Origin of the sequence: Endozoicomonas arenosclerae, assembly GCF_001562015.1 — a bacterium.
In the GTDB taxonomy this organism is placed as follows: domain Bacteria; phylum Pseudomonadota; class Gammaproteobacteria; order Pseudomonadales; family Endozoicomonadaceae; genus Endozoicomonas_A; species Endozoicomonas_A arenosclerae.
The window spans coordinates 57672-101676 of sequence record NZ_LASA01000066.1; the positions used below are offsets into that span (position 1 = coordinate 57672).

38 protein-coding genes and 7 tRNA genes (1 of these 45 running past the window's edge) are annotated in these 44005 nt (G+C 48.0%); 22 read left to right on the top strand and 23 right to left on the bottom strand.

The window, feature by feature from the left end; translation table 11 throughout:
• The 5 genes from bioB to WG89_RS09825 all read left to right on the top strand — a co-directional run.
• On the top strand, positions 1–383 hold the 3' end of the coding sequence (gene bioB, locus WG89_RS09805; RefSeq protein WP_062264927.1) for a biotin synthase BioB. Its footprint begins 643 nt before the window's first position; only the last 383 of its 1026 coding nucleotides appear in the window; the start codon falls outside the window, past its left edge; the stop codon is at positions 381–383.
• A gap of 5 nt (positions 384–388) precedes the next feature.
• Complete coding sequence (gene bioF, locus WG89_RS09810; RefSeq protein WP_062264930.1) at positions 389–1567, top strand: 8-amino-7-oxononanoate synthase; 1179 nt, start codon at positions 389–391, stop codon at positions 1565–1567.
• Between the two features lie 203 nt (positions 1568–1770).
• The gene (locus tag WG89_RS09815; protein ID WP_153301504.1) at positions 1771–2358 is read left to right on the top strand and encodes a hypothetical protein; all 588 of its coding nucleotides are present in this window, start codon (positions 1771–1773) and stop codon (positions 2356–2358) included.
• 67 nt (positions 2359–2425) lie between these two features.
• Positions 2426–2779, top strand: a complete 354-nt coding sequence (locus WG89_RS09820) for a hypothetical protein (RefSeq protein WP_153301505.1) — start codon at positions 2426–2428, stop codon at positions 2777–2779.
• Complete coding sequence (locus WG89_RS09825) at positions 2772–3626, top strand: alpha/beta hydrolase (protein WP_153301506.1); 855 nt, start codon at positions 2772–2774, stop codon at positions 3624–3626. The genes WG89_RS09820 and WG89_RS09825 overlap by 8 nt, the downstream gene beginning before the upstream one ends.
• Positions 3627–3662: 36 nt before the next feature.
• On the opposite strand, the gene gdhA is transcribed toward WG89_RS09825, so the two are convergent.
• From gdhA to WG89_RS09850, 4 genes are all read right to left on the bottom strand, one after another.
• Positions 3663–5012: an NADP-specific glutamate dehydrogenase gene (gene gdhA / locus WG89_RS09830; protein WP_062264943.1), complete on the bottom strand. Its 1350-nt coding sequence runs from the start codon at positions 5010–5012 to the stop codon at positions 3663–3665.
• Between the two features lie 217 nt (positions 5013–5229).
• Positions 5230–6633: a PhoH family protein gene (locus WG89_RS09835; protein WP_062264946.1), complete on the bottom strand. Its 1404-nt coding sequence runs from the start codon at positions 6631–6633 to the stop codon at positions 5230–5232.
• Positions 6634–6923: 290 nt separating this feature from the next.
• Complete coding sequence (gene rhlB, locus WG89_RS09840) at positions 6924–8342, bottom strand: ATP-dependent RNA helicase RhlB (RefSeq protein ID WP_062264949.1); 1419 nt, start codon at positions 8340–8342, stop codon at positions 6924–6926.
• A gap of 268 nt (positions 8343–8610) precedes the next feature.
• Complete coding sequence (locus WG89_RS09850; protein WP_062264955.1) at positions 8611–8928, bottom strand: hypothetical protein; 318 nt, start codon at positions 8926–8928, stop codon at positions 8611–8613.
• A 211-nt stretch (positions 8929–9139) separates the two neighbouring features.
• Here WG89_RS09850 and WG89_RS09855 point away from each other — a divergent pair, with 211 nt between their 5' ends.
• Positions 9140–11383, top strand: a complete 2244-nt coding sequence (locus WG89_RS09855; RefSeq protein ID WP_153301508.1) for a hypothetical protein — start codon at positions 9140–9142, stop codon at positions 11381–11383.
• Between the two features lie 42 nt (positions 11384–11425).
• Here the strand turns inward: WG89_RS09855 and pyrI are convergent, their stop codons facing one another.
• The 8 genes from pyrI to nrdA all read right to left on the bottom strand — a co-directional run bounded on the left by pyrI (position 11426) and on the right by nrdA (position 21384).
• Positions 11426–11881, bottom strand: a complete 456-nt coding sequence (gene pyrI, locus WG89_RS09860) for an aspartate carbamoyltransferase regulatory subunit (protein WP_062265056.1) — start codon at positions 11879–11881, stop codon at positions 11426–11428.
• 13 nt (positions 11882–11894) lie between these two features.
• Complete coding sequence (gene pyrB, locus WG89_RS09865) at positions 11895–12815, bottom strand: aspartate carbamoyltransferase (protein WP_062264961.1); 921 nt, start codon at positions 12813–12815, stop codon at positions 11895–11897.
• A 360-nt stretch (positions 12816–13175) separates the two neighbouring features.
• Positions 13176–13958 carry an acetolactate decarboxylase gene (gene budA / locus WG89_RS09870; protein ID WP_079253758.1) on the bottom strand — a complete coding sequence of 261 codons (783 nt, stop codon included), beginning with the start codon at positions 13956–13958 and terminating at the stop codon, positions 13176–13178.
• A 91-nt stretch (positions 13959–14049) separates the two neighbouring features.
• Positions 14050–15861 carry an extracellular solute-binding protein gene (locus WG89_RS09875; protein WP_062264966.1) on the bottom strand — a complete coding sequence of 604 codons (1812 nt, stop codon included), beginning with the start codon at positions 15859–15861 and terminating at the stop codon, positions 14050–14052.
• A gap of 99 nt (positions 15862–15960) precedes the next feature.
• Complete coding sequence (locus tag WG89_RS09880) at positions 15961–17277, bottom strand: alpha/beta hydrolase family protein (protein WP_062264969.1); 1317 nt, start codon at positions 17275–17277, stop codon at positions 15961–15963.
• Between the two features lie 252 nt (positions 17278–17529).
• Complete coding sequence (yfaE, locus tag WG89_RS09885) at positions 17530–17811, bottom strand: class I ribonucleotide reductase maintenance protein YfaE (RefSeq protein WP_062264972.1); 282 nt, start codon at positions 17809–17811, stop codon at positions 17530–17532.
• Positions 17812–17883: 72 nt separating this feature from the next.
• Positions 17884–19014: a class Ia ribonucleoside-diphosphate reductase subunit beta gene (gene nrdB / locus WG89_RS09890; protein ID WP_062264975.1), complete on the bottom strand. Its 1131-nt coding sequence runs from the start codon at positions 19012–19014 to the stop codon at positions 17884–17886.
• A gap of 99 nt (positions 19015–19113) precedes the next feature.
• Entirely contained in the window at positions 19114–21384 is a 2271-nt protein-coding gene (gene nrdA / locus WG89_RS09895; protein ID WP_062264978.1) for a class 1a ribonucleoside-diphosphate reductase subunit alpha, read from the bottom strand.
• Positions 21385–22291: 907 nt separating this feature from the next.
• On the opposite strand from nrdA, the gene WG89_RS09900 reads away from it, so the two are divergent.
• Positions 22292–23011 carry a winged helix-turn-helix domain-containing protein gene (locus tag WG89_RS09900; protein ID WP_079253759.1) on the top strand — a complete coding sequence of 240 codons (720 nt, stop codon included), beginning with the start codon at positions 22292–22294 and terminating at the stop codon, positions 23009–23011.
• Between the two features lie 47 nt (positions 23012–23058).
• Positions 23059–24648, top strand: a complete 1590-nt coding sequence (locus WG89_RS09905; RefSeq protein WP_062264981.1) for an ATP-binding protein — start codon at positions 23059–23061, stop codon at positions 24646–24648.
• A gap of 53 nt (positions 24649–24701) precedes the next feature.
• On the opposite strand, the gene WG89_RS09910 is transcribed toward WG89_RS09905, so the two are convergent.
• A complete protein-coding gene (locus tag WG89_RS09910; RefSeq protein ID WP_245662893.1) occupies positions 24702–25655 on the bottom strand; it encodes a LysR family transcriptional regulator in 954 nt (317 codons plus the stop codon).
• Between the two features lie 250 nt (positions 25656–25905).
• Here WG89_RS09910 and metE point away from each other — a divergent pair, with 250 nt between their 5' ends.
• On the top strand, positions 25906–28191 hold the full coding sequence (gene metE, locus WG89_RS09915) for a 5-methyltetrahydropteroyltriglutamate--homocysteine S-methyltransferase (RefSeq protein ID WP_062264984.1): 2286 nt from the start codon (positions 25906–25908) through the stop codon (positions 28189–28191).
• Here metE and WG89_RS09920 read toward each other — a convergent pair.
• Both WG89_RS09920 and WG89_RS09925 read right to left on the bottom strand, forming a co-directional pair.
• Positions 28172–28603: a hypothetical protein gene (locus WG89_RS09920; protein WP_062264987.1), complete on the bottom strand. Its 432-nt coding sequence runs from the start codon at positions 28601–28603 to the stop codon at positions 28172–28174. The two genes, metE and WG89_RS09920, sit on opposite strands and share 20 nt — an antisense overlap.
• Positions 28604–28630: 27 nt before the next feature.
• On the bottom strand, positions 28631–29518 hold the full coding sequence (locus WG89_RS09925; protein WP_062264990.1) for a hypothetical protein: 888 nt from the start codon (positions 29516–29518) through the stop codon (positions 28631–28633).
• A 142-nt stretch (positions 29519–29660) separates the two neighbouring features.
• Here WG89_RS09925 and WG89_RS09930 point away from each other — a divergent pair, with 142 nt between their 5' ends.
• From WG89_RS09930 to grxD, 3 genes are all read left to right on the top strand, one after another.
• Positions 29661–30938, top strand: a complete 1278-nt coding sequence (locus tag WG89_RS09930; protein ID WP_062264993.1) for a pyridoxal phosphate-dependent aminotransferase — start codon at positions 29661–29663, stop codon at positions 30936–30938.
• Positions 30939–30940: 2 nt separating this feature from the next.
• Positions 30941–31759 carry a M48 family metallopeptidase gene (locus tag WG89_RS09935; protein WP_062264995.1) on the top strand — a complete coding sequence of 273 codons (819 nt, stop codon included), beginning with the start codon at positions 30941–30943 and terminating at the stop codon, positions 31757–31759.
• A gap of 147 nt (positions 31760–31906) precedes the next feature.
• Positions 31907–32239 carry a Grx4 family monothiol glutaredoxin gene (grxD, locus tag WG89_RS09940; protein ID WP_062264998.1) on the top strand — a complete coding sequence of 111 codons (333 nt, stop codon included), beginning with the start codon at positions 31907–31909 and terminating at the stop codon, positions 32237–32239.
• Between the two features lie 42 nt (positions 32240–32281).
• On the opposite strand, the gene bfr is transcribed toward grxD, so the two are convergent.
• A complete protein-coding gene (bfr, locus tag WG89_RS09945) occupies positions 32282–32755 on the bottom strand; it encodes a bacterioferritin (RefSeq protein WP_062265001.1) in 474 nt (157 codons plus the stop codon).
• Between the two features lie 381 nt (positions 32756–33136).
• Here bfr and WG89_RS09950 point away from each other — a divergent pair, with 381 nt between their 5' ends.
• The 9 genes from WG89_RS09950 (at position 33137) to WG89_RS09990 (ending at position 35591) form a co-directional block, all read left to right on the top strand.
• The gene (locus tag WG89_RS09950; protein WP_062265004.1) at positions 33137–33739 is read left to right on the top strand and encodes a peroxiredoxin; all 603 of its coding nucleotides are present in this window, start codon (positions 33137–33139) and stop codon (positions 33737–33739) included.
• A 189-nt stretch (positions 33740–33928) separates the two neighbouring features.
• A complete protein-coding gene (locus WG89_RS09955; protein WP_062265007.1) occupies positions 33929–34495 on the top strand; it encodes a DUF922 domain-containing Zn-dependent protease in 567 nt (188 codons plus the stop codon).
• 309 nt (positions 34496–34804) lie between these two features.
• A tRNA-Asn gene (locus tag WG89_RS09960) sits at positions 34805–34880 on the top strand.
• Between the two features lie 69 nt (positions 34881–34949).
• Positions 34950–35025 (top strand) — tRNA-Lys (locus WG89_RS09965).
• Positions 35026–35031: 6 nt separating this feature from the next.
• Positions 35032–35107, top strand: a tRNA-Asn gene (locus tag WG89_RS09970).
• Positions 35108–35164: 57 nt separating this feature from the next.
• A tRNA-Lys gene (locus WG89_RS09975) sits at positions 35165–35240 on the top strand.
• A 7-nt stretch (positions 35241–35247) separates the two neighbouring features.
• A tRNA-Asn gene (locus tag WG89_RS09980) sits at positions 35248–35323 on the top strand.
• A gap of 57 nt (positions 35324–35380) precedes the next feature.
• Positions 35381–35456 (top strand) — tRNA-Lys (locus tag WG89_RS09985).
• A gap of 59 nt (positions 35457–35515) precedes the next feature.
• A tRNA-Lys gene (locus tag WG89_RS09990) sits at positions 35516–35591 on the top strand.
• A gap of 107 nt (positions 35592–35698) precedes the next feature.
• On the opposite strand, the gene WG89_RS09995 is transcribed toward WG89_RS09990, so the two are convergent.
• Positions 35699–37018 (bottom strand): NAD(P)/FAD-dependent oxidoreductase, encoded by a 1320-nt coding sequence (locus WG89_RS09995; protein WP_172806768.1) that lies wholly within the window; start codon positions 37016–37018, stop codon positions 35699–35701.
• Positions 37019–37143: 125 nt separating this feature from the next.
• Positions 37144–37329, bottom strand: coding sequence for a DUF3094 family protein (locus WG89_RS10000; protein WP_062265009.1), 186 nt, complete (start codon positions 37327–37329; stop codon positions 37144–37146).
• Between the two features lie 206 nt (positions 37330–37535).
• Between WG89_RS10000 and WG89_RS10005 the strand changes: the two genes are divergently transcribed.
• Entirely contained in the window at positions 37536–38228 is a 693-nt protein-coding gene (locus WG89_RS10005) for an rRNA adenine N-6-methyltransferase family protein (protein ID WP_062265012.1), read from the top strand.
• Here the strand turns inward: WG89_RS10005 and WG89_RS10010 are convergent.
• The 5 genes from WG89_RS10010 to WG89_RS10030 form a co-directional block, all read right to left on the bottom strand.
• Entirely contained in the window at positions 38194–38985 is a 792-nt protein-coding gene (locus WG89_RS10010; RefSeq protein WP_153301510.1) for a hypothetical protein, read from the bottom strand. The genes WG89_RS10005 and WG89_RS10010 overlap by 35 nt on opposite strands.
• Before the next feature lie 129 nt (positions 38986–39114).
• Positions 39115–40113 (bottom strand): nucleoid-associated protein, encoded by a 999-nt coding sequence (locus tag WG89_RS10015; protein ID WP_062265018.1) that lies wholly within the window; start codon positions 40111–40113, stop codon positions 39115–39117.
• Positions 40114–40150: 37 nt separating this feature from the next.
• The gene (locus WG89_RS10020; protein WP_153301511.1) at positions 40151–42025 is read right to left on the bottom strand and encodes an MGH1-like glycoside hydrolase domain-containing protein; all 1875 of its coding nucleotides are present in this window, start codon (positions 42023–42025) and stop codon (positions 40151–40153) included.
• Positions 42026–42079: 54 nt separating this feature from the next.
• Positions 42080–42991 (bottom strand): phosphatase PAP2 family protein, encoded by a 912-nt coding sequence (locus tag WG89_RS10025; protein ID WP_062265030.1) that lies wholly within the window; start codon positions 42989–42991, stop codon positions 42080–42082.
• 114 nt (positions 42992–43105) lie between these two features.
• The gene (locus tag WG89_RS10030; RefSeq protein ID WP_062265041.1) at positions 43106–43876 is read right to left on the bottom strand and encodes a TetR/AcrR family transcriptional regulator; all 771 of its coding nucleotides are present in this window, start codon (positions 43874–43876) and stop codon (positions 43106–43108) included.
• Positions 43877–44005 lie beyond the last annotated feature (129 nt).

Below are 44005 nucleotides of genomic sequence, written 5' to 3' on the forward strand. Positions count from 1 at the left end.
ATCAGCTGGCAATACTGCCTGTTCATCCCGGTAGTGTGCCTATCAATCTGCTGGTCAAAGTGAAAGGGACGCCGCTGGACAGTGTCGAAGATCTTGATCCTCTGGAATACGTGCGGACAGTGGCTGCAGCCAGAATTCTGATGCCCAAAGCCCATGTCCGTATCTCTGCGGGCAGAATGCAGATGAGTGATGAACTTCATGCACTGGCCTATTTTGCGGGTGCCAACAGCATCTTTCTTGGAGAAACGTTATTAACAACCCCTTTACCGGAAGAAGAGGCGGACTATCAGCTCTTTAACCGTCTGGGGATACAACCTGAGCCGGTAGAGGTTCATCCGGAAGATTCCGGCGACACGGCTTTGTTCTATAACGCCGCAGGATAAGGGGAATGTCAGAAGACTATTTCCAGCAACTGCTGTCCGAGCGGCAGGAGCAGGGGCTGTATCGCAACAGAATGGTGTTGGGCTCCTCTCAGGATGCTTCTGTCATCGTTAATGGCAAACCCTGTCTGGCTTTTTGCAGCAATGACTACCTCGGTCTGGCAAATCATCCTGATGTGGTTCAGGCATTTCAAAAAGCGGCGGATGAATATGGTGTAGGCAGTGGTGCATCCAATCTGATACTGGGTCACAGTCGTCCACAGCATCAGCTGGAAGAAGAGCTGGCTGATTTTCTGGGTCGCCCTCGGGTTCTGCTTTTTTCTACAGGGTACATGGCGAATCTTGGTGTTATGAGTGCGTTGCTCCAGCAGGGGGATGCTATCTTTCAGGATCGTCTCAATCACGCCTCATTGCTAGACGCTGGACGACTATCTGGAGCGCGTTTTCAACGTTTCCGTCACCTTGAGTTGGATGATCTTGAGCAGAGGTTAATCTCCAGCAGTGCTTCCCGAAAGTTGATTGCCACTGATGGTGTTTTCAGTATGGACGGTGATCAGCAGAACTTACCCAGACTTGCTCAGATCGCCAGCAAGCATCAGGCAATGTTAATGCTGGATGATGCCCATGGCTTTGGGGTGTTGGGAAAGCAGGGAAAAGGCACTGCTAATGCTGATGACTTGGGGATGCGAGAGTTGCCCATACTGATGGCAACACTGGGTAAATCCCTTGGGACTTTCGGGGCTTTTGTCGCTGGCAGTGAAGCCTTGATTGAGGTGCTGATTCAGTTTTCCCGCAGTTATATCTACACAACAGCTATGCCTCCGGCTGTAGCGGAAGCGACACGGGTCAGTCTTGGGATTATGGCCAGGGAGCAGTGGCGCAGGGATCATTTATTCAAACTGGTGGAGCAGTTCAGAGCAGGGTGTATGGCCATGGGCATTCCTCTCATGGATTCTGGCACCCCCATTCAGCCAATCATGATCGGCAGTATTGAAAAAACCATGGAAGTCAGCCGCTATCTGGAAAGTCGAGGCATCATTGTTACGGCGATTCGCCCACCTACAGTTCCCAGAGACAGCTCAAGACTGCGAGTGACTTTTTCAGCCAGCCACAGCCATGAGCAGGTGAATCAATTGCTGGATGTTCTCTCTGAGGTTCCCTGGGATCAATTTGAGGATGCGGCATAGTAATAGTGAGAGTCTACAGACTAGAAGTCGCTTCAAGGTGTGAGATCGTTGATGTTTCTTCAGATCGGAAATGGAAAAATCAACTTTCACCTCTTAATCACTAGTTATCAACATTTCTTCGACTACCTGTTAGCATTGGATCAGAAGATTAAAACGTTGGCACCAGTAAAAGAATTACAATGAGTCGTTTCAGGGAGAAGAAGATGTCAGGAACCAAACGTATTGGTTTGATTGTAAGAGGTAAGCGTTCTCTTGATCATAATCCTGGTGTTATGGAACAGCATGCAGATTGTATTATATCAACAGGTGAGCCTTTTGGTTTCTTTGGTGATGAAGGTGCAGCATCTGGAGGTCGGTACTCTATTTCTTGGAACCGTTCCGGTATGAATATGAAGGGTATGGTTGCTAACTATGAAGGGATGAGGAAAATTCGTCCCTATTATGTGGATGCATCCATGGCTAAAAAATACAATGTGGTTTCTTGCCTGCTGTCTTTGAAAGTCACTCCACAAGAGAGTGATCTTTTTGATAAGTTCTGGAAGCAATTACAACTGAATCCAGGCTCTTTCAATTTGCTGGGCGGGAATTGTTCATCTCATGCATCCGAAGCCTTTGTAGAAGCTAATATTTTATCAAAAGGTATTCCTGGCTTAGATACTCCCAACAATTTATTCAAACAGCTTAGCCAAGAGAAAAGTAGAGATGTTCAGTTTGTTACTGGCCATATTGGTGTACGCCGAACTGCAGACTTGCGTTTTAAGTTGGAAGTGTTACCCGTGAGCGAGGTATAAGAGCATTATGCTATCCAGGTCTGCTAGTTTTTTTTTATTTATGCTGATGGTTTTAGGAGGATGTGCAATGGCAGGTGAAACAGAGCTGCGTTGGGAATGGCCAGCAGAAAGGAAGGTACAGCAAAAGATATTAGTTGAGATCACAGAGATTGATTCATCGAGTGGGTTGTTTGGATTGAAAAAATCCCCATCATTAGCGCAAGGGTTTCCTGATCCAACTACCTTGAAGGGAGTAATCAAAAGTGGTCAGCCGGGAACGATAAAGTTGGTCTTGCCGAGGCTTGAACTGTCAAATTTAAAGCCTGGTGATTTACTGGGTATTGGGTTGGTTGAAGATACTGTCTGCATATGTGTCAGCCCTGTACCAGTCAATAGTGATCCTGATCAATGGTTGCAAACGTGGAGTTGCAACAATGAGTAGCAGTCTGGGGCTGCTAATAGCTGCAATTACAGGTCTGTATCTATGTATTTGTATGTTTTTCGTGTTCCAGCAGAGTCGTCTAATCTTTCCTGGCGCAACGAACGATAGCCGAATGTTAAGCAGCGTCGAGCATACACCTTTGAGTCTCAACAGTAATGATGCTTTATTGAGCGGCTTTAGTCGTCATTTTGAAAATACCGACAACAAAACTGTTGTGCTGTATTTTGGTGGTAATGCAGAAGATATTTCTTTAATGCTTTATCTCTCGGATGAGTTGGGTGTATCGGAATTTTATTCCTTCAATTATAGAGGGTATGGCAGCAGTAACGGTTCTCCATCAGAAAAGAGCCTGATTGAAGATGCTTGGGCACAGTTTGAATTTCTGACTGTACAAAAAGAAATATCTCCAGAGAAGATTATAGTGGTGGGGCGAAGCCTCGGATCAGGAGTAGCAGTAAAGTTAGCTCAGCAGGTTCAATTCAATGGTCAATCTCTGGCGGGAGTGGTTCTTATTACACCCTATGACAGCCTCCTGGCCGTAGCTGGTCAACATTACCCGTGGTTACCGGTTCGTTGGTTGTTGAAGCATCCTTTTGATAGCTTGAGCGTAGCTCGTCAGCTCAATGTGCCTGCGTTATTCATGATCGCTGGAAAGGATAGAGTCATACCTCCCCATCATGGCCAAAACCTTGCTCAAGCCTGGTTTGGTCCATCTGATACTGAGGTTTTTGCGAATTACGATCATAATAATCTTGATGAATCTCCAACTTTCTATCCTTTACTACGGAAATTTATTCGTAAAGTCTCTTCTGAATATCAAGCTGATGACGGAGAGAATACCCCATAAAAGATGAGGTATTCAGAGGAGTTTTATTTTCTTTGACTAAACAACACCATAAGCCAGCATGGCATCAGCCACCTTTTTGAAACCGGCTATGTTGGCTCCTCGGACGTAATCAATGTTTTCACCTTCACTGCGTCCATACTTGATGCACTGATTGTGTATTTTCTGCATGATGGTTTTCAGGCGGTCTTCCAACTCTTCCAGAGACCATGACAGTCTCATGCTGTTCTGGGTCATTTCCAGACCTGAGACGGCAACACCACCGGCATTGGCGGCTTTAGCAGGAGCAAAGAGGACATTATTGTCTTTGAAGAGTTGAACCGCTTCCAGTGTAGAAGGCATGTTGGCTCCTTCAGCCACTGCTTTGCAGCCATTCTTGATCAGGGTTTCTGCATCTTTGCGTTCCAGTTCATTCTGGGTGGCACAGGCAAAAGCAATCTGGCAGGGAATGTCCCAGACTTTTGTGTCAGGCGAAAAGTCGCAGTGGAAGTGCTCTGCAAATTCCTGGATTCTTCCCCGACGATGTTCTTTCAGGTCAATCAGCCAGTCCAGCTGTTCCTGAGTGAGACCTTCAGGTACATGTATTGAGCCTGAAGAGTCTGACATGGCTAACACATGCCCACCCAGTTGCATGACTTTCTCTGCGGTATAGAGAGCTACGTTTCCTGAACCGGAAATTACACACTTTTTGCCTTCCAGTGAGTCTCCGTGTTCCTTCAGCATCTCTTCCATAAAGTAGGTTGTGCCAAAGCCGGTGGCTTCTTTTCTGATCAGGCTGCCACCGTATTCCAATCCTTTACCGGTCAAAACGCCCTGAAACTGATTTTCCAGACGTTTGTATTGACCAAACAGGTAGCTGATTTCTCTCCCGCCAACGCCAATGTCTCCAGCTGGAATATCCGTGTAGACACCAATGTGTTTGTGTAATTCAGACATGAAAGACTGACAGAAACGCATGACTTCCCGGTCACTTTTACCCTTGGGGTTAAAGTCAGAGCCACCTTTTGCAGCGCCCAGTGGCAGGGTGGTCAGGCTGTTTTTGAAAGTCTGCTCGAAGCCAAGGAATTTCAATGTATCCAGAGTCAGGTGGCTGGTAAAACGAAGTCCACCTTTATAAGGTCCGATAGCATTGTTGAATTGAACTCTGTACCCACGATTGACTCTGATGTGTCCTTCGTCGTCCTCCCAGCAAACCCTGAAGCTGATGATACGATCCGGTTCCGTCATTCTTTCCAGAATACGGGCGTCAATGTATTCCGGGTGATGATTGATATAGGGAATAACACTCTGGGCCACTTCATGAACGGCCTGATAAAACTCGGGTTCATTGGGGTTGCGCTTGGCCAGTCCTTGCATGAAGTCATCAAGGTCCAGTTTGTTGGAGAACATGGTGCCAGCTCCTTATCATCGAGTAACGCCGGGTAGCTGAAGTTACTCTACTGTAATCCAGTGGGTACCTGTACTGAAGACAGGTCGATAATGCATAGGATAGGGGGGATGGAGCAGGAAAGTTAATGATTAATTTCTATCGTTTGTATTCTATTTTGCTATGGCCCTTCGATAGCCAGACTAATAAGTCTGGCTATCCCTCAAAGGCAGGTAAAGGTTAAAGGTTTTCTTCCGCGTAAGCGGCCAGTGGCGAGCGTGGGACTCCCTGTAATTGTATTGCGCCACCGTGTGGGAAGTTTTTGAATCGTTCAGTCATGTAGGTCAGACCAGAACTGGTGGGTGCCAGATAAGGTGTATCGATCTGGGCAAGGTTGCCCAAACAGATGACCTTACTGCCGGAACCCGCACGGGTGATTATTGTTTTTATCTGGTGAGGAGTAAGGTTCTGACACTCATCAATGATGATCAGGCTCTGTTGAAAGCTGCGACCCCTGATATAGTTCAGGGATTTGAAGTGGAGTGGAACCTGCTTGAGAATGTAATCCACACTGCTGTTGGTGGACTCATCGTCACAATGCAGGGCTTCGAGGTTGTCGGTAATGGCACCGAGCCAGGGCTCCATTTTTTCCGCTTCTGTACCTGGCAGGTAGCCAATGTCTTCATCCAGCCCTCGGGTTGAGCGAGTGGCTATGATCCGACGGAACTGTTTGGTGGCTACTGTCATTTCAATAGCTGCAGCCAGGGCAAGAATGGTTTTACCTGAACCCGCTGCACCGGTCAGGTTGACCAGATGGATATCGGGATCGAGCAAAAGATTCAGCGCCATGGCCTGGTAGATATCCAGGGGCTGAAGTCCCCAGGCTTCCTGGCCCATTAATGTTTCACGACAGTAGTGTTGTAGCTGAACTTCATCTTGAGTGATGGCGTTCACTCTGGCTACAAAACCGGTGTCGTCCAGGAAAAACTGGTTCAGATATATGTCGTCGCCCAGTTCTTCTTTTAATAGCCGGTGATAGGTAACACCTTCCAGCTGCTCTGTCTGAACTTGTGAGACACGGTCCCAGAAGTTTCCTTCAAACAGGCGGTACCCTTTATTGAGCAATCCAATATCGGAAACCAGCTGGTCGCTATGGTAGTCCTCCGTTGGAATTCCACATCCGCGAGCTTTGAGTCGCATGTTGATATCTTTCGTCACCAGGATCACCGGAGCACCCGGATGAGTTTCCTGGAAATGGCAGATATCGTTGATGATACGGTTATCGTTATTGCTGGTCGGGAGTGTGGTGATATTTTCTACATGATGAGAACTCAGGATTGAGAGAGTACCCTGAGGCTCTGATTTATTACCACGTCGGATAGGAACACCTGCTTCGATCTCCGCGGGTGAGGCAGTACCCAGTATCTGGTCAATCAGTCTGATGGCCTGTCGGCAGTCTGCAGCAATGGTTTGCTTTCCGTTCTTAAGCTTATCCAGTTCCTCCAGAACGGTCATGGGGATGAGCACCTGATGCTCTTCAAAGTTGAGGATCGAGTTGGGGTCGTGTATCAGAACATTACTGTCGAGAATGTAGGTTGTAGTTTGGGTTGAGATGATCGGCCTGGCTTCCAAGGCGTTTCCCATAGGCGGCTTCCTCGTCCGTTTTTTGGATCTCTCATATTTGATTTTTATCGAAAAGAGGCCAGTCAGCAAGTTTAAATTTCTAACAGAAATAAAAAATTCAAAATACTGAGTTTGTTGTTTTAATAAGGACGAATTGATTCTAAACTTAGAGGATTACATTTCTATTTCTGATAAAAATACTCTTCAGAAAGTTCTGATTTTCTTCTTTGATATAACTATTTTTGATTTTGGTCAGAAAGCGACAGCGAACCTAAAGGTTTAAATCCGCTGTCGGATCGGCAGGTTGTAGATTACTTCAGTAGTTCTTCAGGTGGATATTCCAGGTTCAACTTGGCACCCAGCATTTCTTCCAGATCCGGGATCAGGAAAGAGTCTTCTTCACAGGCAAAACTGATACTGGTGCCACTGGCTCCGGCACGACCTGTCCGACCAATACGGTGAACGTAATCTTCGGGATCTTCGGGCAGGTTGTAGTTGATCACGTGGCTGATGCCATCAATGTGAATCCCGCGACCCGCTACATCCGTAGCCACCAGAACCGTCAGCCTGCCATTTTTGAAGTTGTCCAGAGTCTTGAGTCGCTTCTTCTGGGGGACTTCACCGGAAATCTGATCCGCTTTCAGACCTTTCTTTTGCAGCTTCTCTGTCAGCCTGCGAGTTTCATCCCTGCGGTTGGTGAATACAATCACCCGCTCCAGGTTGTTCTGATTGATCAGGTTAATCAGCAGAGGGACTTTCTGCTCATTAGTGACGATGAAGACTTTCTGGTCAACGGTCTCAGTGGCCACGCTTTCTGGCTCGATCTCTACCTTAACCGGCTTCCAGGTCCACTGCTCACCGAGTCTTAATACTTCATCGGTGAAGGTGGCTGAGAACAGTAAAGTCTGACGATCACCTGGACGAGGTGTCATACGAATGATGCGACGTACCTGTGGAATAAAGCCCATGTCCAGCATACGGTCGGCTTCGTCAATCACCAGTGTTTCTGCCAGATCCAGATGAAGGTCTTTACGTTCGCAATAATCCAGAAGCCTGCCCGGTGTAGCTACCAGAATGTCAATGAAACCACTGCTCATACGACTGCGCTGTTTTTCGTAATCCATGCCACCTACAACAGTGAGTACGTTAAGGGGCAGATACTTGGTTAGCGCTTCGGCATCCTGTCCTATTTGCAGAGCCAGTTCCCGAGTGGGTGCAATAATTACTGCACGGGGTTCACCCAGATAGCGCTGATCGGGAGGAGGGATATCGATGAGCTGCTTAATGGTACTGAGCAGAAATGCAGCTGTTTTACCGGTACCTGTTTGAGCTTTACCTATGGCATCACGACCGGCTATGGTGCTGCCTAATACTTCAGCCTGGATAGGTGTGCAGTATTTGAAGCCTTGCTCCTGGATAGCTCGCATCAGCTGATCAGGAAGTTCAAAATCATGGAAGCGGGTTTTCCCTTCTTCCGGCTCTACCTGAAACTGACTGATATCCCAGGAAGGTTCAGGCTTCTTATGGGGTGTACGATGAGAGCTACGGGGGTGGTTGCGACGGGCAGTGCTCTGGGAATTGTTGGGCTTTTTGGATTTGCTCTTGGGAGCGTTGGTGTTCTTCTTGCCACCCTGGGGTTTGGGGGGCTTGTTGTCAGAAGAGGGCGAAGATTTTTTTCCACCCGCTGAAGGTTCTTTCTTCTTTCTGAATAGACCTAGTAAACCACTCAATGCTTTAATCTCGTTCCATAACGGTATCGGTATCCCGGTCTGCAGCGAATGGCAGGTGAGTTCTGAGGCTGTCTCAGAGCCGGGGATGTAGTCTGCTGATGACCGGTATCTCCGCCCTGGCAGTAAAAATCGGGCAAGCAGAAAGAGAAAGTGGTCCGGGAGGCTGAGTATCTAGTCAGGCTCCTTACAGCAGCAATGCGCCGCAGATAAATGGATTCACGAGGCTGCGGCATATCAGGACGATTCTAAGGTATCTGGCGGTTGATTGCTAAATTGATTGATCATCCATCTCTTCATCAGGCTGGTTTTCCTGCTCTTCATTCCTTCTTTTACGCATATACAGGTTATCCAGCTTGTCTTTCTTGCTGACTTTGCGCTTCTTTCTTCTCAATTTGGACTTGTAGAGCATCAGCATCAAAGGCTGATCGGGCATGGGCCTTAAAGGACGGTTTTTGAAAAATGTGAAGAAAAAGCTGGCTTCTTCGGCGAACTTCTGGCTTCTGGCAGCCAGCGTATCGGGCTCGGGGGTCTTCTCCGATCCCTGAGTCATCAAACTCATAATGTTCTGAACTGGCGCTAACTCCATAATTCACCTCGCTTCTCAAGCGCTGTGGGCTGTTGTTCATGAAAGTCAGGAATGGCCTCTTTTTCATGAAAAACAGTTCTAAAAATACTAAAACCTGCACGATACGGCCATTAGACATAGGTATCAGGGGGATGGTTCCTTATGAGGCACTAAAGGCTGCCGAACACATGATAATCAGGCGTCCCAACGTTTATCAAAATAGGTAAGAACAGTGTTTCAAAGAGCATGGATGCTACTGCTGGTGGCTTTTTTCAGCGTGGGGGCCATGGCTGGTCGGTACTACCCTTCAGCCGGAATTGCCTGGATTCTCCCCGGAAATCATGAAGCTCCCACCCAGAGCGAATGGTTGAAACGGTTTCCAACCGCTGAATCCGTCAGGCTTTGGGAGCAGCAGAGAGCTGATCTGGTAGTGGGTGCATCAGAAGGGAGTAATAATGGACCCTATGCTCTTGGCTACATGTACAACCAGAAGCTGGAATTTTCTCCTACTGATCTGGAAATGTATCTGAGAGCTCGTACTGACAGTCGCAGGGAGTCCTATGAGTCACTGTTTTTGCACTTTGCAGAAGATACTGATCTGTTAATAGAAGACCCTGATGATGGCAGCAAAACGCCCTTTGGCCGGGCACCCAGTGTGGTTGGCTGGACCGTTCAGCCAGATCATGCGGGTTTTCTGATTTATCAAAAACCTCCTTACGACAAGCCTGTATGGCAACATCATGAAACGGGTGGTGGACTCTATGTTTACCTCTTCGAAAAGTTTGATCAGCTGGAGATTGATCTTTCGTCTGTCTCTGGATCAGGCGAACTGGTAGTGGAGTACCCTTCTTCCATTTCAGGTGGTCTGGTCAGTGGCTGGAGTCAGATGACCGTCAGTGATGGTACGGATAACCTTCGTCGAAGTGGAGTGATCAGTTGGACTCCACCTGCTGACTGGAAGCGTGCTGCTACCCATGATGGCTCTGGCAAGACCTATGGAGGAGGACCTTATTTCGGCAAGAGAATGCTGATCAATGAGGGGCGTTACTATCTGGTTCGCATACTCTGGAAGAATGGCTCTGGAACAGCTCCCAGACTGTCCAATGTTCGCGTGAAAGACTGGATGCCAGTAGTTTATAACGTACCAGTCAGCTCCATTAATCCCGAATACAAAAGATTCAATCCAAAAGGACAGCAGGTTTCTGTCAGACGAATTCCTGGCTGGGACCCGGCTAATGATCAGAATGGCGATGGCTACGTGGATGAGACGGAGTTTGGGCAGCGCACCAATGCTTTTGCCAGTGCTCGATTTGAATGGGAATCCAGAGTGGTACCTTTAGGGAAAATGTGGAGCTCACGCTCTTCATGGATTCGCCCAAACCTTCAAAATCCTCTTCTGGCAGACTTGTTGGGTGATTATTACAAGCGAACCTGGGGCAGCGAGCAGCTCAATGGAGCTTATAACGATGATCTCTTCCGGCTGCTGCAAAATGAGTTCTTCCCTCATACGGGTGGGCGTTTGCGAGAAATGCCCCACAAAGTAAGTTCAGTGCAGGCCCAGACACTGTATCAGCAGTCTTTCATCAATACACTGGAAACCATCAGGATTAATTCCGGCAGTTTTATTGGTGCCAATATTTCAATGGTTAATCTCTGGTCTGCTGAGGGGGCCAGTGCTTTTATACCTTCATTCAGTATCTTTTTAAGAGAAGGTCTGATCAGGCCCAGCCTGGGGTTCAGTGGCTGGTTTGGCTTGAGTAAGGCCTGGGATACATTTGCCCTTTCAAAGCAGGATCGCTGGTCAATCCTGGCAGCCATGATCAATGAAGGGGGCAGAGTTCATAGACTGGGAAATACTCAGGAGAACTGGGAGAAAGATATTGAATCGTCTCTGGCCCAGTTTTATCTGCTGAATGTGCCCGGTAAAACGTATCTGCACGTCTGGAACCGTATATTCAGCTATGGCAGCAAAAACACCACTGCCAGTAATTATTATCAAGCAGGTATCCCGAAAAATATGGCTTATTTGCCTGAAGCCATGCTGTCTGTGGATATCGGGGTTCCCGTCAGTTCATTACCTGCAAGTCGAGAGCCCGTGGCTTATATGGCAAAGAATGCAGTTACCGACTACGCCATTGTGGGTTACTCCAACCAGAGTCAGTTGGTGAGTAATATTTTCCCGGGAGGTCTGTTGGACATTGAACCCTCAAACCTTTTCTATTTGCAGAAGAGCAGTCGTGAAGTGGTTTCGGGTGGTCCGGCAGAGATGATCATAGCCAGAGAATATACCAGGGGACTGGTGCTCTACCGGACCGATTTCTTTGGGCATAATGCTGAATTCCAACAGGGTTATTCCTCTGTGGTGCAGCTACCGGGTCTTTATCGGAGAGTGTTCTTTGATGGCAGCCTGGGTGAGCCCATCAGTTCGATTTCAATGGCAGGTTATGAAGGGGCTGTGCTCTTAAAGGTTCAATAACATTTGTTGCTGGCCAGCATGGCTGGCCAGAAACGCTATCTCTCAGAGTTCAGAAACAATGTCCTTGCTGAATGACTTCTCACAGTAGTGACACTTCAGACGAATATCGTCTTCTTTTTCCTTCAGGTAAAAGTAACTGCTCACAGGTTCATTGTGTGAAATGCAGTTGGAGTTAGGGCAGGGGAAAGCCCCTCTGAGTATTTCAGGTACGGTCATGTTGAACTTGTCGACCACACTGTATTCGTCAATAACGTTGATCGTGGCACCCTGGGCAAATAAGGCCAGCTGGTTGGCTTCCTGCTCAGTAAACTTCAGGTCCGTAACCTTGATTATGTCTTTACGGCCTTGAGCCTTGCTGGGCAGGTTGAAGCCTACTGTGATACTGACGTCGGAATCCAGCAGGTGCAGTCGATCCAGAATCTTTACACCCTGGCCGGCCGGGATATGGTCAATGACAGTGCCTTTGCGGATGGCTTCGACCTGGAGTTTGTTCGTCATTGTCTTTTCTCCCTCAGATGCTTTCATTCAATACCAGTGCCAGAAGTGCCTGACGGGCATAGACGCCATTCTCAGCCTGTTGGAAATAGTAGGCATGAGGGGTGTGGTCAACGGCTACGTCAATTTCATCGACACGGGGCAGAGGGTGCAGAATTTTCAGGTTTTCCCTGGCTTCTTTCAGACTTTCAAGACCCAGAATGTATCTGGAAGCCATGTGCATGTACTCAGTTTCATCAAAGCGCTCTTTTTGCACCCGGGTCATATAGATGATGTCTGATTCTGGTACGACTTCTTCAATGGTTTCTGAATGTTGGTATTCAATACCTTTTTCATCCAGTTCTTCCAGAAGGTAGTCGGGCATTGAAAGGGCGTCTGGGGCGATAAAGTTAAACTTTGCTCCAAACAGGGACATAGCCTGTACCAGTGAGTGCACTGTTCTTCCGTATTTCAGATCACCCACAAATGTGATCGTCAGGTTCTCGAGAGTACCCTGACATTCCTTAATACTGAACAGGTCGAGCAAAGTTTGTGTGGGATGCTGATTGGCACCATCGCCACCATTGATGACCGGCACATCGGAGAATTCAGAGGCCAACCGGGCGGCACCTTCCTGAGGGTGACGCATGACAAAAGCGTCGGTGTAAGAACTGATGATTTTGACTGAGTCTGCCAGAGTCTCACCCTTTTTGGCCGATGTATTGCTGCTGTCTGAGAAGCCGATCAGTGTGCCTCCGAGCCTTTGTACGGCTGTTTCAAATGACAGGCGGGTTCGAGTAGAGGCTTCAAAGAAGCAGCTTGCAATCACTTTGCCTTTCAACAGATCAGGACGGGGCGTGGTTTTGAGCTGGGCGGCCGTCTCCAGAATCAGTTCAAGGTCTGAACGATTCAGGTCTGCTATGGAAATGATGTCCCTCAGATAGAGCTGGTTATCCATCAAGAGTTACCTGTTCCTGAGTAATGGTGGTGGAGTTTCAAAGACAAAAAAAAGCCCCTGATCAAGGGGCTTTTTTGAAAAAACGGATCACGGCTGGCGCCAGCAGGCACCCTGATCAGGCAGGTATCAATGTCAAAACAGCCAGTCTCAGATGTCATTCGCGTGTGTCCGGCATTTACAGCTGTTAAGAACTGCTCAAGTAAGCAGGTCAAAGCTGTAAGAGTAAATAGCTTATGCCTAAGTTAATGAAGCCTGTGCCCAGAGGCAAGTCTCCGTAGGCAAATTGCCGGGTATTCTACCGATGCCAAATCCCAAATCAAGGGCTTCTTGGTACTGCATTACGGATTGATCAGGGCTTGTTCATTTGCTGTTGCTGGTTTCTGCTTTTTTAAGCATTGATTTATTGTCAAAGTTCAACTCTTGATTGGCAAAGGCCTCGTCATCGGGCAGTAGCATTTTAAACTGGGGCAGGTTATCAATCTCTATTTTGCCTTTGCTGGTTTGAAGAGAGAGAAGGTGACCACCGAATTTACGGTTGGCGTCTATGAAGTGGAAGTGATAGCCCGGAATATTGAGATTACCCATGTAGTCAGGGAATCGGTAACCTATCAGAGTTCCCTGAAGATTTTTATAGTGGAAGTAGACTTGATCTGTAGCATTCACTTCAGCCAGCTTTCGGTAAGGCTTTTTCTGGGCTGGAATGCTTCTTACGGTTAGCTTTTTGAAGGTTCCGTCGATTCGTATGGCCTGTATGTGGTTCTTTCGAGTGATGAGACTGTCCAGGTATTGGCCAAGCCCTCCCAGATCCAGATTTTCTTTCATGGGTTGGCTTAGCTCAGAAGTGAACTGATTAACGACAGCAAAAGGGGTTTTCATATCAGGTGATGCCAAATGAGCCTTGCCGTCAGCATTGATCTGGTAGAACAGGCCATCCACAGCAATCAGTTCTCCATCCAGCTTGTCAAAGGTTCCCAGCCCAAAATTACCTTTCCGTGCCAGCTTCTGAAGAGGGAAGTGTCCGTCATAGTTGCCATCCAGCAGGCTGTTGATGGTGGAGTACTGAAACAGTTGTTGTCGCTCCTGGCCCATGGCTGCAAGAGGAAGTATGCAAAGGCTCAAAAGCCAGAAAGGTAGGTTTTTCATTGCGGCCCAACATCACTTTTTATTGTTACAACGCAGGAAATATAGCATCGGGTTCAGGTGTCTGTGGCCGCAATGGAAGCAATGTGTGAATTTAGGGGGGATTGGTTTTTTCCGGCTTGTACCACCAGTTATTCAGGTCCAGCCAGTAAAGGTTCTCTTGTGGCAGGTGTTCGAGGTGGTGCCAGTAAGCCAGATGAGTTTTTTGAGTGTGCCATTTGGGAATGACGTAGTGACCCCACATCAGAACCCTATCCAGAGCATTGATGACCGGTGTCAACTTCTCATAGTTATCTGCCTTGGCCGCCTCAGCCAATAAGTAGTCAACGACAGGACTGTTGACGCCGACAATATTGCCACTTTGCTTTTCCATCATGACCTTGCTGCTCCACATGTGGTAGAGCTCGGTTCCCGGGTAGGTGGACTGCCAGAAATACCAGTCCACAAGATCGAAGTCGTACTCCCTGACCTTTTTTCGGAACAGACTTTTATCCAGAGCTTGTATCTTCAAATCGATTCCAAGATCGGAGAGTGTTTTCTTATAAGACAGCAAGAGCCTTTCCTGCTTGGGGTCATCAGTGATCAGAGTCAGGGTGAGTGGCTTTCCTGACGCCATTTCAACCATTCGGCTATTTTCCAGTCGGTATCCAGCCTCCTTGAACAGGGCTAAAGCCTGGCGAATATTGATGCGGTTTTTTCCACTTCCGTCAGATATGGGCAGAGCAACAGGTTGTTGAAAGAGCTCATTGGGCAGCTGATCCCGAAAGGGGGTCAGTAATTCAAGCTCTTTACCTTCGGGTATGCCTTTGGCTGCGAGAGGCGTGTTCGAGAAAAAGCTTTTTGTGCGTTGAAAATCGGAGTTCAGTAGTTTTCTGTTTATCCATTCAAAATCGAAAGCCACGATCAGAGCCTGGCGAAGAGCCCGATTCTTGAGTTTGCCCCGGCGAAGGTTAAAGGCAATAGCACTCATGCCTGAGGGGTAGAGCAGTTCAATGTCTTCTTTTAAGACTTTGCCCTCTTTAACTGCGGGAAAGTTAAACGACTGATGCCATCGAGTAGTATCTCCCTCCTGATGGACATCGTAAAGACCTGCTCTGAAGCCCTCGATAACCGCCTGGCGGTCCCGATAATAATCGATCCGAATCTCATCGAAGTTATATCGGCCTTTTTGAGAAGGCAGGTCTATTGCCCAGTAATCTTTGACTCGCTCAAAAGTGATGCTTTGACCCACCTTAAGGCTTTTGACCTTGAGTGGGCCGCTGCTGATGGGGGGGCTCAGGTCTTTATCCTGAAAGTTTCTGTTCTGCCAATAGTGTTGAGGAATAATTCTCAGGTAACTGACCAGGGCCACCTGCTTTTTACTGGGTTTGTCGAGGTAAAAAACGACTCGGTAAGGCGATGTTTTTTCTACCCGGGTCACATCCTTGTAGAGGTTTTTCAGAAAGGGCGAGCCGGACTTTTTAAACAGCTCAAAGGTAAAAACAACATCATTTGAACGTACTGGCTTGCCGTCGCTGAAACGGGCCGCTGGATTGAGGTGGAAAGCCACCCAGCTGTAATCGTCGGGGTATTCTATGGCTTCTGCCAATAATGGATAAAGAGAATGAGGCTCATCGGCTGATCGAGTCATCAGCGAGGCGTATGAGTAATAGAGAAAGTCAGGGGCTGAGCCTTTGCTGTTGAAAGGGTTCAATGTATCGAATGAACCTGTCCTGGCCAGCTTAAGGAGACCACCTTTTGGGGCTTCAGGGTTAGCGTATGCAAAGTGAGTAAAGTTGTCAGGGTACTTATTTTCGCCAATGAGCGTAAAAGATTTTTCTATATGGACTTCAGCCCAGGCAAACAATGGGGTAACAAAACAGAACCAGATAGGAATACTTTTTATCATTCTGATCATTATATCCATTGCCACTTTCAGGCCACCCTGCCTGCAGGCTCTTTCAGGGTGAAGATGTATTGTTTATTCATGGTGTTCGAGGATGAGGGCTGCAGGGGGAAATATAGCTTACCCTTCCTGCTTCTTCGGCTTTAGTGGGGGGAGGTCCAGTTTCATATGCGCTTCGATAGCGTTGAGCAATCCCGTTGCTGCGTGTCTGGACCAGAACTGTCCTATCCCGTGCAATGATTTTTCAGAAGCCGGCGCAGGGATTTCAAGACCTTCAACAGGCATGCTGCCCTGTGCATAAAGGTAGTGGAAAGGACCTTGTATAAAGTACCCCTGAGTCGTGTCATTGAGAAGTTCACCTTCCAGGTAAGCATGGGTGATCAGTTCTTCCGGCTTCAGGTCCGGCTCTTCATTCTGGACTTGCCAGTAAATCGCGGAGTTCAATGCAAGGCTGTTGAATACCACTGCCTTGAGTCGGGTTTTGAAAGAGACATACTGCGCAATAGCGCCACCCAGTGAAGTACCGGTCAACTCAATATCGTACTGCCTGTCTTTGTACTCATCGTAGAGGTCAATGGTCAGCTCCAGAGCTTTGCGCAGCATGGGGACTTCATAAGGAGAGTAATCTCTGCCTGTAATGAATCCGGTCAGGTAAGAGGTCGCTTGAGCCAGATAGCCATAGCCATAGCCACCGTGTGTCCAGGCTGCATTCATCATTGAGTTAGCATTGTCAAACTCGGTGCCGGTAAAGGCTATTAGTATCTTTTTCTGAGAGGTGTGAATGAAGACCCTGGCTTTCAAACCAGAGTCTTTCTTGTCATAAACACGGTTAGCTTCATTTTTTGTTTCAAACAGCCCCTGTTGTAGCCATTTTTCAGGCACGTCTTCTTTTTCAGCATTGCGATAGTGAATTTGGGTAAGGCGATCTTCCAGAGCTTCTTTTACACCTGCAGAATCGCTGTGAGCTTTATAGCGATAGGATAGATAGCTGGCGAATGCATAGGGATAAAGTGTTTCCAGTTGATGCTTGAATTTGATCTGAGCAGCCATTCTGGCCACTTCTTCTTCCATAAATCGAACATTATCACGATACCATTGCTCAACTTTTGCTCTCTCTGTGGGAGAGTTGATGTATTGATGGATGGGATCGGAGGCCGGAATTTTATCGACATTCAGTTTCTCCGGATCAAAAGGACCCAGGTAAGGGATACTGTCAGCTGAGCGAGGCAGTTTGAGATTAAGTACAGACAGGGGATCGTTGGGCTTGAGAAGTCCGCGGGCCATTATGTCAGCCTGAAAGCCCTGAAGTATGTTACCCATAGGCAGACTTTCGCCCAGGGCAAAAGCTTGCTGGCTGATACCAGATACTGTCAGTGCGCCAACCATCAGGATGGTTCCTATAAGGCGCTTATATGATGGTACGGATTTTCCTCTCATGGTACGACTCCTCCCTGAGTACATGTCCATGAAACATTTTGCTTCAGCGTTTCTTATTTCTAAGAGCCGCGCAAGATGCCTTCTTCTCTATAGGCCTTTGCCATGTATAAATGTTGGACAGAGCTGGAAGGTCTTAGTTCATTGGGGGAGCAGTTTGATTGTTGATAAGGAAGGGATCTTTTATTGTTTTTATTTATATTAGACGAAAGTTTAAGCTGATTTAGGAATTAAAGACGGGAGGTGATCACCGCCTTACTGCTCTTTTTTGATATGGCAGCCACCGGGTATTTCAATGGTCAGATCACTCTTTGCATGGCAGCAGCAGGGCAGGATTTTTCCATCCGGAACAAAAGCGATGGGTTCAGCAAAATACTCTACTTCGCCAGCCACCAGTTGCACCTGACAGCTACCACAAAAGCCCTCACGGCATTGGTATTCAATATCGACATTCTGTGACTCAAGCGCTTCCAGAAGGTTGAGCTCGCTTCTGGGAATAAAGCTGAAGCCTTCCATAATCTTGACGATGTTGGCCATGAGGATCTCCTGATAAAGCGATGGTCAGCCAAAAGCTAACCATCACCCAAGCCTGTAACTACAGAAATACGATTACAGCGAGAAGTTACTGAAGTCGTCAGTTTGGACTTCGTTGTCAATTTGTCCTACCAGATAGGAACTGACTTCCACTTCCTGGGGGGCTACCTGAACATGATCGCTGTTTAACCAGCTGTTCATCCAGGGCAGAGGATTCTGTCGGGAAGGGAACGCAGGCTCAAAGTTCAGAGCGGTCATTCTCTGATTGGTAATGTACTCAACGTACTGGCTCAGAATATCTTTGTTGAGACCAATCATGGAGCCATCCTGGAACAGGTATTCAGCCCACTCTTTTTCCTGCTCTGCCGCTGCGATAAAGATTTCTCTGGCTTCTGCGTGGAGTTCGTTGGCAATCTCAGCCATTTCCGGATCATCTTTACCTTCGGCCATGATTTGCAGCATATGCTGGGTGCCGGTCAGGTGAAGAGCTTCGTCACGGGCAATCAGCTTGATGATCTTGGCATTGCCTTCCATGGTGGAGCGTTCGGCAAAGGCAAAGCTGCAGGCAAAGCTGACGTAGAAGCGGATGGCTTCCAACACGTTAACGGATACCAGGGTCAGGTACAGTTTGCGCTTGAGGTCCTTGATGGACACGTGCACGGTTTCGCCATTGATCTGATGTGCACCTTCACCCAGCAGATTGTACTGGTTAATGCCTTCAATCAAATCGTCGTAATAACGGGTAATGTCTGATGCACGGTTAACGATAGCTTCGTTGTTTACGATGTCATCAAATACCACAGAAGGCTCTGTGATGATATTGCGAATAATGTGCGTGTAAGAGCGGGAGTGAATGGTCTCACTGAAGGCCCAGGTTTCAATCCAGGTTTCCAGCTCGGGCAGGGAAACGATGGGCAGCAGGGCTACATTGGGAGAACGCCCCTGAACAGAGTCCAGCAGGGTCTGATATTTGAGGTTGCTCAGGAAAATGTGCTTTTCATGTTCTGGCAGGTGCGCGAAATCGCTGCGATCGGTGGATAAGTCCACCTCTTCAGGGCGCCAGAAGAATGAGAGCTGTTTTTCAATCAGCTTTTCAAAGATAGGATGTTTCTGGACGTCGTAACGGGAGACGTTAACACTGCGTCCGAAAAACATCGGTTCCTGAGTGGCATTGAACTGTTCTGGGTTGAAAGTCGAGTAGCTCATGTTTTCTCTGCTTCAGGGCCGGATAAGCCGGCCTCGCTCAGTTGCTGTTAACTCTGGTTTAAGTGGGACATCAATACGATGTCCCGGTTCCGACTTCCGTCAAATTTTGCAGGCGCCGCCTGCACATCCGTCATCAGCCTCTTCGTGGCTGTCTGACGCTCCATCACGGGTATTGTGATAGTAAAGGGTCTTAACGCCCAGCTTGTAGGCTGTCAGCAGATCCTTCAGGAGCAATTTCATCGGTACCTTGCCGCCTTCGAAGCGGGCTGGGTCGTAATTGGTGTTAGCCGAGATGGTCTGGTCCACAAACTTCTGCATGATGGCAACCAGTTGCAGGTAACCATCGTTACTGGTGATATCCCACAGCAGCTCATAGTTGTGACGGAGCTCTTCGAAGTCAGGGACAACCTGTTTCAGGATGCCGTCCTTACTGGCCTTGACGCTGACAAAGCCGCGTGGAGGCTCAATACCGTTGGTGGCGTTACTGATTTGTGATGATGTCTCGGAAGGCATCAGGGCAGTCAGGGTAGAGTTACGCAGACCGTGTTCCTTGATCTCACTGCGCAGGCCTTCCCAATCCAGGTGCAGTTCTTCAGAGCAAACTTCATCCAGATCCTTCTTGTAGGTGTCTACAGGGAGGATGCCTTGAGAATAAGTGGTCTCATGGAACTTGGTGCAGGTGCCTTTCTCTTTAGCCAGCTGGTTGGAAGCTTTCAGCAGGTTGTACTGAATGGCTTCAAAGGTTTTGTGAGTCAGGCCATTGGCAGAACCGTCGGAATAACGAACGCCGTGTTTGGCCAGGTAGTTGGCAAAGTTGATAACGCCGATACCCAGAGGACGGCGGGCCATGGTGGCATTGTAAGCGGCTGGCAGCGGGTAGTCCTGATAGTCCAGCAGGCTGTCCAGAGCGCGAACCAGAAGGTTACTCATCTCTTCCAGTTCGTCCAGGCTGTCCAGTTTGCCCAGGTTAAAGGCAGCCAGAGTACACAGTGCTATCTCACCTTCCTCATCCAGAACGTGCTGCAGAGGCTTGGTGGGCAGTGCGATTTCCAGGCAAAGGTTGCTCTGGCGCACTGGTGCTACAGTCGGGTCGAACGGGCTGTGAGTATTACAGTGGTCAACGTTCTGCAGATAGATACGACCAGTGCTGGCACGCTCGGAAGCAAACAGGGAGAACAGTTCTACCGCTTTCAGGGTCTTCTTGCGGATATTCGGATCCTGTTCGTACTTGGCGTACAGTTCTTCAAACTTTTCCTGATCTTCGAAGAAAGCGTCATACAGTCCCGGTACATCAATAGGTGAGAACAGGGAGATGTTGCCACCAGTAATCAGGCGCTGATACATCAGACGGTTGAACTGAACACCGTAGTCCAGGTGACGGACACGGTTTTCTTCTACACCCCGGTTGTTTTTCAACACCAGCAGGTTTTCAACTTCGTAATGCCAGATTGGGTAGAACAGTGTGGCGGCACCGCCACGAACACCACCCTGAGAGCAGGATTTAACCGCTGTCTGGAAGTGCTTGTAGAACGGGATACAACCAGTGTGGAAGGCTTCACCGTTACGGATTGGGCTGCCAATGGCACGAATGCGACCCGCGTTGATGCCAATGCCTGCACGTTGTGAAACATATTTCACAATGGCACTGGAGGTGGCGTTGATGGAATCCAGTGAGTCGCCGCACTCAATCAGTACGCAGGAGCTGAACTGACGGGTAGGTGTACGAACACCCGCCATAATCGGAGTTGGCAGAGACAGCTTGAAAGTAGAAACAGCATTATAGAAACGCTGGATATAATCCAGGCGGGTTTCTTTCGGGTAGCTGGCGAACAGGCAGGCACCGATCAGAATGTACAGCATCTGTGGGCTTTCGTAGTATTCACCGGTAACCCGGTTCTGTACCAGGTATTTGCCTTCCAGCTGTTTGACCGCAGCGTAACTGAAGTTCATGTCGCGCTGGTGGTCGATGAAGCCATTCATGGTGTCGAACTCAGCTTCTGTATAGTCGTGCAGAAGGTGAGCGTCATACTTCTTCATTTCAGCCAGTTTGACGACATGGTCGTGGAGTCTGGGTGGCTCAAACTGGCCATAAGCTTTTTTACGCAAATGGAAAATGGCCAGACGGGCTGCCAGATACTGGTAGTCCGGGGCTTGTTCAGAAATCAGGTCGGCCGCTGATTTGATCAGGGTCTCGTGAATATCCGTGGTCTGTATACCATCGTAGAACTGTATGTGTGATTTGAGTTCAACTTCGGAAACGGAAACGTTGTTCAGTCCTTCAGCAGCCCAGGTGATGACCTTATGGATCTTCTCCAGATCCAGCTGCTCCTTGTCTCCGTCGCGCTTGGTGACCAGGATGTCTTTGTTCATTAAAAGCCCTTACCAGTAAAAAAACTAAAACTCAAGATATTGTGTTTTTATGTTTCGGCCACTACTAAATGCCAGCCCCTGTCTTGGGTGCAGGAGATGTGCAGCAGAGGGTAAAGCCGAGAGAAATCCGCAGGTAACTGATCCCGCAGTAAAACTGTCTCGAAGAGGTGTGTTCAGGAATGTGATGCCTTCCTGAGTGACCTGTCAGCCTTTCTTCCCTGATACTGCATCGCTGATGCCACAAATCCCTTTCGTTAGCGACTTCTTGATACTACTTGTTGAGGTCGGCACAAGATGTTGTGTGATGACCTTATATATACACAAGATAATGCGCTATTGGCAGAAATTCAAGTTGGCAGTTCAGTGGAAAAATTGTGTATAACTTGTGAATTTTTCAAAGTGTTAGTACTTGCAAACGTCCTGACTGCTTTTACTGACACGGCTTTCAGTATTGAACAGTTCTGCCGATGCAGGCCAGACTCTCTATATAATAAAAAGTCATAAATAAGTATAAATCAATAAGAAAAAGTCAGTCTGCGGAAAGACGCACCGAAATGGTGTAAAACACAACATATAGTGTTTTACAAATGACTGGTTTTAGTGCAGGCAAAGAGCGTTTTGGGGAATTTCTGGGTCATATAGGGACTCTAACGCAATGCTGTAGTAGTATCCGTTACCGTGAGGCTGATAAACGCAGAGCGTTTACTAGGAGGCTGACCGAGAATAGACAGTTCGGCCTAAAGCCCAGAAAGAACGGCCATCTTTTCCACTTAATTTGTTTAAATAGGTCAACTATTCGCACAAATTAAGTGAAAAAGCTGGCTCGTCCTACTGAACTTTATGCTCGAACGCTATTCTCGGTCAGCCTCCAGGCCTCTCAAGTCTTCAATTTATATTCATTGGAAGTTTGGCTGTGGAGAATTCAGAAACAGGTCGAATCCTGATTGTTGAGGACGATGAACGGCTGGCCACACTCACCCGGGACTACCTCGAGAACAATGGACTCTCGGTCTCTATAGAAGGTGATGGTGGTAAAGCGGTTGATCGTATTCTTGAAGAGCGTCCCGATCTGGTAGTGCTGGATCTGATGCTGCCAGGAGAAGATGGAGTTTCCATTTGTCGTCGTGTTCGCGGGCAGTATGCCGGACAAATTCTGATGCTGACCGCCAGAGCAGATGACCTGGATGAAGTGTTGGGGCTGGAAATGGGGGCTGATGACTATGTCGCCAAACCTGTACGTCCACGGGTTTTGCTGGCAAGGATTCGTGCACTGTTACGCAGAAACCAGGGCCCGTTGGAAGAGCAGGAAGAAGAAAGCAGCAGCCGTCTGACCTTTGGTCCGCTGGTTGTGGATAACTCCATGCGTGAAGCCTGGTTGAACGAGGTCAGCGTTGAGCTGACCAGTGCCGAGTTTGATCTGTTATGGTTGCTTTGCTCCAATGCTGGTCGGGTCTTGAGTAGAGAAGAGATTTTCTCTCAGCTCCGTGGTATTGAGTACGATGGGCAGGATCGCTCCATCGATGTCCGGGTCTCCCGCATCCGACCCAAGATCGGTGATGATCCCATGCATCCTCGTCTGATCAAGACTGTTCGCAGTAAAGGTTACCTCTTTGTTAAAAGTGAATAACAGCCTTGAGCTAATAAACCGCTTTGAGCTTATTTAAGTAGGTATTCGTGAGTAGTATTTTCTTACGTATATACGGCGGGCTCCTGTTTACCCTGGTGCTCGTCGCTGTTCTCTCTGGCATCTCTGTTACGTTAATCAATGGGCTCAGGCAGGCTGACTATCGTGAGGATATGGTCAGGGGGACTTTTCGTCTTGTTGCTGAGACGGTTCAAGAACTTCCTGAAGCTGAGCGAACATCCTGGTTACAAAACTGGGGTGAACGTCTGGCCATTCCCTTTGAGTTGATCAGTCAGGAAGACTCAGGGCTGGACAAGGACCAGCTGAAATCGCTGGGTTCCAACGGTATCAAGGTCAGGATGCTGGATCAGAGTCGAGCTTTGGTGATGACTCCCGTTGAGAATGACCTGCTGCTTGAAGGAGTAGTGTCTTCTAGCTCGGAACAGACGGCCAGTGGCACTCTGAGTCTTCTGAAGTCAAAACTGATGCGTTTTCCCGAGGATCAGAGAGCACAAAAGCTGGAAGCTCTGTCGGTTAATACCTTCAGTTATCCTGTTCACCTGATCGAGCCTTCCCAGACACGACTGTTACCTGTTCAGCAGGAACAGCTTCGTAAAGGCAGCATGATGATGTTGCTGGATGATGAAGCGCAAACAGTTTCTATCTACACCAGTCTGCCTGATGATTCACGGCTGATCAGGATGGGCCCTCTGGGTCTGTTGAATCCATATCCTTTCAAGTTGATGCTGACCATAGGGTTGTTTGTACTCACTTCATTGAGTCTTGCAATTTATATCCTGGTCAGAGGTATGGAAAAGCGTCTTCGAAAACTGGAAAGGGCCGCGACTCGATTCAGTCGGGGTGACTTTGATGTTCGAGTCTCTTTGCATGGGGCGGATTCCATTGGTCGACTTGCCCAGGCCTTTAATGCCATGGCAGGGCATATCCAGAGGTTGCTAAGCCTGCAGAAGGAGATGATTCGTGGTGTTTCCCACGAGTTGAGAACACCTGTTGCAAGGCTAAGGTTTGGCCTGGACCTGGTGGCGGATGCGGAAACCCGTGAAGAGCGGGATCATCAGCTGGAAGGCATGGATACGGATATTCAGGAGCTGGACAATCTGGTGGATGAGATTCTGACCTATGCCAACCTGGAGCAGGGTGCTCCCGAGATTCGTTTCAAGCGACACGATGTGGATAAAGTAATTGGTCAGGTGGTCGGTGAGCACAAGCGATTGCAAGATCGTGTAGCCATTGAGCATGTTCCCTGCAATATTCTTGATCCTCGTCGTTTTGCCGATGTTGATCGTCGCTATATGCACAGGGCTATCCAGAATCTGGTGGGTAATGCCTGCCGTTATGCTGACAGCAAGCTGGAAGTCAGATTCTCTGCAACACAAGATACCTGTCGTGTGGATGTGGATGATGATGGCCCTGGTATTCCGGAAGATCAGTGGGACAGAGTTTTCTCGGCCTTCTCAAGGTTGGACGACAGCCGCACAAGAAAGTCTGGTGGCTATGGTCTTGGTCTCTCTATCGTCAGGCGCATTATGTACTGGCATAACGGTAGGGCAATGGTGAGTCACAGTCCTTTGGGTGGTGCTCGCTTTAGTCTTGTCTGGCCTCGCAAGCAAAGGCGTTAAAACAAAGGAAGGCTTCGGGTAAATACACCAGCCTTCCTTTTCCTCATTCCAATCTACTCCGATATCGCAGGAAGAATGCCGGTCAGTGTTTTAAAACAGGTCTCTCTGGCGGTTTCCAGAAACTCAGCAATATAGGGTTGTTCTTTTTGTTCAACCCTTATACCGGCATAAAGTGTTGACCATAGCCCTTCGCTGCCCAGTTTTCTGGCTGCAACGTGATCTTTTTCCAGGTATTCAGCCAGAGCCCAGTTGGGCAGAGCGCAAACCCCCCTCTGACTGGCAACCAGTTGCAGCATCATCAAAGTTAACTCAACGGTTCTGACCTGGGCCGGTTCAATACCTTCCGGATCAAGAAAGCGGTTAAAAATATCCAGACGATCATGGTCAATGGGATAAATGATCAGGGTTTCTTCATCAAGATCCGTGGGTTCAACAAACTCCTTGTCCAGCAATGGATGTCTTCTGGACAATGCCAGCAACATCTCATAACGAAACAGAGGGATATACGTCAGACCGGGAATATCCAGGGGGTCAGATGTGACGACCAGATCCAGTTCTCCTCTGGACAGGGCGGGCAGGGGAGCGAAGTTGAAGCCGGTAGCAAAATCCATTTCCACCTCTGGCCATTGTTGACGATAGGCGTCAATGGTAGGCATCAACCACTGATAGCAGCTGTGACATTCTATGGCGATATTCAGTCGTCCAGATTCGCCTCCTGCCAGTCTGAATAAGTCCTGTTCAGCATGTCTTATCTGAGGCAGTAACTCATCAGCTAACTGAAGCACCCGCAAGCCTGCGGAAGTGAAACGGGGCGGGCGGGTTTTACGAATAAAAAGCTCCATGCCAATCCGGGACTCAAGCTCCTTAATCTGGTGAGACAGGGCTGACTGGGTCAGATGCAAACTTCTTGCTGCTTCCACCAGGCTGCCTGTCTGCTTGAGGGCATGCAGGGTTTTCAGGTGTCTCAGCTCCAGTCCAATATTGATCGTCATGGTCTTAATAGTCATATAAGGGTTGTTTTTTCATTAAATTATCAATTTTATTCACTTTAATCATTATTAAAATGAGTTTGATTCAATGTGTTTCGTGAACCACACTGATAATCCATGAGCAGCCGGAGGTGAAGGCGTTTCTTTCGCAACGGCCATTATTTCACAGTCACTTCAGCAATGAGCGTCAGGAAGCAGTTCCAGCGCCATAGGTGACGCACTATTTTTCGCAAAATAAGTAAGAGTGGACGCTCTGGGGAATCAGGTTATGGCAATCTCGCACAGTGGTGGCTTTCCGCGTATCGGTGCCAATCGTGAGCTAAAAAAAGCACAGGAAGCCTACTGGAAAGGTGAGTTGGGTAAAGAAGCGCTTTTGGACGAAGGTAAACGACTGAGGCTTAAGCACTGGAATCTGCAAAAAGAGGCCGGTCTGGATTTGATTCCGGTGGGTGATTTTGCCTGGTACGACCAGATGTTGAATCACTCTCTCATGCTGGGAGCAGTACCTGCCCGTTTTGGTGCTGACTCAGATTGCGAAGATATAGATACCCTTTTTCGTATGGCCCGTGGCAGAGCTCCAAGCGGAAAGCCTGCTGCAGCCTGTGAAATGACCAAATGGTTCGACACCAACTACCACTATATCGTACCTGAATTCCACGAAGGGCAATCATTCAAGCTGTCCTCAAACGAGATTATTCGTGAAACCAAAGAGGCTCTGGACGCTGGATTCAAGGTAAAACCCACTCTGATTGGACCACTGACCTGGCTATGGCTGGGTAAAGTGAAAGGTGAGCACTTTGATCGGCTGGAACTGCTGGATGATGTAATAGAAGTCTATGGACAAGTGTTGAGTCAGCTGTCCAAACTCGGAGTGGAGTGGGTTCAGATTGATGAGCCGATTCTGGTGCTGGATCTGCCAACTGAATGGCATCAAGCCTTTGAGTCCACTTACAACAGGCTTCAGGGCAAGGATCTGAAAATTCTGTTAGCTACCTACTTTGGTGGTTTAAATGGCACAACCACGACAGTGGTCAATCTGCCTGTTGAAGGATTACATATTGATCTGGTGCGTGGTGCTGACCAGCTCACAGGTATTCTGGATCGGCTGCCGTCTTATAAAGTGCTTTCTGCAGGTGTAGTTAACGGAAGAAACATATGGCGAGCGGATATTTCTTCTATGGTGGGTCAGTTACAGGGAGCCAGTGAGCGTTTGGGTGATCGTCTCTGGGTAGCTCCCAGTTGCTCTTTGCTGCACTCTCCCGTTGATCTTGAGAGCGAGACAGAGCTGGACGATGAATTAAAGTCCTGGTTTGCCTTCGCTGTTCAGAAATGCCAGGAAGTATCAGTGATTGCTCATCTTCTCTCAGGAGATCAAAGCTCAGAGGTAAAAGCAGCTCTGGCGGCTTCTGACCTGGCTGTTCAGACACGCAGCCAGTCTTCAAGAATTCACAATAAGGCGGTTCAGGATCGAGTGGCGGGTATTTCAGAAGGCGATGACCAACGTAACCTGCCTTATGGTGAGAGAGCGACTGTCCAGGCTTCCAGACTGAAGCTGCCTTTATTTCCGACAACGACCATTGGTTCCTTCCCCCAAACGATGGATATCAGAAAGCAGCGTCGTTTATATAGGAAAGGTGAGCTGAGCGAAGTGGCTTATGTTGAAGCCATGCAGAAGGAAATTCGCGACACTGTTGCCAGGCAAGAGGCACTTGGACTCGACGTTCTGGTTCATGGTGAGGCGGAACGTAATGATATGGTTGAGTATTTTGGCGAACAGCTGGATGGTTTTGCCTTTACCAGCAATGGCTGGGTTCAGAGTTATGGCAGTCGCTGTGTAAAGCCTCCCATTATTATTGGTGATGTTTCCCGGCCGGAACCCATGACTGTTGACTGGAGTCGTTTTGCTCAGGATCAGACCCGTAAATGGATGAAGGGGATGCTGACCGGACCTGTGACCATTCTCTGCTGGTCTTTCCCCAGAGAAGATGTGGATCGAAGTGTTTCCTGCTTACAGCTTGCTCTGGCTCTGAGAGATGAGGTCGTGGATCTGGAAAAAGCCGGTATTGGTATTATCCAGATTGATGAACCTGCCATTCGTGAAGGTTTGCCTCTGCGAAAAGAGAACTGGCCTGCTTATCTTGGGTGGGCGGTGAAAAGTTTCAGAATTGCGGCCAGTGGTGTGAAGGATGATACCCAGATTCATACTCACATGTGCTACAGCGAGTTCAATGACATTATTGAGTACATTGCTGCTATGGATGCAGATGTCATTACCATTGAAACATCCAGGTCGGATATGGAGCTTCTGGATGCTTTTGAACAGTTTGAGTATCCCAATGAGATTGGCCCGGGAGTTTACGATATACACTCTCCCAATGTGCCGGAATCAGTCTGGATGAAGCAGCTGATGAAAAAAGCCGCTGAGAAAATTCCTGCTCAACGGTTGTGGGTGAACCCTGATTGCGGCCTTAAAACCCGAGACTGGCCAGAAGTTGAAGCCGCTTTGGGTAATATGGTTCAGGTAGCCACTGAACTCAGGGAAGAGTTGGCTTAACAGGTGTCGCTTTGACCTTGACCTCAATCATGGGCACCTTTGGGGGGAAGATGGCAGAAGCCTCTTCCCCTTCATAGGTTAAAAAGGAAGGGGCTGTCACTTCGGTGTTAACGCTGGTAAATATTTCAACTGTTCCTTCCTGCTCTCCTGCTTTAAGAAAATAGAACACCTTGTAAAGCTGGCTTTTTTCCGAATCTTCAAAGTAGAGAGTGGCTCTCTGACCTGCAGCAAGTTGAGCGGTTTGAGGTTCAAGAGGACGCTCGTCAATGATCAGGTTGGCATCGAGCTGGTATTGGGGTTGAAGCAATTCTTTCTTTTGGTTGAAGTGAGTACACCCTGATAGCAGCAGTATAAAGGATGTGATCAGGAAAGAAGCCTGCCATGATGAGGAGTGAGTGTTTTTATTCAACATCAATTTAAAGATCCTTCAGTTCTGGCTTTATCCCTGAGCCACTACTCGTGTTACATCTCCAAGACCTAAAGATAGATGCTTCAGAGAGCCTGAGCCAGGTGAGTTGAGTGGGATTTCGACCTTGGCCTTCATTGAAGTTTTGCAATGTATTTCAGCTCTGTCACTGGTTAAAACATCCATCAATTGGAACGAGTCAGCATGAACCAGGATATGGGCTTCGACATAATTATTTTTGCAAATAAAGGTGGTGGTGACCTTGGCACTCTTTGGAAATATCGGGATGACATCTTCGCCCAATAAGTCCTGGAGGTGGGCATGTAACAGGCTGTGGAGGGAGTTAGAGGCTGTCTGGGTGCAAAGTTCTGTCATCTGACATTTTACTAGTGGCAAATCTTTTGTCGGGTATTGTTCCAGGCAGCGATCCAGTATCTGGTTGACATCACCTGTATCAATGAATGACTGATCAGGCAGTACAGCGTTTAATGAAAAGTGTCTGTTGCGGTCTTTGTCTGTCAAATAGCCTTTTGACTCGTTTCGTGTTGATTTAGGGGAGAGTTCAGCGGGTCGGGTCAGTTTCCGGGCAATAAAATTCCACTCCTCAGACAGCTTGGGATCTCCCTCTGAGACCTCTCTTGACTGGCTCAGAGAGGGAAGCTTTTTGGCGAGGGCCTGCATACTGGTAGGTAACTGGCCGGAGAAGCAATCGGTAGTTGCTTGGGAAATTTGATAATCGGGCAGCTGTTTGCCGTTTTCCTGCTTGAGAGGAGGAGTCGAGTAGTCAACCCAGTCATAAATAGATTTGGAAATACTTTTGCCCCAGGACCAGATGCCTTTGCTCTGATTCTCTTTAGGCTCGGGTTTACTGTTATTGGGGGAGTTAGGTTTGGGGGTGTTTCCCGGTCCCTGGATGCTCATGACTCATTCCCTGATTTGGCTTTTATCTCAGTATAGAGGCCACTCTATACAGGGCACCTGAAGTAATGTCAGATTAACCATTTACCTTCCTGATCAGTCGGTCAATAATCAGAGAACATCAGCCAAGGAAAGCGGTGCCATCATGTTCGAATTAGACCAGTTGAGTCCTTCAGTTCGTTCTCTCAAACCCTCTGCAACACTTAAAATCAATGAGGAAAGTAACCAGCTGATTGCTCAGGGAAAGTCTGTTATCAAACTGGGTCTGGGGCAGTCACCTTTTCCTGTTCCGGAAGTCGTCGTGGAGTCTCTTCAGGCGGCGGCCCGAGAGAAAGATTACCTGCCCGTTAAAGGTTTACAGTCACTTCGAGCGACAGTTGCTGATTATTACAAAAGGCAAACCGGTCTGGGATATACATCCGACAGTGTTCTGATAGGTCCTGGTTCAAAAGAGTTACTGTTCAATCTGCAGATGGCCTGTCAGTCGGATCTTTTGATACCGACGCCTTCCTGGGTTTCTTATGCTCCTCAGGCCCACCTGCTTGGACGTAAGGTGTCTTATTTGCAGGTGTCTGCTGAAAACCGCTGGCAGGTTCAACCTGAACAGCTGGATCAATACTGTCAGGAAAATCCAGCCAGAACACGGTTACTGATTCTGAATTACCCCTCCAACCCCACCGGTTGCAGTTATGATGTTGGCAGCCTGAAGGCATTGGCTGAGGTGGCTCGTAGACACAAACTGATCATTGTTGCGGATGAAATTTATGCTGAAACTACTTTTTCCGGTGAGTTTCATTCTCTGGCAGAGTTCTACCCTGAAGGTACTGTCATCAGCAGTGGTTTGAGTAAGTGGTGCGGAGCGGGCGGCTGGCGGCTGGGGCTGATGGCTTTTCCCGAGGAATTAAGGCCTTTGCAGGATGCCATGGCAGTGATAGCCAGCGAAACATTCACGTCTATCAGTGCGCCTACACAATACGCGGCCATTACCGCTTTTACGCCTTCCTCTGCTATTGATGCTTATCTTGATGCGAGCAGGAAGGTGTTGAAAGAGATTGCCGGTTATATGGTGTCTCGTCTTCGCAATTGCCAGCTGGAAATGGAAGCGCCGGAAGGGGGGTTCTATCTTTTCGTGAACTTCCAGAAGTGGCGAGATGCTCTGGCTCACAAAGGAATAGAGAGTGATGAAGCATTGTGTCAGCGCATTCTGGATGAAGCCGGTGTGGCCATGTTGCCAGGCTCGGATTTTGGCATGAGGCCTGAGCAGTTATATACTCGCATAGCTTATGTGGACTTTGACGGTAGCCAGGCACTTTCTGCTGCAGGCACCGGAATAACAGAAAACTTTATGGAAGAGTATTGCCCCAGGTTGGTTAAGGCCTGTGATGCACTGAGCCAGTGGCTGGGGGATAGAGAAGAAGTATAAAAATGAAAAAATGGCTTAAATCTTTCTCAGGAATTGTTGTTTTATCCCTGTCGCTTACGGGTTGTCAGTCAGTGTCTACTACCTCTGGTGGTGCTCTGGGCGTTGATCGAGAACAGCGTATGTTCACCATGTTGTCAGAAGATCAGGTGAATACCATGGCGGCAGAGGCTTACCTGCAGGCCCTTAGTGAAGGGCGTAAAGCTGAGTTGCTGAATCAGGACCGTGCTGAAGTTCAAAGACTGCGGGAAATTGCTGACCGCTTGATAGGTCAGGTTGGGATCTATCGGCAGGATGCTGTGAGTTGGCAATGGGAAGTCAATTTGCTGAAAGACGAACAGTTAAATGCCTATTGTATGCCGGGCGGCAAGATCATGTTTTATTCGGGAATTCTGAATAAGCTCAAACTGACCGATGATGAAGTGGCCGCTATTATGGGTCATGAAATGGCTCACGCGTTGCGGGAGCATGGCCGTGAAGCTATGTCTCAAGCCTATGCGGTTCAGCTGGGGAAGGATGCTATTCAGGTCTTGTTGGGCGTTAATACGTATGGTCTGGCCGATACGGTAGCCAACTATGCCCTGACTCTCCCAAACAGTCGTACCAATGAAGCTGAAGCGGATCTGATTGGTCTGGAATTGATGGCCCGTGCTGGCTATAACCCTAAAGCAGCAGTGAGTCTCTGGGAGAAAATGTCTCAGGAAGGGGGGAATAATGTACCTGAGTTTATGAGTACACACCCTTCCCATGAAACCCGAATCTCAGGGCTGCAGGCCAATGTTGCTAAGGTAGACCCCTTATACCAGGCAGCGCTTAAACAGTAGTTGTCGGATTGGACTTCGGTATAACCAATGGTGTTAGTCAGGTATTTTCTTTAGAATGCGTTGCCAGTGCCAGCAGCTTACTTAAGTGACAGAGCGTTCTTAAGGTATTAAGGCTTGTTGATTCCATTACGGTGATGAGGTGACTTCATGGATATCATGGATCAAATTAAAGAGCAGATTGAAACGCATGACATCCTGCTCTATATGAAAGGCTCCCCTAAACTGCCTCAGTGTGGTTTTTCTTCCAAGGCTGTTCAGGTTCTGATGGCTTGTGGTGAACAGTTTGCCTACGTGGATATTCTGGCGAATCCGGAAATCCGTGCCAACCTGCCAAAATATGCGAACTGGCCAACCTTTCCACAGCTGTGGATCAAGGGTGAGCTGGTGGGTGGCAGTGATATCCTGATCGAAATGTACAACAGCGGCGACCTGCAGAAAATGATCAAGGTTGCAGCTGGTAAAGAGGAAGGTGCTGAGTAATCTCAGTCATCTTTCAGATGTGGAGGAAGCAATCCTCCACATCTAGTCTTCCTCGCTCTGAGAGAGCAGGTAATTCTCCATCCCCATGGTTTTGATCCGGTTTAAATGGATCTCCAGACTGTCCATGTGTTCTTCCTCTGCCGCCAGAATCTTCTCCAGTAACTGACGTGATCCATAATCCCCTGCCTTTTCACAGGCATCGATGGCTTCTTTCAAGGGGGGGATGGCTTTTAATTCCTGTTGCAGGTCAGCTTCCAGAATACCTTTTACATCGCCGGCAATAATAGGCTTTTGCATGTATTTGAAGTCAGGCATGCCTTCCAGAAAAAGAATACGTTCAATCAGCCAGTCGGCGTGCCACATTTCATCAATGGACTCCTTATAAATGTACTGGCCGAGTTTGTTGACTCCCCAGTTCTTCAGCATGCGTGCATGCAGAAAGTACTGATTTATGGCGGTCAACTCATTCATAAGTACTTTATTAAGGTGGTCCAGAACACCTTTGTCGCCTTGCATAGTATGGGCTCCATACAGTCATGAGCGAAAAAAACCATTTCATCCTGTGCGAATGAGGGCATGGTTTTCACGATAAAACCAAGGGTTATCAAAGTATGGAGTTATACTGGATTCTGTCAAAGGTAACTTATTGAAATACAATGAGAATATGTCTTATTTGTATTAGCGCCCGGCAGTCTCGGAAGATCCTCAGAATTAATGGTTTGGTAGTTGTTGATAGATTTTATCTATCAGTTGAGAGAGAAAAATTATAGATATTTGTGCCGGGGTTTGTAGGCTATGGCCGTTATCGGGTGTATCATGATGTCGCTTAAATGATTGCGATCAGTGCAATGACTGCATGATCGTAACGATACATACTAAACCTTGGAGATTAAATTCATGGGCGTACTGGTTGGCAAGAAAGCTCCTGACTTTACTGTTCCTGCCGTCCTGGGCAATGGCGAGATTGTTGAAGAGTTTACCCTGTCCGAGGCGATTCGTGGCAAGTACGGTATTCTGTTCTTCTACCCACTGGACTTCACATTCGTTTGTCCTTCCGAGCTGATCGCTCTGGATCACCGCATCGAAGCGTTCAAAGAGCGTAATACTGAAGTGATCGGTGTTTCCATCGACTCTCACTTCTCTCACAATGCATGGCGTAACACCCCTGTTAGCGAAGGTGGCATCGGTCCTGTTAAGTACACTCTGGCTGCTGACATGGCTCACGACATCTGCAAGTCTTACGACGTTGAGTCCGAAGGCGGTGTAGCTTTCCGTGGTGCTTTCCTGATCGATAAAGACGGTGTTGTTCGCTCCCAGATCGTTAATGACCTGCCTCTGGGTCGTAACATGGATGAGCTGGTTCGTCTGGTTGACGCGCTGCAGTTCCACGAAGAGCACGGCGAAGTTTGCCCGGCTGGCTGGAACAAAGGTGACAAAGGTATGGACGCATCACCTGCAGGTGTTGCCAAGTACCTGTCTGAGAGTGCTGAAGGCCTGTAATATCTGCCTTCATCATTTGATGATTGAAAAAGCTGCCTTATGGCAGCTTTTTCTGTTTCTGGGGTGTGTAATAACAAAAGTTTACGTCTATCAAACAAGGCTGTCTAAGCGGGCTCGGTATAGCTGTGACATAATATAGTTCCTGTCGATAATCGAAGAACAAAAAGAACAATACAGTCAGGTAATCCCATGCACAGAATCACGCATTTCCTGTTTTTTCTTTTGCTACCCACGGCAACCCTTGCCGTCCCCGTGGTTGAAACAAGTACCGAGTACTATGAGGTACAAGGCTCATCTCCCTATGAACTGAGGCAGCAACTGAATGAAAGAAGTCCGGTCATTGATGACGGTGAACGATTTGATGCTTCTACAAAATGGGATGTGCGTTGGCACTTCGAATGGGCAGAGGCAAACAATCAATGCCGGATTAAAGCAGTAACGAGTCGACTCGAAGTTAAATTTACTCTGCCTGAATGGATCAACCGGGATTCCGCCAGGAAACGACTCAGGGAAAAGTGGGACCGTTATTTCACTGCTCTTCAGGAGCATGAAAGTGGTCATAAGGCGTTTGGCTTTGAGGCCGCCACTGAGATTGAGCAGGCTATTGCCAGTATGAAGCCAGAAACTTCCTGTCAGAAACTGGAGAAGAAGGCTAATGAGTTGGGTGACAGCATTATTAATCAGTATGTCGAAAAAGAGATAAAGTACGATCGCATCACCCGCCACGGGCTGGATCAGGGGGCTTCTTTTCCATAGGGCTAGGAGCTTGTCGGACTTAAGCTTTCGAGCATGAATTTCAGTAGAGCGAGTCAGATTTTTCTATGGATTTATGCGAATAGTTGACCTATTTAAGTAAATGCATCGGAAAATCTGGCCGCTCTTTCTGGAATTCAGGCCGAAATTGTCTTGAGTCTGACAGGCTCCTACCTATGTCAGACTGCTATTTTGATGCTTTTTTTAGCAGCTTTTTTGAATAAAGCTCGGGAGAAGGACTTGACTCAGCCAGAAATCTCATTAATATTCGCTGCCGTCAGGTGATGACGCAAACGCATCGCCGACAACGATTCCCCGATAGCTCAGTTGGTAGAGCAAATGACTGTTAATCATTGGGTCGCTGGTTCGAGTCCAGCTCGGGGAGCCAACTCTTCTTAATCACTTCCGATTATAAAGAGTTGAAAGTTTGTTAAACTGCGTGTTTAATAAACGGCTTGGGTCGTTAGCTCAGTTGGTAGAGCAGTTGGCTTTTAACCAATTGGTCGTAGGTTCGAATCCTACACGACCCACCATTTTATTCCTCGATAGCTCAGTTGGTAGAGCAAATGACTGTTAATCATTGGGTCGCTGGTTCGAGTCCAGCTCGAGGAGCCATTTTAAAGCTCTTAAAAAAGAGTTTGCTTTCTGGATTGCGTATTCAGTAGGCATTGTGGGTCGTTAGCTCAGTTGGTAGAGCAGTTGGCTTTTAACCAATTGGTCGTAGGTTCGAATCCTACACGACCCACCATCATTATTCCCCGATAGCTCAGTTGGTAGAGCAAATGACTGTTAATCATTGGGTCGCTGGTTCGAGTCCAGCTCGGGGAGCCATCTTCTGACTCTTAAGCAAGAGTCTGTTTTTTGAACTGCGCGTTCATAAAGCATTGTGGGTCGTTAGCTCAGTTGGTAGAGCAGTTGGCTTTTAACCAATTGGTCGTAGGTTCGAATCCTACACGACCCACCATTACAATTCAGTGTCTTGAAAAGCACAGCTTGATAAGATTGCGTATCTTATTAAGTGTTGGGTCGTTAGCTCAGTTGGTAGAGCAGTTGGCTTTTAACCAATTGGTCGTAGGTTCGAATCCTACACGACCCACCATTTCATAAAAAAGCCGGTTCATTGAACCGGCTTTTTTATTGGTGTGGAAAAAAAATCCCGAAAACAACTGAAATCATTTCCGGGATCTTTGAATCCTGCTGTGTTCGTTAATGCAGTTTCAAATGAGGTCGGGTGGTTTTACCGATAAAGTCTTTCAGAATCAGAGTTCCTGTTCGGAATCGACCAAACAAGGCTACCTGGTGCATTCGATAAAGGCTGATGTAAAACATTTTGGCCATCATCCCCTCCACCATCATCTCTCCACCGGTAATAGCGCCCATCAGGTTGCCTACAGCGCTGAAACGGCTCAGGGAAATCAGAGAGCCATAGTCCTTGTAGGTAAAGGTCAAGGGCTGCTGGTTGTCCAGAACATGACCCATCAGGCTCTTAGCGAGCATTTCCGCTTGCTGGTGGGCTGCCTGAGCTCTGGGGGGGATAGTGATCGGTTCGCCATTATTATCCTTTAGAGTGCAGCTGGCGCAGTCTCCCAGTGCATAGATGTGATCGTCCAGTGTTGTTTGCAATGTAGGCCTGACCAATAACTGGTTAATCCTGTTGGTTTCCAGCCCGGCAATATCTTTTAAAAATGCCGGGGCTTTAATACCGGCAGCCCAGATACTCAGATCGGAATCAATAAAGTCACCGCTTTTGGTGTTCAGACCTTTTTTGGTGATCTCACTGACCAGCTGGTTGGTTTGTATAACCACGCCCAGTTTTTGCAGCTGTTTATGCACGCTGCTACTGATCCGTATGGGCAGGGCAGGAAGTATACGATCACTGCCTTCAATAATGGTGATCTTGACCTTATTCGGTTGTATGGCATCAAGGCCGTATCGAGCGAGCTCGATGGCGGCATGATGGAGTTCTGCCGCTAGTTCTACACCCGTTGCTCCGGCTCCAATAATGGCGATGTTCAGCTCTGGGGAAGCTTCGTGGGAAGCCTGGGCATGAAGGTAGTGGTTCAGCAGAGTAGTGTGGACCCTCTCTGCCTGTTCCCGGTTATCGAGAAACAGGCAGTGGTCCACGGCTCCGGGAGTATTGAAGTCATTAGCGGTACTGCCCACACAGATCACCAGATCATCGTATTCGAGATTACGCTCAGGTACGACTTCTTCACCGGCATCATCAGTGATAGGAGCCAGCGTGATGGTTTTGTTGTCTCTATCCAGATCTGACATGCGTCCGGGGAGAAACTGGAAATGATTCCATTTGGCTTGGGCTAAATAGCTGAGTTCGTCTTCAAAAGCATTCAGAGAGCCCGCAGCTACTTCATGCAACAGGGGTTTCCAGAAATGGGTTTTTCGTGCATCAACCAGAGTGATATGAGCTTTCTTTTTCTTTCCCAGTTTTTTGCCCAGTTTGGTGGCGAGTCCAAGTCCACCGGCACCACCTCCGACAATAACTATCTTATGCAGCTGATCAGTCACTTTATTCTCTCTATTTTTATAAAGGAGTGTTCTGAATCAGTCTGGTAATACAATCATGTATTAACTTTTATTTTTTGGAGAGGGAAACTGATTGAGAACACACCCTTGGCTGTCTGATCACAGCTTCACCCAAGAATAAAGGTGCCAATTACACGGCTGAGAACACCCAGAATAACAATAATCACGGCCAGCCAGAGCATCAGCTTGAGAGGTCTGAAACTATTGCGTTCAGTTGCATTGGTTCCGGAACTGATAAAACGATCAACCTTGGCTTGATCTTCAGGGTAGAGACGGGTTTGAGTTTTCTCCATGCTGCCACTCCGTATCACTGTATAGCCTTTGGAATTTCTAGAGTATGCTCTTTAAACAGTGGATCTGCCAATAGTTAACCTGAATTTGACTGAAAAATATCCATAATTGTCTGAACATAAGTGCTATTTGGCCATTCTGTCACAGTTGACCCGGCTCGCGCTGTCCATCAATCTAATAGGGGCAGAATGGAATCTGGACGCATCGGGTGAAACTGTTTCTATTAGGTTTAAAGGTTCAGTACTTTGATTGGCTTGAGCTTTTCAAGGTACTTCTCCGTTACTCCTCTCAACGTCTTTTCCTCAAGGCTTTTCTTGAACTGAAGCTCCGATATCTATTGGACAGCCCCTTTCAGGTCAGTAAACGTTTCCTTGTTAAAAGAAAGTCAAATGACGTGTATCTTTACGGGGAGACGCCATTAACCGTACTAGATGAGATCTGTAAAAAAGCAGAAATTGACTCTGGGGATCATGTTTTCGAGTTGGGGGCGGGCAGTGGATTTACATCTCTCTGGCTGGCAGCTTTTGCCGGTGTCAAAGTGACATCCATTGAGCAGGTCCCCATCTTCTGTCGAAGGCTCAAGCGTGTCAGTCAAAGAATGAATGCTGTTGAACTGAATGTTGTTGAAGGTGACTATCTGGAAGTGGATCTATCAGAAGCTTCTTTTGTTTATCTCTATGCATCCAATCTGGGTGACCTGACTATTCGTTGTCTGACTCTGAGAATGCTGGCATTAAGGCCGGGAAGCAGAGTTATTTCTGTCAGTTATCCTCTGCAGGAATACTGCCCTGTCCCCGGTATCTTTGATTTGAAACAGCAGTTTTCTGTGCGCTTCCCATGGGGGGAGGCCGAGGTGTTTCTACAGATCAGAACATCTGATGTGCAGAAGTCATGCGACTGACTATAGTGCTTCCATAACGGGCCACCAGTTCAGGGACTGGTTTTCCAGGAAACTGATCAATACCCACCTTAATGAAGTTCCATGCGGCCTGAGCCTGCTTTATCGGTTTGGCAGCATGGGCGTGATCGCCAAATTGTTTATCGAGCTTTGATAGTTTTTGTTCAAAGTGTCTGGCCAGAGTCTGTAACTGCAGTCTTCCCGAAGCGGTTTTGTCCTCTTTCAACTCAGACAGTGTCAGACTCAGGTATTCCCGTGATAAACGTTGCATCAGCAAAGCTTGTTCAAGAAAGCCCAGTTTTTTGTTTCGGTGAGGGAAGCGGGTCAGGAGCTTTTGGCGAAGGAGTAACAGTTTTCGATCCAGCTTGGCCAGTGCCAGCAGCAGAGTTGAAGCCTCAGGGGGGCGGGAATGCGCAGGCAGTTCAGCCATCCAGGCGGCGTGTCTACTGATGATAGGCCAGAGCGACAGGGTTGAAGCCAGCAGCTTGGCTGTTTCCTGATCCCGGGATTGCTCTGGCAGGGCAGGGATGCTCTGGTTTAACAGGGCAAGATTATCTTGCATCTGTTCTCTGGCTTCCTTGTTGAGGAAATCAATCTGCAGAAGATGAATGTTGACGATCAGCTGATTTAACAGCAGTTCCTGTTTCAGAAGATATTCAGAGGTCAGGGTGTTACTTTTTACAGGCTGTTCAGAAGCAACGGCCTGATTCATCAGAGCCAGAAGAAAAAGCAGTGGAGCCAGTCTAAGAGCTTTAGGCATGATGGGACCCGGAAACAGTGAAATCATCCCTTATGTATCGGATGTCCCGGCTGCCACTTGATTGTGACAGCCTTTTAATATCACTATCAAAACCCATCAAGGCATGCAAATGCACACCTTAAGTTAGTGTCAGCTATTGCCTTCGAGCTGCTCTTTGAGTTTTGCCGGTACTTCCTTGATCACCAGCTGGTTCAGGTCCTTGTTGTAGATCACCTGGGTGCCGAGTAACTCTGCATCAAAGGCAATGTTGAGTCCTTTGCTGCGGCCAGTGAATTTAACCAGTTGGGTCAGGGTGCGCTTCTCTGGAGCCATGGGTTGGCTCATATCGTAATCACGGGTGTTGACGAAGCGGGCAAAGTCATCGGAGCCTGCTTCGCTAAGGTAGCCGGTGAGCTCGTCCAGAGTCAGGGCATCACCTTCGTCTATTTTGGTCTGGCAGTAGTCGTAAACCTGACGGCTGACTTCCTTGTGATTCTCCAGTGAGGGCGCTTCTTTGGCGTACTCTTTTACGGCACTGACCAGCGTATCGGCTTCTTCCTTACTGTTGCTGGTTTCATTGCACCCAAGGGCTTCCTGAAAGACATCGCTCAGTCGGCGGCCGCCGCGGGGGCGAAGGAAGGAAAGGTAACGGCCACTGTTTTCATTGCCCTGCCACTCAGTGATGTTGATTCTGCAGGCCAGAGGCATTTTGGCGGTATCCAGATAAGCAACGTCCTGAATAGAAAGGTCTTCAGTCACCGTTACGCTGACATTGCTGGTCAGCATGCAAAGCATGAAATAGCGGGTCAGACCCTGTTGATAGTCTGCAAACAAAAGATAGCCACCACCCAGGGCACCAGCCTGATCCAGCTTTTCAAGAAGCTGGTTCAGGGTGTTCTGAGTCAGAGTGGTAAAGTCCAGATTGTCTTCCAGATACTCGCCCAGTTCTGCCGGGAAAGGGCTTTCAGCTTCCGGGTTAAATTGACCGTACTGTTTGTCCTGCTTCTTGTTGTAGGTTTGCAGCAGATCGTCCAGCATGGCTTCCAATGCCGGAGTGGGTGTCAGGCTGTGACCTGCCGGAATTGCAGTCAGGTTGTCACTGCCTGGTACCTGTTCCAGCTGATGGACAATAATTTGTTGAATAGCCATAAGTTATGAGTCTTGCAAAAATACAGATCTCCTAATGTTACCGGCATTGTTCCAAATCGGACATATTAAAAGTTAACCTTTTCATGACCTCCTCCTCCCGATAGTAAACAATCAGGCTTTCAATGCCCTGATCAACCAGTCCTTTGGCTGACAGAGTGAAGTCGGATTCATGCAGCGGCTGGCCAGGCGAGACTTCCAGGTGAATAACACCGCTTCCAATGTGAAGGTTTCGGATGCCATGGGTATCATATCTGTGCAGGTGCCATGTGATGCTGGTTTCATGGACATTGATTCCTATCAGGCTTTCCTGAACCAGACCAATGGGTCCCAGTCCGGCCCAGCCAAGAAAGTTACTTTTAGCCGGGGTCTTTTTTTCATCGTTCCTTTTGCCGGGACCACCATTCGTTGGACTGTTGTATTCGTAGAACTGTTCCTTGAGTGTTTCAGGTTCAGTGGTTTCGGATTCATTACTGGCCTGAATCAGATTGTTAGCCAGCTTTTCAAGGTATTTCTCCGTTGAAGCGGTATATTCGAGCCAGGCATTGTGTTTATCCGCGGCATAGTTCATCAAGCCTTTCAGAGTGATGTACACCAATGGTGGCCAGGAACCTCCCTGCCAGTAGTTACCGTCTTCATTAAACTGATATCGTAACAGTCGCAGCCATTTAAGAATGGGCCAGTAGATCTGTGCCAGAGATGGGTAGGGCATTTCGCTTTTGAAATAGAGTGAGCTGGATAACATGGGCAGCATGGCATCCACCTGACTTTGACTGGCTACTTCAGCATAGAGAGTCCAGAACATTGACAGGGTGAAAGTGGTTTCCTTGTTTTCACAGGTGCCCCGTACATTAAAGTAGCCTCCATTGTGACTATCCCACATGCACTCATTAATTTTGTCCTTTAGCTCTGAGGACTTTGCTTTGTAAGCTTCAGACTGTTCGTTATTTCCCAGTACCCGTTCAATATTTGCCATGGCGTCGTAGTGGAGTTTCATCTGGGCAGATATGTCGAGCCAGGCGTCGTTCTTATCAAGTAAATCGATAACGTTAATGGCCTCGGGTGATGAATGGCCACTGATTTTTTGTTCATCTTTGGACCATGTGTCAAATCCAAGAGGAATATTATCCATACCTGAGCCAAAGGCCCGTTGCCAGAATAGCCCTTTCAGCGGGCCTGCTTTTACCTGACGGTTGTTTTCCTGCCACTGGGTATAGTGCTCAAGAGGGAGAACGACTCTGTGCAGTCTTTGTGCATCTCTGCTTAGCAGGTAATACCGCCATTCTGCGTGTGCGACCAATGGCGGGTTGTTTTTATTCTCTTCGATGTAGAGTTCCCTGATTTTTTTTTCCCTGACTCGATTGAGTGCTTCATCAGTCTCGTTTTCGGTCTTTATCAAAGATGTGGGTTGCGAAGGCACGTAATGGATTTCATAGCCATAAGGGCTGGTTTCTCTGGGAATAAAACCATTGGGATGCTGAAACCGGTAAAAATTATCCAACCCTCCGGTAATGGGAAAATAGCGGTGTGCATAGAGACCAAACCCGAAAGTACAGAAAGCCTGGTCCCAGAAAAACTCGTGATTTGAAAATTGAGTGCTGAGCCAGTCTGAGACATATCGGTTGTTGCGTTGATCTTCAGGCCATCGGATATTGTTAAAGAAGGTGATCCAGGCGATCTTGTTGAGAGTATTAATGTGCGTATCTTCTATAAGGACTTCTGGGAGTAGCTGCTGAAGGTTCGCTTCACTGTATCTCCAGGGACGACTTAAGGGGAACGCATAAGTTTGTTTGTCAAAATACTGGCCTTCGGATTCTCCGGCCATCCGGTACAGGTGTGAGTCTCCTATCCAATAAGCCTGGCAAAGTGTTGCAACGCACAAAAAAAACAGCGCGAGAGCCACCGGGTAACGCATTGAATACTCCGTATCGTTTTTATTGTGACTGTTATATTGATCGCTTGAAGCGAATTATCTGTGTTTTCCCAGAAGCCTTTGATAGGTCATGGGCCAGAGGCCCGCTCCCCAGAATGCTACTAGAAAAGCTTCGAGCCAGCGGAAAAGATAGTAGAGAGTGGGAAGATCTTCCGGTTGTGGAAGGTAAGGCAGGAGCTTATAGAGCAGCGAAACACTGAAGGCTCCAGGCAGCGCCTGGGTGAAAAAGAGTCTCAAGGAGGGTTTCCCAAATGCAGGTGCAAACAGTAATCCCAGCCCTATTCCACAAAATAACCCGGTAAATTTGGCCATTTTACTGTAGGGAAATAGAGCACCATTCCCGGCTCCCCAGTTAAAAATCTCTCTGAACAAAAGCGTAATCATCAGTGGCAGTGAACAGGCAACTAACACGATCAGACAGCGCTTCCAGAAAGTTTTGGCATTGAGGTAGGTAAGAAAGGGTTTTTCCAAGGATATGAAGAGAAAAAGGATGATAGTTCCAAAACTGATGCCTACCAGAATATGGGAAGGGAAGTGGACGCCCAGATACAACCTTGAGATTGCGGTAGAAAAAATCATGAACAGGGCCAGCGCCCAGAGCCAGCGACTCTTTAAGGTGCTGGCCAGGAGACCCCAGAGCACTACGGCATTCTGAGTGTGACCAGAGGGCATGCCGAAGGCTTTTTCTGACATGCCATTGTAGAGTTCCGGATAAAGCCAGTAGGGCCTTGGTGAAGCAAAGAACTGGCGGCAGGCACCAAAGACTGTAGTGCTGATCTCAGTACCAATGGCGAGACGGGCACCCAGGTATTTGTAGCCCGACCAGTACAGGAGACCTGCTATCAAAAGAAAGTGGTAGGAGTAGCCAAAGGCGGAGATGGCTCTCAGATAACTATCAAAAGCGACAAGCTTCTGCTGTAACAACGCAATAAACTGAAAAGCTTCCATCGTTTTACCTTGAAAAGCAGATTGCTATGTTGCTTCTCGAGTTTGGAGGGCATGCAGAATGTTTTTTGCCCTTGGCTGATGATCTGTTCTATGGCTCTGGTCGTGATTCAGAACTCAGCCACTGGGATTCAGAATATGTTGAAGGCTGTGTTTAACCAGCATGTCGAGCTGATGCTGGTTGGGGCTGATCCTGGCCATGAGTTGCAGGCCCAGAAAAAAGCTGGTCAGTTCTCTGGCTGCTTCTGCACTGCTAAGGCTGGGGGCTATGAGGTTTTTCTCTGCACCTTTGTGGATCTGGGTCAGAAGAGCCTGTTGTAGGGTTTCAACAGCCTGTCTGACGAGTTCGGCAGCCTGCTCCGGCAACAAATGCAGTTCTGTGCTGGTGCAGGCCAGGAAGCAGCAGTTTTGATATTGCATCTCACGAGGGTGGCGGTAACCGGCAGTCAGAAACCGACGAAGGCCCTCCATAGGGTTGCCGGTACCCAGGTATTTTTGGATTCTCAGCTGCAGGTAGTGTTCAATGTAATACTGCAGAACATGGAGGTACAAACCTTCCTTGTTTTTAAAGTGGTGATAAAGGCTGCCCGGGTGTAAATCAGTGGCTTCCTCCAGTTGTCTCAGGGAAGATGCCGAGAATCCTCTGGACCAGAATAGAGCGAGAGCGTTATCCAGCGCCTTGTCTTTATTAAAAGAGGTATGCCTGCCCATAATGACACTGTTTGATTTTTGAACTTCCAATGTAGCAGCAGTTTTCTGTTCGCGACAACTCCCAGTCTCTTCCAATATGAAATGAGCCTGAAGAAGGGGCTGGTTTCTAACATGAAATGAGCCGACTTCAGCACTGTCGTTCATGATGAGGATATGAAAATCATCATGAACACCCATTTCATCAAAACCCTGGAGGATGTAAGAAGCCTCCTTTCACAAGCAGACTGTCTGGAGCCCGGCTGGGACTCCAAGGACGAATGTTACCGTTGGATTGAGCTAACCCTCAGCCACTTCAAATACCGTTCC

What these genes read in the sequence shown, in the direction of transcription:
- bioF (WP_062264930.1), top strand. Translation starts at nt 389, where the DNA reads ATGTCAGAAGACTATTTCCAGCAACTGCTGTCCGAGCGGCAGGAGCAG.
- WG89_RS09815 (WP_153301504.1), top strand. Translation starts at nt 1,771, where the DNA reads ATGTCAGGAACCAAACGTATTGGTTTGATTGTAAGAGGTAAGCGTTCT.
- WG89_RS09820 (WP_153301505.1), top strand. Translation starts at nt 2,426, where the DNA reads ATGGCAGGTGAAACAGAGCTGCGTTGGGAATGGCCAGCAGAAAGGAAG.
- WG89_RS09825 (WP_153301506.1), top strand. Translation starts at nt 2,772, where the DNA reads ATGAGTAGCAGTCTGGGGCTGCTAATAGCTGCAATTACAGGTCTGTAT.
- gdhA (WP_062264943.1), bottom strand. Translation starts at nt 5,012, where the DNA reads ATGTTCTCCAACAAACTGGACCTTGATGACTTCATGCAAGGACTGGCC.
- WG89_RS09835 (WP_062264946.1), bottom strand. Translation starts at nt 6,633, where the DNA reads ATGGGAAACGCCTTGGAAGCCAGGCCGATCATCTCAACCCAAACTACA.
- WG89_RS09850 (WP_062264955.1), bottom strand. Translation starts at nt 8,928, where the DNA reads ATGGAGTTAGCGCCAGTTCAGAACATTATGAGTTTGATGACTCAGGGA.
- pyrI (WP_062265056.1), bottom strand. Translation starts at nt 11,881, where the DNA reads ATGACGAACAAACTCCAGGTCGAAGCCATCCGCAAAGGCACTGTCATT.
- pyrB (WP_062264961.1), bottom strand. Translation starts at nt 12,815, where the DNA reads ATGGATAACCAGCTCTATCTGAGGGACATCATTTCCATAGCAGACCTG.
- budA (WP_079253758.1), bottom strand. Translation starts at nt 13,958, where the DNA reads ATGAAAAACCTACCTTTCTGGCTTTTGAGCCTTTGCATACTTCCTCTT.
- WG89_RS09875 (WP_062264966.1), bottom strand. Translation starts at nt 15,861, where the DNA reads ATGGATATAATGATCAGAATGATAAAAAGTATTCCTATCTGGTTCTGT.
- WG89_RS09880 (WP_062264969.1), bottom strand. Translation starts at nt 17,277, where the DNA reads ATGAGAGGAAAATCCGTACCATCATATAAGCGCCTTATAGGAACCATC.
- yfaE (WP_062264972.1), bottom strand. Translation starts at nt 17,811, where the DNA reads ATGGCCAACATCGTCAAGATTATGGAAGGCTTCAGCTTTATTCCCAGA.
- nrdB (WP_062264975.1), bottom strand. Translation starts at nt 19,014, where the DNA reads ATGAGCTACTCGACTTTCAACCCAGAACAGTTCAATGCCACTCAGGAA.
- nrdA (WP_062264978.1), bottom strand. Translation starts at nt 21,384, where the DNA reads ATGAACAAAGACATCCTGGTCACCAAGCGCGACGGAGACAAGGAGCAG.
- WG89_RS09910 (WP_245662893.1), bottom strand. Translation starts at nt 25,655, where the DNA reads ATGACTATTAAGACCATGACGATCAATATTGGACTGGAGCTGAGACAC.
- metE (WP_062264984.1), top strand. Translation starts at nt 25,906, where the DNA reads ATGGCAATCTCGCACAGTGGTGGCTTTCCGCGTATCGGTGCCAATCGT.
- WG89_RS09920 (WP_062264987.1), bottom strand. Translation starts at nt 28,603, where the DNA reads ATGTTGAATAAAAACACTCACTCCTCATCATGGCAGGCTTCTTTCCTG.
- WG89_RS09925 (WP_062264990.1), bottom strand. Translation starts at nt 29,518, where the DNA reads ATGAGCATCCAGGGACCGGGAAACACCCCCAAACCTAACTCCCCCAAT.
- WG89_RS09930 (WP_062264993.1), top strand. Translation starts at nt 29,661, where the DNA reads ATGTTCGAATTAGACCAGTTGAGTCCTTCAGTTCGTTCTCTCAAACCC.
- WG89_RS09935 (WP_062264995.1), top strand. Translation starts at nt 30,941, where the DNA reads ATGAAAAAATGGCTTAAATCTTTCTCAGGAATTGTTGTTTTATCCCTG.
- grxD (WP_062264998.1), top strand. Translation starts at nt 31,907, where the DNA reads ATGGATATCATGGATCAAATTAAAGAGCAGATTGAAACGCATGACATC.
- bfr (WP_062265001.1), bottom strand. Translation starts at nt 32,755, where the DNA reads ATGCAAGGCGACAAAGGTGTTCTGGACCACCTTAATAAAGTACTTATG.
- WG89_RS09950 (WP_062265004.1), top strand. Translation starts at nt 33,137, where the DNA reads ATGGGCGTACTGGTTGGCAAGAAAGCTCCTGACTTTACTGTTCCTGCC.
- WG89_RS09955 (WP_062265007.1), top strand. Translation starts at nt 33,929, where the DNA reads ATGCACAGAATCACGCATTTCCTGTTTTTTCTTTTGCTACCCACGGCA.
- WG89_RS10000 (WP_062265009.1), bottom strand. Translation starts at nt 37,329, where the DNA reads ATGGAGAAAACTCAAACCCGTCTCTACCCTGAAGATCAAGCCAAGGTT.
- WG89_RS10010 (WP_153301510.1), bottom strand. Translation starts at nt 38,985, where the DNA reads ATGCCTAAAGCTCTTAGACTGGCTCCACTGCTTTTTCTTCTGGCTCTG.
- WG89_RS10015 (WP_062265018.1), bottom strand. Translation starts at nt 40,113, where the DNA reads ATGGCTATTCAACAAATTATTGTCCATCAGCTGGAACAGGTACCAGGC.
- WG89_RS10020 (WP_153301511.1), bottom strand. Translation starts at nt 42,025, where the DNA reads ATGCGTTACCCGGTGGCTCTCGCGCTGTTTTTTTTGTGCGTTGCAACA.
- WG89_RS10025 (WP_062265030.1), bottom strand. Translation starts at nt 42,991, where the DNA reads ATGGAAGCTTTTCAGTTTATTGCGTTGTTACAGCAGAAGCTTGTCGCT.
- WG89_RS10030 (WP_062265041.1), bottom strand. Translation starts at nt 43,876, where the DNA reads ATGGGTGTTCATGATGATTTTCATATCCTCATCATGAACGACAGTGCT.